The organism is Mucilaginibacter sp. NFR10 (genome assembly GCF_900100445.1).
Taxonomy (GTDB): domain Bacteria; phylum Bacteroidota; class Bacteroidia; order Sphingobacteriales; family Sphingobacteriaceae; genus Mucilaginibacter; species Mucilaginibacter rubeus.
In genome coordinates this window covers 519,044-576,714 of the sequence record NZ_FMTV01000003.1, presented here as the reverse complement: position 1 = coordinate 576,714, position 57,671 = coordinate 519,044, and the positions used below count along the sequence as shown (strand labels likewise).

General features: G+C 43.2%; 46 protein-coding genes and 1 tRNA gene (2 of these 47 running past the window's edge). 22 read left to right on the top strand and 25 right to left on the bottom strand.

The features are described from left to right. The 3 genes from leuS to BLP33_RS13620 form a co-directional block, all read left to right on the top strand. Positions 1-1,727, top strand: partial view of a leucine--tRNA ligase gene (gene leuS / locus BLP33_RS13630; protein WP_090529202.1) — the 3' portion only. It extends 1,078 nt beyond the left edge of the window; the window shows 1,727 of its 2,805 coding nt (coding positions 1,079-2,805); its start codon lies beyond the left edge, outside the window; it ends in the stop codon at positions 1,725-1,727. 325 nt (positions 1,728-2,052) lie between these two features. Beyond that, positions 2,053-2,544, top strand: a complete 492-nt coding sequence (locus tag BLP33_RS13625; protein WP_090529199.1) for a hypothetical protein — start codon at positions 2,053-2,055, stop codon at positions 2,542-2,544. Between the two features lie 31 nt (positions 2,545-2,575). After that, positions 2,576-3,505, top strand: coding sequence for a bestrophin family protein (locus BLP33_RS13620; RefSeq protein WP_090529196.1), 930 nt, complete (start codon positions 2,576-2,578; stop codon positions 3,503-3,505). Between the two features lie 45 nt (positions 3,506-3,550). Here BLP33_RS13620 and BLP33_RS13615 read toward each other — a convergent pair whose 3' ends face one another. Further along, a complete protein-coding gene (locus BLP33_RS13615) occupies positions 3,551-3,751 on the bottom strand; it encodes a DNA-directed RNA polymerase subunit alpha C-terminal domain-containing protein (RefSeq protein WP_090529194.1) in 201 nt (66 codons plus the stop codon). Between the two features lie 130 nt (positions 3,752-3,881). Here BLP33_RS13615 and BLP33_RS13610 point away from each other — a divergent pair, with 130 nt between their 5' ends. Next, a complete protein-coding gene (locus BLP33_RS13610) occupies positions 3,882-4,454 on the top strand; it encodes an REP-associated tyrosine transposase (protein ID WP_090529191.1) in 573 nt (190 codons plus the stop codon). A 137-nt stretch (positions 4,455-4,591) separates the two neighbouring features. Here BLP33_RS13610 and BLP33_RS13605 read toward each other — a convergent pair whose 3' ends face one another. From BLP33_RS13605 to BLP33_RS13595, 3 genes are all read right to left on the bottom strand, one after another. Further along, on the bottom strand, positions 4,592-5,545 hold the full coding sequence (locus BLP33_RS13605) for an acetyl-CoA carboxylase carboxyltransferase subunit alpha (RefSeq protein WP_090529188.1): 954 nt from the start codon (positions 5,543-5,545) through the stop codon (positions 4,592-4,594). A gap of 47 nt (positions 5,546-5,592) precedes the next feature. Next, entirely contained in the window at positions 5,593-6,096 is a 504-nt protein-coding gene (locus tag BLP33_RS13600; RefSeq protein ID WP_090529185.1) for a hypothetical protein, read from the bottom strand. Positions 6,097-6,635: 539 nt separating this feature from the next. Beyond that, positions 6,636-8,390, bottom strand: a complete 1,755-nt coding sequence (locus BLP33_RS13595; protein ID WP_090529181.1) for a family 43 glycosylhydrolase — start codon at positions 8,388-8,390, stop codon at positions 6,636-6,638. Positions 8,391-8,576: 186 nt separating this feature from the next. Here BLP33_RS13595 and BLP33_RS13590 point away from each other — a divergent pair, with 186 nt between their 5' ends. Together BLP33_RS13590 and BLP33_RS13585 are read left to right on the top strand one after the other, a co-directional pair. Then, positions 8,577-10,661, top strand: a complete 2,085-nt coding sequence (locus BLP33_RS13590) for a beta-galactosidase (RefSeq protein ID WP_217633159.1) — start codon at positions 8,577-8,579, stop codon at positions 10,659-10,661. Between the two features lie 134 nt (positions 10,662-10,795). Continuing rightward, positions 10,796-11,896 (top strand): acyltransferase family protein, encoded by a 1,101-nt coding sequence (locus BLP33_RS13585; protein WP_090529177.1) that lies wholly within the window; start codon positions 10,796-10,798, stop codon positions 11,894-11,896. A 16-nt stretch (positions 11,897-11,912) separates the two neighbouring features. Here the strand turns inward: BLP33_RS13585 and BLP33_RS13580 are convergent, their stop codons facing one another. From BLP33_RS13580 to BLP33_RS13570, 3 genes are all read right to left on the bottom strand, one after another. Next, positions 11,913-12,281, bottom strand: a complete 369-nt coding sequence (locus tag BLP33_RS13580) for a hypothetical protein (protein WP_090529174.1) — start codon at positions 12,279-12,281, stop codon at positions 11,913-11,915. A 204-nt stretch (positions 12,282-12,485) separates the two neighbouring features. After that, positions 12,486-13,853 (bottom strand): HAMP domain-containing sensor histidine kinase, encoded by a 1,368-nt coding sequence (locus BLP33_RS13575; RefSeq protein WP_090529171.1) that lies wholly within the window; start codon positions 13,851-13,853, stop codon positions 12,486-12,488. After that, the gene (locus BLP33_RS13570; protein WP_090529166.1) at positions 13,850-14,533 is read right to left on the bottom strand and encodes a response regulator transcription factor; all 684 of its coding nucleotides are present in this window, start codon (positions 14,531-14,533) and stop codon (positions 13,850-13,852) included. The genes BLP33_RS13575 and BLP33_RS13570 overlap by 4 nt, the downstream gene beginning before the upstream one ends. Positions 14,534-14,685: 152 nt before the next feature. Here BLP33_RS13570 and BLP33_RS13565 point away from each other — a divergent pair, with 152 nt between their 5' ends. After that, positions 14,686-15,780, top strand: coding sequence for a hypothetical protein (locus BLP33_RS13565; RefSeq protein ID WP_090529163.1), 1,095 nt, complete (start codon positions 14,686-14,688; stop codon positions 15,778-15,780). 309 nt (positions 15,781-16,089) lie between these two features. Here BLP33_RS13565 and BLP33_RS13560 read toward each other — a convergent pair whose 3' ends face one another. Further along, the gene (locus BLP33_RS13560) at positions 16,090-19,227 is read right to left on the bottom strand and encodes a glycosyltransferase family 117 protein (protein WP_090529160.1); all 3,138 of its coding nucleotides are present in this window, start codon (positions 19,225-19,227) and stop codon (positions 16,090-16,092) included. A 214-nt stretch (positions 19,228-19,441) separates the two neighbouring features. On the opposite strand from BLP33_RS13560, the gene BLP33_RS13555 reads away from it, so the two are divergent. From BLP33_RS13555 to BLP33_RS13525, 7 genes are all read left to right on the top strand, one after another. Then, positions 19,442-19,512 (top strand) — tRNA-Gln (locus BLP33_RS13555). 154 nt (positions 19,513-19,666) lie between these two features. Beyond that, on the top strand, positions 19,667-20,611 hold the full coding sequence (locus BLP33_RS13550; RefSeq protein ID WP_090529157.1) for a ribose-phosphate pyrophosphokinase: 945 nt from the start codon (positions 19,667-19,669) through the stop codon (positions 20,609-20,611). 196 nt (positions 20,612-20,807) lie between these two features. Next, positions 20,808-21,392, top strand: coding sequence for a 50S ribosomal protein L25/general stress protein Ctc (locus BLP33_RS13545; RefSeq protein ID WP_090529154.1), 585 nt, complete (start codon positions 20,808-20,810; stop codon positions 21,390-21,392). Positions 21,393-21,677: 285 nt separating this feature from the next. Continuing rightward, the gene (gene pth / locus BLP33_RS13540; protein WP_090529151.1) at positions 21,678-22,238 is read left to right on the top strand and encodes an aminoacyl-tRNA hydrolase; all 561 of its coding nucleotides are present in this window, start codon (positions 21,678-21,680) and stop codon (positions 22,236-22,238) included. Positions 22,239-22,342: 104 nt separating this feature from the next. Then, positions 22,343-24,799: a TonB-dependent receptor gene (locus tag BLP33_RS13535; protein ID WP_090529148.1), complete on the top strand. Its 2,457-nt coding sequence runs from the start codon at positions 22,343-22,345 to the stop codon at positions 24,797-24,799. A gap of 115 nt (positions 24,800-24,914) precedes the next feature. After that, a complete protein-coding gene (locus BLP33_RS13530) occupies positions 24,915-27,386 on the top strand; it encodes a TonB-dependent receptor (RefSeq protein WP_175490010.1) in 2,472 nt (823 codons plus the stop codon). Positions 27,387-27,517: 131 nt separating this feature from the next. After that, on the top strand, positions 27,518-27,868 hold the full coding sequence (locus BLP33_RS13525) for a Spx/MgsR family RNA polymerase-binding regulatory protein (protein ID WP_090529140.1): 351 nt from the start codon (positions 27,518-27,520) through the stop codon (positions 27,866-27,868). A 44-nt stretch (positions 27,869-27,912) separates the two neighbouring features. Here the strand turns inward: BLP33_RS13525 and BLP33_RS13520 are convergent, their stop codons facing one another. Together BLP33_RS13520 and BLP33_RS13515 are read right to left on the bottom strand one after the other, a co-directional pair. Further along, positions 27,913-28,209, bottom strand: a complete 297-nt coding sequence (locus BLP33_RS13520) for a type II toxin-antitoxin system RelE/ParE family toxin (protein ID WP_090529137.1) — start codon at positions 28,207-28,209, stop codon at positions 27,913-27,915. Continuing rightward, a complete protein-coding gene (locus BLP33_RS13515) occupies positions 28,196-28,423 on the bottom strand; it encodes a hypothetical protein (RefSeq protein ID WP_090529134.1) in 228 nt (75 codons plus the stop codon). The genes BLP33_RS13520 and BLP33_RS13515 overlap by 14 nt, the downstream gene beginning before the upstream one ends. A gap of 347 nt (positions 28,424-28,770) precedes the next feature. Here BLP33_RS13515 and BLP33_RS13510 point away from each other — a divergent pair, with 347 nt between their 5' ends. From BLP33_RS13510 to BLP33_RS13500, 3 genes are all read left to right on the top strand, one after another. After that, positions 28,771-30,762, top strand: coding sequence for a M1 family metallopeptidase (locus BLP33_RS13510; protein ID WP_090529131.1), 1,992 nt, complete (start codon positions 28,771-28,773; stop codon positions 30,760-30,762). A gap of 218 nt (positions 30,763-30,980) precedes the next feature. Next, positions 30,981-31,298 (top strand): hypothetical protein, encoded by a 318-nt coding sequence (locus BLP33_RS13505; RefSeq protein ID WP_090529129.1) that lies wholly within the window; start codon positions 30,981-30,983, stop codon positions 31,296-31,298. Between the two features lie 12 nt (positions 31,299-31,310). After that, positions 31,311-32,720, top strand: a complete 1,410-nt coding sequence (locus BLP33_RS13500; RefSeq protein ID WP_090529126.1) for an ATP-dependent DNA helicase — start codon at positions 31,311-31,313, stop codon at positions 32,718-32,720. A gap of 423 nt (positions 32,721-33,143) precedes the next feature. Here the strand turns inward: BLP33_RS13500 and BLP33_RS13495 are convergent, their stop codons facing one another. Next, a complete protein-coding gene (locus BLP33_RS13495; RefSeq protein ID WP_090529123.1) occupies positions 33,144-33,878 on the bottom strand; it encodes a LytR/AlgR family response regulator transcription factor in 735 nt (244 codons plus the stop codon). Then, on the bottom strand, positions 33,875-34,990 hold the full coding sequence (locus tag BLP33_RS13490) for a sensor histidine kinase (protein ID WP_090529120.1): 1,116 nt from the start codon (positions 34,988-34,990) through the stop codon (positions 33,875-33,877). Before BLP33_RS13490 ends, BLP33_RS13495 begins: the two co-directional genes overlap by 4 nt. A gap of 236 nt (positions 34,991-35,226) precedes the next feature. On the opposite strand from BLP33_RS13490, the gene BLP33_RS13485 reads away from it, so the two are divergent. Further along, a complete protein-coding gene (locus BLP33_RS13485; RefSeq protein WP_139159988.1) occupies positions 35,227-35,538 on the top strand; it encodes a hypothetical protein in 312 nt (103 codons plus the stop codon). A gap of 416 nt (positions 35,539-35,954) precedes the next feature. On the opposite strand, the gene BLP33_RS13475 is transcribed toward BLP33_RS13485, so the two are convergent. The 4 genes from BLP33_RS13475 to BLP33_RS13460 all read right to left on the bottom strand — a co-directional run bounded on the left by BLP33_RS13475 (position 35,955) and on the right by BLP33_RS13460 (position 39,301). Then, on the bottom strand, positions 35,955-36,953 hold the full coding sequence (locus BLP33_RS13475) for an ABC transporter ATP-binding protein (RefSeq protein WP_090529111.1): 999 nt from the start codon (positions 36,951-36,953) through the stop codon (positions 35,955-35,957). A 139-nt stretch (positions 36,954-37,092) separates the two neighbouring features. Next, the gene (locus BLP33_RS13470) at positions 37,093-37,923 is read right to left on the bottom strand and encodes an outer membrane beta-barrel protein (protein ID WP_090529108.1); all 831 of its coding nucleotides are present in this window, start codon (positions 37,921-37,923) and stop codon (positions 37,093-37,095) included. Between the two features lie 33 nt (positions 37,924-37,956). Beyond that, positions 37,957-38,742: a hypothetical protein gene (locus BLP33_RS13465; protein ID WP_175490009.1), complete on the bottom strand. Its 786-nt coding sequence runs from the start codon at positions 38,740-38,742 to the stop codon at positions 37,957-37,959. Beyond that, positions 38,732-39,301: an RNA polymerase sigma factor gene (locus tag BLP33_RS13460; protein ID WP_090529690.1), complete on the bottom strand. Its 570-nt coding sequence runs from the start codon at positions 39,299-39,301 to the stop codon at positions 38,732-38,734. The genes BLP33_RS13465 and BLP33_RS13460 overlap by 11 nt, the downstream gene beginning before the upstream one ends. A gap of 142 nt (positions 39,302-39,443) precedes the next feature. On the opposite strand from BLP33_RS13460, the gene BLP33_RS13455 reads away from it, so the two are divergent. Next, the gene (locus BLP33_RS13455) at positions 39,444-39,746 is read left to right on the top strand and encodes a hypothetical protein (RefSeq protein ID WP_090529102.1); all 303 of its coding nucleotides are present in this window, start codon (positions 39,444-39,446) and stop codon (positions 39,744-39,746) included. Between the two features lie 17 nt (positions 39,747-39,763). Here the strand turns inward: BLP33_RS13455 and hemJ are convergent, their stop codons facing one another. The 7 genes from hemJ to hemB all read right to left on the bottom strand — a co-directional run bounded on the left by hemJ (position 39,764) and on the right by hemB (position 46,364). Continuing rightward, positions 39,764-40,297, bottom strand: a complete 534-nt coding sequence (gene hemJ, locus BLP33_RS13450; protein WP_090529099.1) for a protoporphyrinogen oxidase HemJ — start codon at positions 40,295-40,297, stop codon at positions 39,764-39,766. Positions 40,298-40,409: 112 nt separating this feature from the next. After that, positions 40,410-41,435 (bottom strand): uroporphyrinogen decarboxylase, encoded by a 1,026-nt coding sequence (gene hemE / locus BLP33_RS13445; protein WP_090529097.1) that lies wholly within the window; start codon positions 41,433-41,435, stop codon positions 40,410-40,412. 94 nt (positions 41,436-41,529) lie between these two features. Then, positions 41,530-42,081 carry a hypothetical protein gene (locus BLP33_RS13440; RefSeq protein ID WP_090529094.1) on the bottom strand — a complete coding sequence of 184 codons (552 nt, stop codon included), beginning with the start codon at positions 42,079-42,081 and terminating at the stop codon, positions 41,530-41,532. Continuing rightward, positions 42,081-42,788: a response regulator transcription factor gene (locus tag BLP33_RS13435; protein WP_090529686.1), complete on the bottom strand. Its 708-nt coding sequence runs from the start codon at positions 42,786-42,788 to the stop codon at positions 42,081-42,083. Before BLP33_RS13435 ends, BLP33_RS13440 begins: the two co-directional genes overlap by 1 nt. An 18-nt stretch (positions 42,789-42,806) precedes the next feature. Further along, positions 42,807-43,682 carry a sensor histidine kinase gene (locus tag BLP33_RS13430; protein WP_090529091.1) on the bottom strand — a complete coding sequence of 292 codons (876 nt, stop codon included), beginning with the start codon at positions 43,680-43,682 and terminating at the stop codon, positions 42,807-42,809. A gap of 94 nt (positions 43,683-43,776) precedes the next feature. Next, positions 43,777-45,144: a glutamate-1-semialdehyde 2,1-aminomutase gene (gene hemL, locus BLP33_RS13425; RefSeq protein WP_090529086.1), complete on the bottom strand. Its 1,368-nt coding sequence runs from the start codon at positions 45,142-45,144 to the stop codon at positions 43,777-43,779. A 248-nt stretch (positions 45,145-45,392) separates the two neighbouring features. Continuing rightward, positions 45,393-46,364 carry a porphobilinogen synthase gene (hemB, locus tag BLP33_RS13420; protein WP_090529082.1) on the bottom strand — a complete coding sequence of 324 codons (972 nt, stop codon included), beginning with the start codon at positions 46,362-46,364 and terminating at the stop codon, positions 45,393-45,395. Positions 46,365-46,548: 184 nt separating this feature from the next. On the opposite strand from hemB, the gene BLP33_RS13415 reads away from it, so the two are divergent. Continuing rightward, on the top strand, positions 46,549-47,502 hold the full coding sequence (locus BLP33_RS13415; RefSeq protein ID WP_090529079.1) for a PKD domain-containing protein: 954 nt from the start codon (positions 46,549-46,551) through the stop codon (positions 47,500-47,502). Positions 47,503-47,551: 49 nt separating this feature from the next. Here BLP33_RS13415 and hemC read toward each other — a convergent pair whose 3' ends face one another. Beyond that, complete coding sequence (gene hemC, locus BLP33_RS13410; RefSeq protein ID WP_090529683.1) at positions 47,552-49,147, bottom strand: hydroxymethylbilane synthase; 1,596 nt, start codon at positions 49,145-49,147, stop codon at positions 47,552-47,554. A gap of 831 nt (positions 49,148-49,978) precedes the next feature. On the opposite strand from hemC, the gene BLP33_RS13400 reads away from it, so the two are divergent. Both BLP33_RS13400 and BLP33_RS13395 read left to right on the top strand, forming a co-directional pair. Then, the gene (locus BLP33_RS13400) at positions 49,979-53,638 is read left to right on the top strand and encodes an ABC transporter permease (protein WP_139159987.1); all 3,660 of its coding nucleotides are present in this window, start codon (positions 49,979-49,981) and stop codon (positions 53,636-53,638) included. Positions 53,639-53,987: 349 nt separating this feature from the next. After that, positions 53,988-56,357 (top strand): ABC transporter permease, encoded by a 2,370-nt coding sequence (locus BLP33_RS13395; protein ID WP_090529071.1) that lies wholly within the window; start codon positions 53,988-53,990, stop codon positions 56,355-56,357. A 429-nt stretch (positions 56,358-56,786) separates the two neighbouring features. Here the strand turns inward: BLP33_RS13395 and hemA are convergent, their stop codons facing one another. Then, positions 56,787-57,671 carry the 3' portion of a glutamyl-tRNA reductase gene (hemA, locus tag BLP33_RS13390; RefSeq protein WP_090529068.1) on the bottom strand. The gene runs 342 nt beyond the window's last position, so 885 of the gene's 1,227 nt are visible here — the last part of the coding sequence; the start codon falls outside the window, past its right edge — the gene reads right to left on this strand; the stop codon is at positions 56,787-56,789.

The window sequence follows — 57,671 nt, the reverse complement described above, 5'->3', positions numbered from 1 at the left end:
CTGATGCCAAGACTGTATCAGGCGCGTTTACCGGCAGCTATGTGCTTAACCCGTTAAATGGGCAGCAAATTCCAATCTGGATCGCTGATTATGTTTTAGCCGGATATGGAACAGGCGCGGTTATGGCCGTACCATCAGGCGATCAGCGTGATTACCTGTTTGCAAAGCATTTTAATTTGCCGATAGTACCGATCCTCGATATTCAAAATATCGAAACCGAGGCTGACCCAACTAAAGATGGCACCTATATCAACTCCGATTTTATAAATGGCTTAGCTTACAAAGAAGCAACCGCCGCGGTGGTTGCCAAACTGGAAGAGATCAATGCCGGTAAAGCCAAAGTTAACTTCAGGATGCGTGACGCCATTTTCGGCCGTCAACGTTACTGGGGCGAGCCGGTGCCGGTTTACTTTAAAGAGGGTTTACCTCATTTAATTAATGAAAGCCACTTGCCATTACTATTGCCCGAAATTGATAAATATCTCCCCACCGAAACCGGCGAACCGCCGTTAGGTCGTGCAGAGGATTGGAAATATGAAGGTGGTTTGCCTTACGAGCTAAGCACCATGCCGGGCTGGGCTGGCTCAAGCTGGTACTGGTACCGTTATATGGATGCCCAAAACGATAAGGAGTTTGCATCGCGCGAGGCTATTGAATACTGGAAAGACGTTGATTTGTACATCGGTGGCAGTGAACATGCAACGGGTCACCTGTTGTACAGCCGTTTCTGGAATAAGTTTTTGAAAGACCTTGACCTGGTTGTTGAGGAAGAGCCTTTCAAAAAATTAATCAACCAGGGCATGATCCAGGGCCGTAGTAATTTTGTTTACAGGCTGATTGACGAGGAAGGCAAAGGTACCAACACCTATGTATCGCACGGATTGATCAAAGAACATAAAACTACGCCGATACACGTTGATGTTAACATTGTTGAAAACGAAGTATTAAACATTGCCAAGTTTAAACAATGGCGACCTGAATTTGCAGATGCTGAATTTATCCTGGAAAACGGCAAATACATCTGTGGCGTCGAAGTTGAAAAAATGTCGAAACGGTATTACAACGTTGTAAATCCGGATGATATAGCAACCCGCTTTGGTGCCGATACCTTACGGATGTATGAGATGTTCTTAGGTCCGCTGGAGCAGAGCAAACCGTGGAATACCAATGGTATTGAGGGTGTTTTCAAATTCCTGCGTAAATTCTGGAGGTTATTCCATAATGATGCCTGGGAGTTTGGCGTAAACAATGCCGCTCCGTCAAAAGCCGAGTTGAAATCATTGCATAAGATCATTAAAAAGGTTGAAGAAGATATCGAGCGTTTTTCGTTCAATACTTCGGTATCCAGCTTCATGATCGCTGTTAATGAATTAACCGACCTGAAATGCAACAACCGTGCGATATTGCAGGATATGGTGATCATCCTTTCGCCTTATGCGCCGCACATTTGCGAGGAGCTTTGGTCGTTATTGGGTAATGCTGATGGTACTTTATCATACGCACCATTCCCTAAATTTAACGCGGAGTATTTGGTTGAAGACGAGTTTGCTTACCCAATCTCTATCAACGGTAAAATGAAAATGAACCTAAGCATCTCGTTAAGCCTTGATGTTAAAGAAATAGAAGCCTTTGTTTTGGCTAATGCCGATGTGCAAAAATACCTGGATGGTAAAACTCCTAAAAAACTGATTGTAGTAAAAGGCAGGATTGTAAATATGGTGGTTTAATCCCCCCTTAAACGGGTACTTTTTGGATTTTCAACCCTGGTTTTGCAACGCAAGGCCAGGGCTTTTTTTATTACCTGAAATAAAGATGTCAAATCCCGAAATACTTCGAAAGGCGGGAACGGGCGACGACAGGGTAAGAAATCTTATCTGCCTTGTATAGCCCTTGGCAGGGTATATAGGATTTTTCTATCGCCCTAACGTACAAATCATCCCGATGACATCCTGAAAATTCTAATCACATTCTAATTTCTTTCTTAAACCGTTTTAATGCCCGGTACCGACTATTGTATCAACAAACAGTAGTAAACACAAAAAAGGTATCATCATGAAAACATTAAACATTATCATCCCGTCTGATTTCACCTTATCATCATTAAACATTATACCTGTTTTGGCAGAGCGCTATCCGGATCAAAAGCTCAATATATCGCTCGTTCATTTCCTCCAATTGTCCGACTCTATATCCGATCTGCTATTATTATCCCGCAGAAGCAGGGAATATCAGCTCATCAGCGATGAATTTTACGCCGGTTGTACTATGCTGAAGAATGACTATGCAGACCGGATAGAAAACATCACCCCCGATTTTTTTTATGGCAACACGGTGGCTGTATTTAAAAACTATCTCGAAGAAAAAGAGACAGGCCTGATTGCCATGCCCGAAAACCACAGCTATGCAAGGTTAACACCTAACAGTTTTGACCCTACCATATTGATGCAACGGAGCGGGTATAAAATAATTACCCTTAAAGCTGAGGTTAAACAGCCTTTAATCATCGTTAATGCCGAAGCAGAGCATGAGCTGCTGGAGGTTTAATATTTATTAAAATCATTTAAAACAACTATCTATGTTACTAAAAGAAAATATCCCGGTAAAATATGTGGTAGGCAAAATAAAGAATGAATTGTTACTGGTTGCCGTGTATGCTGTAGCTATAGCCTTATTCCATCGTTTTTTGCCTGAATACCGCATTTCAATCCCAATTGCTGTGCCGGCCATATTGGCTACCATCATATCCTTGCTGCTGGCATTTCGTTCAAACCAGGCCTACGACCGCTGGTGGGAAGCCCGGAGCATTTGGGGAGCTATAGTGAACGATTCAAGATCGCTGGTGCGCGAGTTGATCACTTTTTTAGATGGCGATAATGCCACATGTGAAGAAATAGAAGGTTTCAAAAAACGGTTTGTTTACAGGCAGATAGCATGGTGCCATGGCTTAAGCCAATCATTACGCAAGCAAGATCCATATGCTAAAAACGGCCACCTGCTGGTTGACGAAGAAGTAAAATTCACTCATCGTTTTACAAACATGCCCAACAGCTTGCTAAAACTGCACGGACTTGACCTAAAACTGGCTTATAAAAATGGATGGCTTAATGATTACCAGCAAGTGCAGATAGATGGCACGCTTAACCGCCTGTGCGATGCTATGGGCAAATGCGAGCGGATCAAGAACACGGTATTCCCGGTTACATACAGCTTATACATCCATTTTTGCCTGTACCTGTTTATCATATTGCTGCCATTTGGCCTCATCGAATTCTTCGGCATGTTTGAAGTACCGCTGATCATAGCTATAGCGGCAGCATTTTTACTGGTAGAGAAAATGGCCATCCACCTGCAGGACCCATTTGAGAATAAACCGACAGATACCCCAACAACTGCCATATCGCAAACTATTGAACGCGATTTAAAGCAGATGCTTAACGATAAACATGAGAGTGAAAAAGCAGCAGTATCAACTGCCGCTAAAGCAAACGTATATTATATACTGTAAGCTTTATACCCCTGTGCGGGAAGGCACAGGGGTTCACTTATTTTATTACCTAAAGCCTAAACCTTCTTCTTTCATCTTCTCCTTCACTATCGGCACCGAACTTTTGCCGACACCGTGCAACTGCAAAAACTCTTTCTCGGTAAGTTTTGATAATTCAAGCAAGGATGTTATGCCCGCATTAGCCAACGCACGCTGAGCAGGGTTGCCCAATTTACCAAATGGGCTTTCTGATTTTTCAGTCTTCATGAGCAATGGTTTTATGGATGAGCAAATTTACCAATTAATTAATACTCTTGCGCTCGTTTGCAACGAGCGATTAACATGGTTTTGCGATTGTATCGCACGATCATTAATTTAGCTTAAACACTTATCATCAATGTCGCATCAATACAGAGTTAGAAACCATGAGAAAATTCACTTTGTAACATTTACAATAGTTGATTGGATTGATGTATTTATCAGGCCATCTTACAAACAACTTATTATTGATTCCCTTATTTACTGCCAAAAAAACAAAGGTTTGGAGATATATGCTTTTTGTCTGATGACTAATCACCTCCATTTGCTGGTATCCGCAAGAAGCCCAGTAAGACTACCTGATATTGTGCGCGATTTTAAAAAACATACCAACAAACAAATCATTAAACTAATAAAAGAAGAGAATGAAAGCCGCAGGGATTGGATGTTGTATCGTTTTAAGTATAATGCCAGGTTTGATGATCGGATACAAAATTATAAAGTGTGGCGGGATGGCTATCATTCCATTGAGTGCGACCGGGAAGAAATACTTTTTCAAAAATTGGATTACATTCATGATAATCCCGTACGGGCAGAAATAGTAAGCTATCCTGAACATTACATATATAGCTCGGCGATTAACTATGCCGGGGAACGGGGACTATTGGAAGTGACTTTATTGGAGAGGGGCTTTATCTCCGTGAAAGCTTAACATGGATTTACGTTACAAACGTAAACCCATGTTAAGCACTCGTTATAAACGAGCGCAAGGGTATTTTATTTAGTTCTTGCGCTCGTTTGCAACGAGCGCTTAATATGGTTTAGCGATTGCATCGCGATACCTTGTTATTATTCATTAACCACACCCATTGAGCAGAATTTATCAATACGCTCCGCTACAAGCTCATCAATATTGCGCTCTTTAAGGGTTTTCAGGTCTTTTAATAATTGTTTTTTCAGAATACCGGCCATAGCAACCGGGTCTTGATGGGCACCGCCAAGTGGTTCTTTGATCACCCCGTCAATCAACTTGTTCTTAAACATTTCTGTCGAGGTTAGTTTAAGAACTTCAGCGGCACGCTCTTTATTTTCCCAGGTTTTCCAAAGAATGGTTGAGCAGTTTTCGGGAGAGATCACCGAATACCATGAGTTATCCAGCATCAGTACCCTATCGCCAATACCAATACCCAATGCGCCGCCCGATGCGCCTTCGCCAATAATAACACAGATCACCGGCACTTTCAGCACTGCCATTTCGAGCAGGTTACGGGCAATGGCTTCACCTTGTCCGCGCTCTTCGGCCTCCAAACCCGGATAAGCTCCCGGAGTATCAATTAAAGTAACAACGGGCTTGTTGAATTTTTCGGCCATTTTCATCAGCCTTAAGGCTTTACGGTACCCTTCGGGGTTGGCCATGCCGAAGTTACGGTACTGGCGCTCCTTGGTGTTACGGCCCTTTTGATGACCGATAAACATTACCGTTTGGCCATTCAGCGTACCAAAACCACCAATTATAGCTTTATCATCACCTACGGTACGGTCGCCATGCAGCTCAATGAAATCATCGCACATCAGCTCGATGTACTGCAAGGTGTAAGGCCTTTCCGGGTGACGCGAAATTTGTACTTTTTGCCAGCCTGTGAGGTTGCTGTATATATCTTTTTTGGCTTCTTCCAGCTTTCCTTCCAGCTCGGCAACAGTTGCCGACATGTCGAGTTTGTTTTTTTCCTCAACCTGCTTTACCTTCTCTATTTGCTGCTGTAACTCAGCCAGTGGTTTTTCAAAATCAAACGTAATCTTCATACACTTTATTTGGAGGCGCTAAATTAAGCAAATCAAACGGGATATTTTCAATTATGAGCAGCGAGTGTTTCCAACTTCGTGATTTGCTGCGGTGCGAGGGCGCTTCCGGTGCTTAAACAGGCCTGCAAAATGGCATTCCTGAGCTCTCCGTAATACAAACCCGAGCGGTTGGCGTAAAAGATAATGCTGCCATTATCCGTCCCTTTTCTCATCAGTTTATCAAGCGTGGTTTCGTTGGTAACAATAAAATTGCCCATCTCTACCCGTTTGCGGTGCAGTTCGGCAGCAATGGCCGTAATTTTGGTAAGCTGAACCGGGCTCAGGCTTAGTTCTTTTTTAAACTTCAGCGCTGCATCGGGCATGGGATAATGGTTAAGCCGGGCAACCTGTTCAATATCGTCAAACAAATACTCACCGGTAATCAGTTGGGTAAACTTTTTGTCGCTCAGGGTTTTTATGGACGATTTTTTCAGGGTACTGTCGGCTTGCTGGGCTTTGGCAGTGATGCTGAGCATTAGGGTTATGAGGAGGGGGAGGATGGTTTTTAGCATGCGTTGATTTAATTCTTACTTTTTTAAACATGGATCTATCTTTTTTAAGATAGCCAGGGCTTTTTCATATGGAATTTGAATACCTTCTATTTTAAAAGAGGCAATCATCGATCTCAAGATATCCTCCCTTGAAAATTTATCGCGTTTAATTTTTTGTCTTTGTATCGACTTCATTATTAAATATAACTCAAATTTCAACCAAAATCAAAGATTATATCTTTCTGATGACGTGATTGTAAATCATTGGTTATTAGGCATATTTTCGATTTGTTTTATAAATATGGGCGTTGCCTGCGGCCCGGGCTTTCCGTTACAAGTCCTCGCTTTTCCTGCCCGCAATCCCTATACACGCTGTGGGCTTTACACTGCAATCCCTAACGCACCCCACACACAACACCCCTAAAATATATTATACACACTATCACTATTTTTTCCGGGGCTTCCGTGGTGGATCCCAAAGACACTAAGGTTAATTGTGTTTTCAATTGCGCCTTAGCGACTTTGCGTGAAACAATTTAACCAATAAATACAGATTTTTACTATTCCACCTTCACAACCTTTGTCCTTGCCGAAATTCCGTTTTCATTAAACGCTTCTATCTGAAAATAGTATGGCAGGCTTTTATCCATCCCATTAAAATAGTATTCGTTACGGCCGTAAACCATCATGTTGTTGTACAATTTATCGGGCGCTATGCCGAAGTAAATGGTGTAGCCGGTGGCATTATCGTTTGGCTTCCACTTAAGCCAGGCGTTGCGGCGTTCGCTGTCGCCACGCAGTATAATCAGGTTTTGCACGGTATCGGGTTTTGCACCTGCACCTTTACCAAACACCCTTAAGCCAGATATTGCAAATTTGCCTGTAGGCATGTGCAGGTTAACCATTTTTATGTAACGCGCTTTGACAGGATTTTTAAGCTCGATATAATCGTGCGGCACATCTTTACGGTTTTTGCTTTTGTCGATAAGGGGCTGCCATGTTTTGCCGTTAACCGACGAATAAACGATATACTGATGATACACACCTAATGATTTGCCCATAAACGTGGCATCCTGATCGGCATAGTTAATTTGGATGGCATTTACAGTGCTGATCCCGCCGAGATCAGTTTTAAGCCATTCGCCTTTATTGGCTGTTTTGGCGCTCCAATAAGTTTTAATGTCTTCATCAACAGCATTATTGGCGGCATAAGCGCCCAGGGTTGATGAAACCTCTACAGGTTTATTATAATTAAGGATCATCCAGCCGGTAAAATTACTTTTCAGATGGTCTTCGGGGCCGCTGGATAAATAATGCGGATAATCGCCATAAGCGGTATTGCTGTACAGTACGCCATCCTTATCAAACCCGGCAGGCCAGAAGCCAATGCGGCGCTCAAAGTTGTTTTTCACCGAGATGCCCATCGTGCTGATATGCCAGTAATTTCCATATTTATCGGCCCAGGTAGCGCCATGCCCTGCACCTTTGGCAAAGCCTCCCGGCTTGTATGAAAAAGGGTTATGCTTTTGATAGGTGAAAGGCCCCAGCGGGTGATCGCCTACAAAAACACCATCGCCATAGCCACTTTGCTCGGTACCTGGTGCGCCGAACTGCAAATAGTATTTGCCTTTATACTTGTTCATCCACGAGCCTTCTATAAATGGCAGCAGAAACACATTATCGTTATGCTCACCAAAACGTTCCCAGCCATGCTCTTCGGGGTTAAGCTTAACCATTTCTTTTTTTGGGCCGATGGGTTCGAAGGTGCGCCTGTCAATCTCCTGCCCGTAAAGCGGCAGTGTATTGCTGGAACCATGGTAAATATAAACCCGGCCGTCATCGTCAGCAAACATACCCGGGTCCCAGGCGCCAACTTTAAAATAGTCTTTGGCGGCTTTCCAATCGTCATGCGTTGGGTTGGTGCTCATCCATAGGGTAAAATCTTTATTATAGGTTGATCCGATCACCAGCAGGGTATCGCCCAAAACCAATGTAGCGGGTGCACAAAGTTCATCGTCTTTAACTTCATTGTACGGACGGACGAACTTGCGGTAAACAAAATTCCAGTTCAGCATGTCATCGCTCCACCAGTAACCGAATTGGTTGGTGGAGAACAGGTAATATTTACCTTTAAACAGGGTCATGGTTGGATCGGCGGTGGCACGGTGTTTACCCCAGCTTGCAAAAGTTTCGAAGGGGGTGTAACCATAATCGAGGTTAAGTGGGTTACAATAGGTAAGGCGTTTTTGTTGCGCTTGGGCGCTCATTGCGCAGCAACATATCAGGATGAGCAGATAACTGGTAACTGTTTTCATAAGGAAATACTAACAGGTTATAATGGTATTACAACAGGGGGCTAATATCAGTTTTTAAACAGCAATAAAAATTTTGTGTACTACTACATCTGTTTCACAACGTAAAATATTTTAACATTGTGTGTTAAAAACACAATTAATTCGTACTTTCATCAGCACAAGCCAGTTATCCTAAATATCGCTTTTATGAACAAGAAATCCCTGCTGTTCTTCGTCATGCAATTACTTTTTATTGCATCTGCTTTCGCGCAATATCCCAAAATGGATAAGCTGCTTTACGGCGTAGCTTATTATGACGAGTACATGCCTTACGAAAGGCTGGATAAGGACGTACAAATGATGAAAGCCTGCGGCATTAACGTGGTGCGCATTGCCGAATCGACCTGGAGCACGGAAGAGCCACAGGATGGCGTTTTCGATTTTACCCATATCGACAGGGTTTTAAACGCTATGCAAAAAGCAGGGATTCATGTTATTATAGGTACGCCCACCTATGCTGTGCCTACCTGGATGGTAAAAAAACATCCCGAGATCTTAGCTATCACCCCATCGGGCCAAAACCAATACGGGCCGCGGCAAAATATGGATATCACCAATAAAGATTACCGTTTTTATGCCGAGCGTGTGATCCGCAAAATAATGGAGCACGTAAAGGATAACAAGGCCGTAATCGGTTACCAGGTAGATAACGAAACTAAATCGTACAGTACGGCGGGGCCAAACGTGCAGGCGTTGTTTGTTAACTACATGAAGGCTAAGTATAAAACGCTTGATAACATCAACCACATTTTCGGGCTCGATTACTGGAGCAACCGCATCAATAACTGGGACGATTTTCCGTCGATGGTTAATACCATTAATGGCAGCCTTTCATCCGAGTTTGCCAAATTTCAGCGGCAGCTGGTTACTGATTATTTAGCATGGCAGGCCGCCATAGTGCGCGAATATAAACGTCCCGATCAGTTCATCACCCAAAACTTCGACCTGGAATGGCACGGCTATTCGTTCGGCATTCAGCCCGATGTTGATCATTTTGCAGCAGCCAAAGCTTTGGATATTGCAGGCATTGATATTTACCACCCCAGCCAGGATAAGCTTACCGGCGTGGAGATTTCCTTTGGGGGCGATGTGGCCCGATCAATGAAAGGAGGCAAAAACTACCTTACTATTGAGACCGAAGCGCAGGGCTTTCCGCAATGGGTACCGTATCCGGAGCAGCTGAGGCTGCAGGCTTTTAGTCATTTAGCATCGGGGGCAAATATGGTGAGCTACTGGCCATGGCACTCTATCCATAACTCGGCCGAAACCTACTGGAAAGGTTTGTTAAGCCATGATTTTGAGCCCAACCCGGTTTATGACGAAGCCAAAACCATCGGCAAAGATTTCGACAGGCTAAGCAGCAAACTCATCAACCTGAAAAAGAAAAACGAGGTAGCCATCCTGTTCAGTAACGAAGCCCTTACCGGTTTCAAGGCTTTTGGCTTTGGCTGGGGCGTACGTACCGGCTATAATGATGTATTGCGCCAGTTTTACGATGGCCTGTACCATATGAACGTAGGCTGTGATTTTGTTGACCCAACAAGTAAAAATATTGAAGATTATAAACTGCTGATAGTTCCCCTGCTATACGCGGCACCGGATAGTTTGCTAAAGCGATTAAACACCTATGTTAAAAACGGCGGGCATATCATTTATACCTTCAAAAGCGGTTTCGCCGACGAAAATGTGAAAGTACGTACCACCCATCAGCCGGGAATTATTGAAGAAGCCTGCGGAATTTACTACAGCCAGTTTACCGAACCCAGCAATGTATCATTAAAAGCTGATGATTGGAACCTGAAACCCGAAGATAAAAAGCTTAATACCTGGATGGAGCTCATTACTCCTACTACCGCTAAAGTATTAGCTTACTATGATCACCCGGTTTGGGGCAAGTACGCCGCCATTACCGAAAACACTTACGGCAAGGGCCTGGCAACATATATAGGCAGCTTAACCACCAGCGCCGTTACCGACAAATTATTGGCCGATGCCGTAAAAAAAGTTGGTCTCTGGGGTACCGATCAGCAGATAGCCTGGCCTGTTATCACCAAACAAGGTGTAAACCAGGGTGGCAAAACGGTTCATTATTATTTTAATTATTCGGCAAAAGAAACCAATATGACTTATCCGTATAATAATGGCAAAGAGTTGTTATCAGGCGATAATGTCAGCAAAAACAGCGATTTAAAACTGGAGCCATGGGCAGTTAAGATCATTGAGGTTAATTAATTATCGTTGTCTAAAATGACAACATCTACGAAAAAATTATTTAATAGCGGTTTGCTTTATATTGCGCTATCTTTTTTACACCTTTAGCCTCCTAAAAATCGTGTAATAAAAAGACAGCTTATCACAAAGTCTGCATGCTAAAATTAAGATATATTGACGCCTTAAGGGGCTGGGCTATTTTAGGAGTTATAATGGTACACAGCTGGCAGGCAGGCTCGGCCAGTTACATACCACCCCAGCTCAATAACATTTTGGTGCGTGGGAGCGCCGGTGTTCAGCTATTCTTTTTTATTAGTGCGTTTACTCTTTTTCTTTCCGCAAATGCCAAGTATGGAACAGAGCAACATTTTACGGGTAATTTTTTTATCCGTCGCTTTTTCAGAATCGCGCCGATGTACTATCTCGCCATCATTTATTTTTTATGGCAGGATGGTTTTGGCCCCCGTCATTCGTTAGGTGATGCTCCTGGTATAACAGTTGAAAATATTATTGGCAACGTACTTTTTTTACACGGCTTCAATCCCACCTGGCTCAACAGCACTGTGCCGGGCGGCTGGTCGGTTGCTGTTGAAATGCTGTTTTATCTCTTCGTTCCCGTTTTATTTCATAAAATAAAAAACACACAGCAAGCCGCAGTATTTTTTATTTTATCACTTATTTTTCGTTTTATTCTTGATAATATTTTGCACCGCCATCCATTGATGCACAACGAAATTTTATGGAGTAATTACCTCTTCTTTTACTTTCCCTCACAATTACCGGCATTTGCACTGGGTATAATCTTTTATTTTATCATCAAGGATAATTATCAAATAAAAATTAAGCCATCTGTCATATTACTCGCTGCACTGATTCTGATGCTGCGAAATGCTCAAATAGACATTATTCCCGATTATCTATTATGCACAATAGCATTTTTATTGCTGGCCCTTGCCCTAAGCAAATTTGAATTTAAAATAATTGTTAACCAGGTCACAAGGTATATAGGTAAAATAAGTTTCAGCATATACTTAATCAATTTCGCTGTGATAGATTGGCTAAAGCATTTCCAACTGCTCAATTATTTTACTGTTCAAAGCCGAACCGAAGCTATAGCAAATTATACTACAAGGTTTTTATTAGTCTTGGTGGTTTGCATATTTATTGCTTCATTTCTATATTATTTTATTGAGTTGCCCGCTCAAAAAATCGGCTACCGAATCATAAAAAAGCGTGAGAGCAAACAATTGCTATAATCGTTAACGCGTATGCTTAGTTATTTGCTTGCTTCTTTCTCCGCAATATGATCAGCATGATCAAGCCAATGAGGCTAAATAGTCCCAAAATCCAGTAACCGCTTATCTGCGATGGGTTTACCGTTTTCTGATCTGTACTTTGCTTTACGCCGGCATCGCCGCTGGGTACGCTGGCTTTGTCACTGTCCTGCAATGTGCCCGTTCCGGTGCCTGATACGGTAGCTGTGCCCGGAGCACCCTGGCTCGCCCCGTTCCCGGCGCCTGCCCCATTAGCCTTGGTAGTTGATGATGAAGTATCTTTGGATGATTGTGCCAGCAAAGGCGCTGTAGCGCCCAATGTTAATCCCAGTAGCATAACGGCCAGTTTTATTTTAAATGCTTTCATGGTGTTTAGTTTTGATGCAGGTTGATTAAAACAATAGCTGTGCCAGTGATGGATTAATGTTAATAAATACAATGTTGAAATAAATGATAAACAAACGGTTGAGAGCTGGCGAGAAAAAGAAATCTCCTACGCCATGCTTAATTCGCTTTGCAAGGCCTATAAAATACACAATACTCTCAGGGGTATGTTTCGTGGCAAAACGTGTTATTTGGTTTTATAAACCGGCAGCATTACCCTGATCTCGGTACCTTCGCCCTCTTTAGAAACGATGCCGATATTGCCCTTATGCAGCCTTACAATGTTTAGTGCAAGCGGCAAACCTACGCCGTGCCCCTCATATTTGCCGGTATTTGATGCACGGAAAAATGGTTCGAATATGTGTTGGACATCGCTTTCGGGAATACCTATCCCCTGGTCCTTTACACTAAAAATGACGCTGTGATTTTCGGCATATACCTTAAGAATTACCGGTTTGTTTTCGGAATATTTACAGGCGTTAAGGCCAATATTACTTATGGCCAGTTTGAGCAGGTTGATGTTGCCCTGTGTAACCAGGCTATCCACATCATCAGGCAGTGATGAAAAATCAATGCTGAGGTTATTTGTCGGGATAATATGATCAACGGCTTCTTTAACCATAAACGCCAGCTCATCAGCTCTAATTTGTTCCCAGTTTTGTTTTTTACCGTCGAACCCGCTTTGTGCCAGCCCCAATAGGCTGGTAATGATATCCTGCAGGCTTTGTGTGCCGGTTAGGATCTCTTTGAGGTTTTTATGCAGATCGGCCCCTGGTTGATCCAGATTTTTAAGGGAAAGTTCGGCTTCGCCTTTAATGATGGCCAGGGGGGTGCGTAATTCGTGGGAGGCGTTGCTGATAAAGTTGTTCTGGGTTTCAAAGGCTGTTTCCAGCCTGTCGAGCATGTTGTTGAAAGTTTGGGTAAGCTCGGCTATTTCGTCTTTCCCGTTGTAATCCTCCAAACGCAAATGCAGGTTGCTGGCGGTAATGGTATTTACCTTTTTTATGATGCTGCGTACCGGCTTAAAGGTATGGTATGAAAACCGGCGACCAATAATATATACGATCAATATCGAAATCAGGAAACTGATTATCAGCACCTGCTCAAGATCATTCAGCTCACTAAGGCCAGATGGATTGGTTGCCGAAACCACAATAATAGCATCCCCCTCCGGAAAGTGGAAGATATTGCCGGCGTAAAATACATTATCGGCTTTAAACCTCGATTTACCGTTGGCGATGATGTTATTAATTAGTTGGCGCGGAACGCCTTTAACTGTTTTGCCTTTTGTGTAAATATCAGGTTTAATGATGTATTGCTTTTCGGCTATGAGGCGTTCCAGATAGCGCTGGCGTATTTCCCGGTACATGCCGAGGCTGTCGCGATCATTGAGGTGATGGATCTGGGAGGAGATGTTTACACGGGTCTCAAGCCGTTTATAAAAATCATCGAAGGTAAACTGGTGCACAAAATAAAAGATAGCACTGCTGAATATCAATATTACCGATACTGTTAGCACCAGGAACAACAGCGCTACTTTTTTCTGGATGCTCATGCCGCGTTGTTTTTTAAAATATAGCCCATGCCAATAACTGTGTGGATGAGCTTGGGCTCAAAATCTTTATCCACCTTTTTGCGCAGGTAGTTAATGTATACATCAACCACGTTGGTGCTCATATTGAAATCAATGTTCCAAACGTGCTCCAATATCTCAATGCGACTGAGCATGTGGTTTTTATTTTTAGCCAGAAACTCCAGCAGGCGATATTCCGTAGCTGTCAGGTCAATGGTTTTATCACCGCGTTTAACTGATTTTTCGTCGCCGTTAATTACGAGGTCGGCAATTTGTATCACGTTTGGCGGCTGTACAAGATTGGTATTGCGGCGGGCCAGGGTGCGGATGCGGGCGTTAAGCTCGGCCAGGCTAAAGGGTTTAACCATGTAATCATCGGCACCGCTGTCGAGGCCTACAACTACGTTTTCGGTAGTACCGAGTGCGGTAAGCATTAATATGGCTGCGTTTTGGTTGGCCTGCCGCAAGCGGCGGCAAACCTCAATGCCGTTAATGCCGGGCAACATGATATCCAGTATAATGAGTTGAAAATCCATCTTCATGGCCATGTCCAGTCCGGTTGTACCATCAAGGGCAACACTTATCTCGTGACCTTCGGTAGTAAGGTCGCGCTGGATAATGGATACCAGTTTAGCTTCATCTTCAATCAACAGGATCTTCATCGTGGCAAATATATATTACGCTTAGTATAAACAATAAATAACCATGATGTTTTGGTTAAACTCCACAGGAATATCATTAAATTAAGCGATATTAAATTGTAAGCCCGGTTATGCCTAATCCTTTCAGACCCATCAGTAATTTAATCTGTTTTATGCTTGTTTTAGTCGTGTTTGCCTGCAATCATGCGACTAAGAAACCTGATAAAAAAACTGTAAAAAAAATGCAGAAAGTAAAGCTGAAAGAATATAAAGAGGTCAATTATACCGAGTCGCAACTAATCGCTTTTTTAGATAGTGTTGGCAGGTTGCCGGTACAGCCGCTTGCTGATACGGCTGCTTTTTATGCAGATTCTGTTTTTAAAACCTTTACCGAACCGATGCACAGAGAATTGTCTGCTGCCGATTTTTCGTTGTTAAAAAGTTGCATTCGTGTTGGAATGATAAAAGCTCAAGACGCAAAAAACATATTCGGAGAACTAAAAATTGATTCTGCTTGTACAGCTAAAGGTCTATTGGATTCTGTTAAAAAAGGAAACGTTTATTTAGAGTACTTCTCCTTTGATACTAATAAAAATAGATTTGACGAATTTGGAATATTAATAGGTGATGCAGGGCACTGCCCCGGTTCTAAATTGTATTTCTTTAAGGGTAAAAAAATTATTGCAAAGCAAAGCGGATATAGTAGATATACTGATAATGTAGAACATTTTAAAGATGCAGATGGTGGGAGTATCGTTTACCGTCGATTTGAATTTGCTGAAGGATCCGGTATATGGTGGCGTAATTATTTCTTTTATAAGTATGATGGGGATAATTTAATACCGATATTAAATTTACCCGAAACTTGTAACGCCGAAGCTTTTTGGCGCTTCTATGTTTCGAAATTCGAGGCAAAAATTCAAAAAACTAATCCGTTGACAATGAAAGTGGTTTTCCGGCGACAGTTTTACAATGATGATAACGATGTGTATTTTAACTATGGCCCAGTATTCATAAATGATTCGACCAGTATCAGATATGACTGGGATAATTCGAAAACCTTAAGCGGGCGATACCAACAAACTAAACTTAATAAAGCCCAAATACTATCGTATTGCCTCGCTGATAACGATTATCTTTTTATTAATTCGCATTACCAATTATTGAAAACTTTGTTGATGGATAAAAATCAACGACGGTGGCTATTAGATTATTTGAACAATGTGAAAAATTATTATAGCAACAAGAATAAATCCAAAGAAAGTTAAGTAGATAATAATACCTAATTTGCCAAAAAATGCCCGCTCAACGGCGGGCATTTATAAATATCAAGGGTCTGTCACTGGTCGAAGTTTAGCGACAGCGTAACTTCGTCCTAAAATCGTGGAAGCATCCTGCTTCCGCGACTCAGGTTAAAATGCTCGCTTTGAATTCTATTTAGACAGGCACACTCAAGCTGAAAGCTTGAGCTGTTTTAGGACGAAGTTACGCTGTCGCTAAACTTCGACCAGCTCTCGTGTAGATAAAAAAAATGCCCTCCTCACCGGTGGGCATTTTACAAATATCGAAAAGGAGACTTATTTTTTCCCTGTCACCCCAAATTTCTTTTCAAATCCACTCAGCTGTGCGCTGAACTTATTAAACAATTGCGGCTGCTTGTATTGCTTGCTAAACTCAACCAGCCCTCCTAAAATCTGCATTGAATATTGCAGGTCGCGGTTTTCGAGGTTGGTTTCACCTTTTTGTATCAGGGCATAGCTGTAATCAAGCTGATTGCTTACATAGTCATCAACCAGGTTAGCCAGTTTGTTGCCTAACTGAATATCGTTTAAGCGGTAAGCGTTTTCTATCATGTAATACTTTCGTACCGCTATCTCTAACGAGTTAATGGTAGTTGGCATTACCTCATCATACTTCTTAAGCACTTTACGGGCCGAATCCGGTTTACCTGCTTTGGCCAGGTCATCGGCCAGGGTTGAGTAAAGCCTGGTGATGAGTGGGTAAAACATGGTCATTGATTCGTGATCAAGATAGCTGGCGTTTTTCATGTTCCCCCATTTGTATTTGGTCATCATGTTTTCGTACATCTTACCGGTGTTGCTGGCTTCAAGTGGTCCGACAGCAGTATCCGGTTTTAACGGCAGTAAACGGTAAGCGAAGCCCTCGTTGTACATGTATTTGTCCAAACCGATCATATTACTGTTAGGTACGGTAACCGAAAAATAAATCGGTCGCTTCCAGTTGTTATGGCTCAGGATATCCATCATCGCCAGTACATCCTTGGTAACGTAACGACCGTTAAAGGTCCAGTCCATTTCCGGGGCTATTTTATCTTTATCGGCAGTTGGTACAGTGCCGGTTTTAATTACCTCGTCGGGGTTAACTGTCAATTTGAATTTATTGGTTGGCAGGTAATTGGCAACGTCTCCGTTGTTATACTCAACCATGGCTTCTTTTTTATCAGAGGTAATGAAATCGAAAACATCTTTCAGCTCGGTAGCCCCCGCAATTTTCTGATCGCTAAAATAGATCACATCACGTACGCCCGGTTTAAATTTATCATTCGGCATACTGATCGGCAATGGTTCCGATTCGTTCATCTTGTTTTTCATACCGCGGATGTACCAGTCGGTACCCAGCAGGCTCAGGTTTACGATACGCACATCGGGGCGTACGTTTTCAACTTCCTGGATGTACCAGAGCGGGTAAGTATCATTATCGCCATAAGTAAATAAAATGGCATTTGGCGCGCATGAATTAAGATAGTTATAAGCCATATCATGCGGGGTAAGCTTGGTTGAGCGGTCATGATCGTCCCATTCCTGGTTGGCCATTAATAAAGGAGCGGCCAGTAAACAAACCACTGTAGAGATAATGGCGCTAACCTTTGCATTCAGCTTTTTGCTTAACACATCGGCAATGCCTATCACGCCCAAACCTATCCATATGGCAAAGGCATAAAAGGAGCCTGCATAAGCATAGTCACGTTCGCGGGGCTGCAGCGGATCCTGGTTTAGGTAAAGCACAATGGCTAAACCGGTACAAACAAACAGGATAGCAACAACCCCGGCTTCGCGCTGGTTGCGCGCAAAATGAAATACAGCACCAAACAAGCCAATGATAAGCGGTAAAAAGAACAGGCGGTTATAGCTTTTGCTTTGGGTAACCGAATAGGGCAGGGGTTTACTGAAATTCCATCCGCTTATCCATTCGCCATCGGCGCCTGAATTTAAGCTTTGACCATCGAGGTCATTGGCGCGGCCTGCAAAGTTCCACAGGAAATAGCGGGTATACATTTGGTTGATCTGCCATTTGGCAAAAAAACTGATGTTTGAGCCAAAGGTTGGGTGTTCGCTTTCACCGAGACCCGTCCACTCACGGTAAAACTCCGGGTGACCAGGCTTATCGCTAAACATGCGCGGGAATATGGTATTACGGTCATAAACGGTATTCAATTTTTTACCGGCAACCTCGTATTTGGTTGCCCCGCGGCGGTAAATATTAGCGCCTTCGGTTTGAGCCGTAGCTTCCGAATCAAAAAACTGCCCGTATAATAACGGGGTATCGCCGTATTGGTCGCGGTTAAGGTAGCTGTTTAGGGCGAAGGCATTTTCAGGGTCGCTGTTGTTGAGGTTAGGATTAGCTTTTGCACGTACCACAATCATTACAAATGAGCTGTAGCCAAACAGGATAAAAAGCAGGCAGATCAAAAAGCTGTTAAGCGCGAAGCGTTTTTCGCGGATCTTTACTACATACTCTAACAAGGCTAAAACTACTCCGCTTACTATAAGACCTATAATACCACCGCTTATGCCTAATATCAGTACAAAGCATACGGCCGCTAAAATAATAGCAGGTTTAACAGGATTTATAGTATAGTAAATGCCTGCAACAATGGTAATAATGAGCAGTACAAAAAACACTACTGCCCCGCTGCCAAAACCCATACCCAGGGTGTTTACAAAAAGCAGGTCGGAAAAAGCCGCGCCTTTTACGGTGTATTGTATCACTCCCCAAAGTACAAAGGCCAATGCCACCACGCTTGCCAAAAAGGTAAGCAACGTTCCTTTTGTAGTAACATTTTTTACCCTGCGGAAATAGATCACCAAACCGATAGCCGGGATCACCAGTAAGTTTAATAAGTGAATACCGATGGAAAGGCCCATTACATAGGCGATAAAAACTATCCACCTGTCGGCATGAGGTTCATCGGCATGGGCATCCCATTTTAATATCGCCCAAAATACTACAGCGGTACAAAGGGATGATTGCGCATAAACCTCTGATTCGACGGCCGAAAACCAAAAGGTATCCGACCATGCATAGGCTAAAGCACCAACAAGGCCCGAACCAATGATGAGGATCAGGTTGGTTGAATTAAGTTGCTCTTCTGTTTTAATCAAAAGCTTTTTGGCGAGGGCCGTAATGGTCCAAAACAGGAACATGATGGTAGCGCCGCTGGCCAGGGCCGATGCCATATTGGCCCAATAAGCAACTTTGGTATTATCGCCCATAGATAACAGGGTAAATACCTTGCCAATGATGGTAAACAGGGGCGCGCCGGGCTGGTGGGCTACCTGTAAGCGGTAAATACAGGCAATAAATTCGCCGCAATCCCAAAAGCTTGATGATGGCTCAAGGGTTAAAATGTAAGTTACTGTGGCAATAATAAAGGCTATCCAGCCAAATATATTGTTGAGTTTTTTATAATTCATGATCGAACACTATGTAAAAAAACAGGATTAATGCAGCCGAAAATAGTAAAACTATTGTGATGTTACCATTAAAAACGGCCTTTTGAGTGCAGTTTTAATTTTATTTTACTGGATTTGAGGTGCTAATGAACTTTTTTAAAATTCTATTTTGACTTTCAAATATTCGCGCTATATTTGCATTCCTTTTCGGGGAGTAAAACAAACCAAAGGAGATTGCCTGATAGTATAATGGTAGTACGACGGTTTTTGGTACCGTTTGTCTAGGTTCGAATCCTGGTCGGGCAACAATAAAATTCGGATTTCGGATTTTCAATTTCGGATTTATTCTGATTGGAAAACTTGAAATCCGAATTGTGTTTTATAACGGTTGTATTTGTAAAAGATCAACGGTGAAGGACAGGTAAAATCCGAAATCGAACATCCCAAATTCAAAATCAAAATGCCCTTACAATTTAACCCGGTTAAATTATTTTCAGGATCAGGTTCGCAGGAACTTGCGCATCTTATAGCTGATGCTTATGGTCGTGAGTTAGGCGAAGTTGTGATATCGCGTTTTAGCGATGGCGAATACCAGCCGCATTTTAATGAATCTGTAAGGGGATGTGATGTTTTCCTGATCCAGTCTACCCATCAGCCTACCGATAATTTAATGGAGTTACTCATGATGATCGATGCCGCCCGCCGCGCTTCAGCACATTATGTAAACGCCGTTATACCTTATTTTGGTTTGGCGCGCCAGGACAGGAAAGATAAACCACGTGTTGCCATTGGTGCAAAACTGGTAGCCAACCTGTTAGTTGCAGCCGGCATTAACCGCATCATGACCATGGATTTGCACGCAGCGCAGATCCAGGGATTTTTTGATGTTCCGGTTGATCACCTGGATGCTTCTATCATTTTTGTACCTTATATTAAAAGCCTTGGCTTAGGTCACCTTACCATTGCATCGCCTGATATGGGCGGTTCATACAGGGCCCGCAGCTTTGCCAAGTTCTTTAATGCCGAAGTGGTAATTTGCGATAAACGCCGTAAACGTGCTAACGAAATTGAAGCCATGACGCTGATAGGGGATGTTACCGATCAGGATATAGTACTGATTGATGACATTTGCGATACCGCGGGTACATTGGCAAAAGCAGCCGGACTGATCATGGAGCGTGGTGCACGCAGCGTACGTGCCGTTTGTACACATCCGGTATTATCAGGTAAAGCTTATGAAACTATCGAAAACTCGGCATTAACCGAACTGATAGTTACAGATACGATCCCGCTTAAACACAGCAGCCCCAAAATAAGGGTGCTTTCAACCGCCGAACTGTTTGCAAAAGCGATAAGCAACGTAAACGAACACGGTTCGATTAGTACCTTGTTTAAGGTGGATTAAGAAGTTCATAGATCATGGTTGATGGTTCATAGTAATCATCTGCCTTGAGAGTGAGAACATAAATATAAAAATAGCGACTTGGGAATAGACCATGAACAATGATCTATGAACCATGAACTAAAAAGAGCTTGTGGGAGATAGAGCCATGAACAATGATCTATCAACCATGAACTAAATAATAAACAAATAAATAAAAATGAAATCAATTGCTATTAGCGGTTCTCTAAGAGAGAACGTAGGGAAAAGAGACGCAAAAGAGCTGCGTTACAATGGCCAGGTGCCTGCAGTTCTTTATGGTGGTGCTACCCAGACCCACTTTTCTGTGTCCGCAGCTGATTTGAGGGCCGTTGTTTATACTCCGGTTGTTCATTTCATCGATCTTGAAATTGCCGGTGTTAAATCACAAGCTATCATCCAGGACATTCAGTTCCACCCACTAACTGAAAAAATCACTCACATTGACTTTTTATTGTTAGATGAGAAAAAACCTATCACCATCGAGATCCCGGTAAAATTAACCGGTACTTCTCCAGGTGTTAAAGTAGGTGGTAAGCTGGTTCAAAAATTAAGGAAACTGCGTATCAAAGCGCTTCCTAAAGATCATCTTGATGCTATTGAAGTAAGCATCGAATCTCTTGAAGTTGGTAAATCAGTAAAAGTATCTGATATTAAATTAGATAACTTAGTGATCACCAACGCTAAAGAAGATACCATTGTTTCTGTAACTACCTCACGTGCATTACGTCAGGCAGAGCAGGAAGCAGCTCAAGGTAAAAAATAACCCCCTTAACCCCCTGAAGGGGGAACAAGAGGTGAAATTAAAAACAGCGGTAGAGTAATTCTATCGCTGTTTTTGTTTGAGCAATAAACAATATCTTCGCATAAAAATTTAATTAATTACTCGGAGCATTTCTGAAAGATAACCATCACGTCATTGCGAGGTACGAAGCAATCCCCGATTAGGAGGTCCGCCCTGTACAGTTTGCGATTGCTTGGTACCTCGCAATGACGATTGTATTGTTGGTTTGGATAGCTTCATAATTCCCCCTTTAGGGGGCCAGGGGGCATGAAATATTTAATTGTAGGTTTAGGAAATATTGGTCCGGAGTATGCAGATACACGGCATAATATAGGTTTTATGGTGTTGGATGAACTGGCCAGGCAAGAGGGAGCGAGGTTTCAAAACTCACGCTTAGCTTATTATACCGAGGTATCGTTCAAAAGCCGTACGCTTTGCCTCATTAAACCTACTACCTACATGAACCTGAGCGGAAAAGCCCTGAGCTACTGGATGAAAGACCTGAAAATTCCGGTGGGGAATGTTTTAGTTATCGTGGATGACCTTGCCCTGCCGCTGGGTACCTTACGCTTAAAACCCAAAGGCAGTGCCGCCGGGCATAACGGCCTTAAAAATATTGAAGAGGTGCTTGGCAACAATAACTACGCCCGTTTGCGCTTTGGCATTGGTGATAATTACCCCAAAGGCCGCCAGGTTGATTTTGTGCTGAGCCCGTTTGATAAAGACGAACAGCCCGAACTGCCTGCATTGATCGATCGTTCGATAGAGATGGTGAAGAGTTTTGCAACTATTGGAACCGAACTTACCATGACTCGTTATAATAAGTAACAACGTCGTTACAAACTAATATTTTAGTTAAAATTCCGTTCAAATCGTAATTCGTGTTGTAACACACGGGTGTGTACTTACGTCTTGTAAACCTAAATAACCTTATGAAACAAATCCTGCTAACGGTACTTTGCTGTTGCTTTTCTACCTTCTTATTTGCTCAAACAAAAGCTCCCGTCGCTCCGGCAGTTCCTAATATTACTGTAAAAGGTATTATCATTGATTCGGCTAATAACAAACCTATGGGATATGTTACTGTTGCGCTCCAGGATGCCGCCACCAAAGCGCCGGTAAAAAGCACGCTGGCTAAAGACGATGGCAGTTTTGAACTAAAAGCACCCGAAGGTAAAACTTACCAGTTAGTTGCTGTTTTTATTGGTTACGCCACCAAAACTATCCCGGTAAAACTTACAAATAATACATTTAATGCAGGCCGGATCCTGCTTTCGGCATCGAGCAAACAATTGAAAGAAGTTACCGTTACCGCCGTTAGGCCGGTAATGAAACAGGAGGTCGACCGCCTAAGCTATGATGTAACCGCCGACCCGGAAAGTAAGTCTATCACCGCGCTGGATATGATCCGGAAAGTACCTTTGTTATCTGTTGATGGCAACGACGCTATTAAGCTACGGGGTAATGATAATTACAAGATACTGATCAATGGAAAAGAATCGGCCATGATGGCTAAGAACCCATCGGATGTGCTGAAATCCATGCCCGCTGCCAATATCGAAAAGATAGAAGTAATCACCACACCACCCGCAAAATATGATGCCGAAGGCCTTGCGGGGATCATCAATATCATCACCAAAAAAAATGCGGACCAGGGGTATAACGTAAGTATCAATACGGGGTACAATAGTGTTTATGGTGAACGGGGCAATGTTAACCTTACCTTGAAGCAAGGGAAGTTTGGTTTTAGCGGCTATGCCGGTTATAACTACAGGCCCTTGCGTACGTCATCGTTCGAGAACATGACCACTTTTTTTAAGCCACAGTCAACCGATCCGCAGTCAACACTTAGTCAAACAGGTACAAGGGGCAACACTGGCAAAAACCTGTATGGCAGCGGTGAGTTAAGTTATGAGGTAGATACCCTGAACCTGATTACAGGCATGTTTGATTTTTATCATGGCAAAAGCAATCAGCATAATTATCAGGTTACTACCCAACGCGATAGCGCCGATGCTGTTACGCAATTTTACCGTTTGTTTAACAATGGCACAGGCGAATTTAAAGGATCGGATGTGGGGCTGAATTACCAGTTAGGCTTTAAAAAAAACAAGGAGCAGCTCCTTACCGTATCCTACAAATACAATTATAATAACAATCTTCAAACCAGCGAAGCCACAAAAGGTAATGACTTTAGCGGCGAAGGTGTCCCTAAAGATTACAGGCAATACAATAACTCAGGTTCAAAGCAGCATGCTTTTCAGTTAGACTATATCCAGCCTTCAAAAATTCTTACCGTTGAGGCCGGTGGTAAAGCAACCCTGCGTAATAACTATAGCCAGTTTAATACTGATGTAAAAAGTGACGTGGATAATGAGTATCACGCCGATACAGCGCAGGTGAATAATTTTACCTATAAACAAAATATTTACGGTGTGTACAACTCCTATTCGGTTAAGCTAACCAAATGGGCTTTTAAAGGCGGTATGCGGTTGGAACATACCACGGTTAACGCCGATTTCGCGGTAGGGAAACCAACCGTTAACCAAAGCTATGATAATTTTGTGCCCTCGGTATCGGTACAACGGAGCCTGAAAAGTAGCAGTCTCACACTTGGTTTTACCCAACGCATCCAACGCCCCGGTATTTACCAGCTTAACCCATATACCGACCAATCCAACCCGCAATACCGTAACGTTGGTAATCCTAATCTAAGGGCCGCGGTAACCAATAATTTTGAATTAGGCTACAGCAATTTTGCCAAAGGCTCCATCAACCTGAGCACCAATTACTCGTTTGCCAATAACACGGTGCAAAATTTAGCCTCGGTTGATACAGCAGGAGTTACTACTACAACTTACGCTAACGTAGGCTCGAACAAAAACTGGGGTTTTGATTTGAATGTGAATTATCCAATCACCAAAAAACTGAACGTGAATATAAATGCCGAATTACTGTTTGTTTGGCTGAAGGGCTATTACAACGGCTCGCTTTTCAGCAACAGTGGTAACCAGGGACACATTTTTACTTATACCAGCTACAAATTTGATGGTGGCTACCGCGCCGGTTTAAACATTGGGTATGACAGCCGTTATGTATTGCTGCAAGGAAAGGATAATTATTTTTTCTTTAGCTCCATCAGCGGTACCAAAACCATGTTTAAGGAAAAGGCCACACTATCAGTAAATGTTAACAATCCTTTCAAAAAATTCAACAAGCTCGACTTTTATACCAAAGGTGATGGCTTTGAAACTTATACAGCTAACAACAACTTTTACCGCACCATTAACGTGAGCCTGAGCTACAAGTTCGGCAGGCTTAACAGTAGCATAAAGAAAAATCAACGTGGTATTAATAATGATGATACCAGCAGCGGAAGCCGCAATTAACAACTTTAGTAACTAATCCGTTACCTGGCAGTGGCAAACGTTAAAAAGTGTTAAACGCATACTTTTTGGTGTCACGCCCGGGTATCTTAAACGTCTTATGACCAAAATCGCAATTATGAAACAATTTCTACTAACAGTGCTATGCTGTTTTGTCACGGGCATGGCTATGGCCCAGGCTGCCGCACCGGTTCCTGTTCAAAATATAACCGTTAAAGGTACCGTGATCGATTCGGCAACCAACAAGCCATTGGGGTATGGCACTGTTGCGCTGCAGGATGCTGCTACCAAAACTCCGGTAAAAAGTACGCTTGCCAAAGATGACGGCAGCTTTGAGTTGAAAGCTCCCGAAGGTAAAACGTATCAGTTAGTAGTAGCTTCAGTAGGATATGCAACCAAAGTGCTCCCTGTAAAAATGGATGGTAAAACGTTTGATGCCGGGCGGATCCTGGTAGCCCCTTCAAGCAAACAGTTGAACGAGGTAACCATTACCGCTGTAAAGCCTGTAATGAAACAGGAGGTTGACCGCCTCAGTTATGATGTTACCGCCGATCCGGAAAGTAAAGCGGTATCTGCATTGGATATGATGCGTAAAGTGCCGCTTTTAGCTGTGGACGGCGATGATAACATCAAGTTAAAAGGCAGCGGCAAATACAAGATCCTGATCAACGGAAAAGAATCGGCGTTGATGGCTAAAAACCCATCAGACGTGTTAAAAGCAATGCCGGCTACCAACATCGAAAAGATTGAGGTGATCACTACGCCGCCTGCAAAATATGATGCGGAGGGCTTGGCAGGTATAATTAACATCATCACTAAAAAGAACGCGGATCAGGGCTATAATGGCAGTGTCAACATGCGCTATAACAGTGTTTGGGGGCCGGGGTATAACCTGAACATGACAGCCAAACAAGGCAAGTTCGGGGTTTCGGGGTATGCGGGTTTTGGTAATCAGAAGCGCAACACCAATACCTCAACTACAAAACAAACATTTTTTAATCCTGAATCAGAGATATTACAAACCGGAAGTAACTCATTTGGCGGCAAGTATCGTTACGCCAATGCCGAGCTAAGCTATGAGATAGACACCTTGAACCTGCTTACCGGTTCATTTGAATTTTTTCACGGCGAATTTAATCAGGACGGATCACAGCGATCAGCCCAGACAAACGCCGCCGGCGATTTGACCCAAGGCTATAACCTGTTGAGCAATAGCTATAATCATGATCAGGGACTTGATGCGTCTGTCAACTATCAGTTAGGGTTTAAAGGGCATAAAGATGAATTGCTAACATTATCCTACAAATACAGCTACGGACCGAGTAAAAATTTCACAGATAACCAGTTTTCGGACAGGGTTAATTATTACAATGCACTTCAGCCCGATTTCAGGCAATATAATAATGCAGGTAACCGTGAGCATACTTTCCAGTTAGATTATGCTTATCCATTGAAGAAAATCAGTATTGAGGCCGGCGGTAAAGTGATCCTGCGGAACAATTTCAGCGACTACAGACGCGAAGACAAAGATTCAACCAGTTCGGTATATAACGTCAATGCAGGGCAAACCGGCGAGTTCGACTATCACCAGGATGTGTACAGTGCTTATAACTCGTATCAGTTAAAGATGAATAAATGGACAGGCAAGGCGGGCTTGCGTTTAGAGCATACGCAGGTAAATGCCATGTTTACAGGCACGCCGCTTGATAAAAGCTATAATAACTTTATTCCATCGGTTTCTGTTCAGCGCTCTATGAAAAGCAGCAGCATCAGTTTGGGCTTTACCCAGCGCATTCAAAGGCCAGGCATTTACCAATTAAACCCATTTATCGATAAATCGAACCCCAAATTTATCAGCACAGGTAATCCCGATCTGAAACCCGAGCTGAATAATACTTTTGAGCTGAACTACAGCAATTTCTCAAAAGGGTCAATCAATGTCGGCCTGAGCTATGCATTCTCCAACAACGCTATTCAAAATGTGACCAGCCTGATTCAAAACAATATGGGCGATCATATTGATACGGTTACGTTTACTACGTACCAAAATCTGGGCAGTAACCGCTCCCTTGGCTTAAACTTGAATACCAATTACTCAATCACTAAAAAGTTTACGGTTAATATCAACGGTCAAATTTCGCATGTATGGTTAAAAGGTACTTATAATGGTCAGTTTTACAAAAACGATGGTTACACCGGCAACGCTTTTGCCAATATTGGTTACAAGTTTGATGGTGGCTACCGTTTAGGGCTTGATGCCGGTTTCTTTAGCGGGGATGTTACCTTACAGGGCAAATCAAGCAATTTTATTTTTAACTCCTATGTACTCTCTAAAGAGTTTCTGAATAAAAAGCTAACCATATCGGCAGTAGCCAACAACCCGTACAGTAAATACCGCACTTTTAGGTCAACCACCCACACGGTTGATTTCGACCAGGAATCATTGTACCATAACCGCTACAGGAATTTTGCTGTGAGGTTAAACTTTAAGTTTGGCAAGCTGAACGGCGATATCAAAAAGAATCAGCGTGGCATTAATAACGATGATACCAAAGGCGGCGGCAAAAGCAATGGCGGCGGCAATGGTTAATTGTTAAACTATGTTTATGACGGGAGGCGCGTAATTGCGCCTCTTTTTGTTTCGTATCGTCTTATTGTAAAAGAACAGGTGAGTTGCAATAGCATCTGCTTATGATACCTCTAAAACTGTAAATTTACCACATGAAAGTTTACGGAATAACCAATTGCAATACAGTAAAAAAAGCCCTCGACTGGCTTAAAGAAAATAAAGTAGCTTACGATTTCCAGGATTTCAAAAAGCTGGGTGTAAGTACCGAAAAGCTGCAGGAATGGGACAGCAAAGCGGGCTATGAGAAATTTTTGAATAAACAGGGCCTCACCTGGAAACAGCTTGACCCGGCAGTTAAAGAAAGCATCAAAACCAATGTCGACGCGATGCAATTATTACAACAAAAAACCAGTATGATCAAACGCCCGGTTATTGAGGATAATGGTTTCCTTTTCTTCGGTTTTGATGAGAAGGTTTATGCCGATCATTTTTTGGGGAAGTAAGGGATTTCGACGACTTACGAGGCTTAGGGCTTCGTAAGTTTTAGTTAGCTTTCGAATTCATCGGGGTTTCGTTTGGTATGAAAAATTGAGATAATAAAAGCAGTATCAAGGTCTTTATCGTGCCAGTAAACTATTATATATGGGAATTTCTGTAGCGGGGCGAAGTGAAGATCTATATCATATCTTTTTGAATACAGTTCGGGATGGAGTTTTATAATACCTAAAACCCCTTTGAGCTCTTTCCTAAGATATTTTGATAGGCCTTTTTGTTGTTCTTCATACCAGTTACAGGCATCAATAAGTTCAAGCTCGGCCCTCCTTAAAAGTTTAATTGTAGGCACTGTTCAGGTCTTCTTCTATATCATCCCAATTTCGGGCGGTTGTTTTTCCTTCTAAAAAGTCCTTTTTTGATTTGAGTAAGCCTTCGATATCTTTTTTTGAAAAAGAGAACTCATTTTCTATATCGATAGTATACGTTAAACCAAAACGATTTAATATCTCCTGTAATACAGGTAAATCGCTTTCATTAGTTATGTTCACAGTTAGCGTGGTCATATTCAAATTTACAAAAGAAATTTGGTTTATGAATATAAGCCTTTAAAGTTCCACCGTTGTTGGTATGACAACTCCCAACAATGGTGGAAATAAATATGTTATCGCGAGGAACGAAGCGATCGCACGGAGGTAGGCCGCCCTGTATAGCATGCGATTGCCGCGCTACGCTCGCAATGACATGATATTTTCGAAATGCTTATTTCAATATTTATCCCAATCCACCTGATATATAGCTACTAAGCATGAATTTAATTATTTAATAAATCCGTAACAATCGTTTTACCGATCTTTTGCTTCTGCCTAATTTGTAGTATACTTGTTCCTTTACGCAATTTATTTGACTGAACATGAAACTAAAACTGATGGCAGGTTGCAGCCTTGCCTTTATGTTGGCCGCAGGGATGAGTTATGCCCAGCAGCCAGCGCCTACCACCACACTCCCCGCCGGTTCTGTTTACGATTATCACGAAACTTTCGGTCCAGGGTTTTACACTAAGAATGGTACTGAGTTCCGGGCGGCAAGCGGTGAGCCGGGATATAAATACTGGCAAAACCGTGCCGACTATCAGTTGGCTGCCAAGCTGAACGATCAAACCAACGAAATTACCGGCTCGGAAGTTTTAACGTATACCAATAACAGTCCGCAAACATTGGGCTTTATGTGGATGCAGCTTGATCAGAACCTGTTTAAGCTCGATTCAAGAGGCACAGCTATCGTTCCGCCTGCGGGTAGCCGTAACTGGGGCCGCGGTGAAGCATTTGATGCTGGTTATAAAATTAAATCGGTAAAAGTTGCCGGTACGAAAGGCGAATATGTCGACGTTAAATTCCTGATCACCGACACCAGGATGCAGGTTTTCCTTCCAAAGGAAATTGCCGCGAACGGCGGACAGGCTAAACTGAAAATTGAATACTCATTTGTGTCGCCAAATTATGGGTCAGACCGTATGGGCTATCTGCAAACCAAAAATGGGAAAGTTTATACCATTGCACAATGGTACCCGCGTGTATGTGTGTATGACGACGTAATGGGCTGGAACACTCTGCCGTATAGTGGCCCGGGTGAGTTTTACCTGGAATATGGTGATTTTGACTTGAGCATCACCGCTCCGGCAAATCATATCGTAGTAGCGTCTGGCGAATTATTAAATCCGCAGGATGTATATACCCCTGAGCAATTGAAACGCTGGGCTGCTGCCGAAAAAAGCGAAAGCACTGTCATCATCCGCTCGGCTGATGAGGTTACTGATCCAAAATCGCGTCCTGCAGGTAAAACTCAATTAACCTGGCACTTTAAAATCAAGAACGCTCGCGATGCTTCATGGGCTTCATCTGCAGCATTTATTATCGATGCTGCCAAAATGGACCTGCCAAGCGGTAAAAAATCAACTGCCATATCTGCCTACCCGGTTGAAAGCGACGGCAACGATGCCTGGGGCCGTTCAACAGAGTATGTTAAAAAATCTATTGAGTATAACTCATCAAAATGGTTCGAGTTCCCTTATCCTGCTGCTACTGCGGTTGCCGGTATAGTGGGTGGTATGGAATATCCAGGCATTGTTTTCTGCGGAGCGAAAGCAAAAAAAGCAAGCCTTTGGGGTGTAAACGATCATGAATTTGGGCATACCTGGTTTCCGATGATCGTAGGCTCAAACGAGCGCATGTACGGCTGGATGGACGAGGGTTTTAATACGTTCATCAATACGCTATCGACAGCTAACTTTAATAACGGCGAATACAAAAGCACCCGCGTGCCGGATATGCACACTATCGGTGCTTTCTTTACCAGGCCCGACCTTGAGCCTGTTATGAGCCAGCCGGCCAACCTTAAAGAAAAAAATACCGGCACCCTGCTTTATTCAAAACCAAGTGCCGGTTTAGTATTGCTGCGCGAGCAGATCTTAGGTCCTGAGCGTTTTGATTTCGCCTTTAAAACCTACATTAACCGCTGGGCATTTAAACACCCAACTCCCGACGATTTTTTCCGCACGATGGAAAATGCAAGCGGCGAAAACCTGCAATGGTTTTGGAGAGGCTGGTTCCTGAACGACTGGCGTTTGGATGTTGCTGTAAGCGATGTAAAATATGTTGATAATGATCCAACCAAAGGCTCGCTGATCACTTTAGATAACCTGGGTAAAATGGCAATGCCGGTTATCCTGGAAGTTAAAACCAAAGGTGGTAAAGTTGACCGCGTAAAACTGCCGGTTGAAATTTGGGAGCGTTATGCGTCATGGACATTTAAATATCCATCAACCGAAGAAATTGAATCGGTTACTTACGATCCTGATAAAGTATTACCGGACTACAATCCTGAAAATAACGTTTGGAAAAAATAACCTTATAAATCTCTCCTGAAGGGGAGATCAGTGAACGGCGACAAGATATCTTGTCGCCGTTTTTGCATTAAGCGTCCCTTGCCTGGTCTCCAATAGCGATAAGTGCCCCTGCTTACAATGCTAAACACCATACTCAGGAACGACCAGTTTTAAACTTGTTTTTCAGTCATATAGCCTCTGCAGTTTTTTGTAAATTGCATATTAATAAACTGAAACCCATGGGACAGATTGTAATTGTTGCCTATAAACCTAAACCAGGCAAGGAGGAGGCATTGAAACAACTAATGAAAACGCATATACCGCGCCTGAAACAGGAAGGACTGGTGACCGACCGCAAATCCATCATTATGGAAGCTGCCGATGGCACCATCATTGAAGTTTTTGAATGGCTGAGTGCCGAAGCTATTGCAAATGCCCATCATAATAAAGCAGTACAGCAAATGTGGGGCGAATATGCTGAAGTTTGTGATTATGTTCCGCTTAATACACTGAAGGAGGCCGGAAACATGTTTGCGAGCTTTGTGCCCGTTAATTAAAGAAGGATTCCCGTGCCCATTACTTTAAATACAGATCAAAAAGCTGCTTTCAAGGCAATCCAAAAATTTCTTGACCATCCGGCTGCCGATGTTTTTGTGCTGAAAGGATATGCCGGTACCGGTAAAACCTTTTTGATGCAGCACATTGCGCAATGGCTTAAAGAAAAGGAAAAGAAGTTTTGTATGCTGGCGGCAACGGGCAGAGCCGCCACAGTTTTAAGGGGCAAAACTGGTTTCTCCGCGTCAACAGTTCATGGCGAATTATATAATTTTGATAAGATAGATGGCCTTGACGAGGAAACACTGGCCGAAAGTTCGGCACCACGTATGGCCGGACAAATGACCATGCAGTTTTCAACCCGCACTGCCGATGCCGAAACCACCATTTATATTGTTGATGAGGCTTCGATGCTTTCAGGCACGTTGACTGAGGGCAATGGCTTCGCGGTTTTTGGCTCGGGAATTCTGCTTCAGGATTTTTTCCAGGTAGCTAACAAGAGCAAGATTATTTTTGTCGGCGACCCCTGCCAGTTGCCACCCGTAGGGCAAAGCTTTAGCCCCGCGCTTGATACAGACTGGCTGGCTAAAAATCAGCGTTTCCCGGTATCTGTTAAGCTTTCAAAAATAGAACGTAATAAAGATGACAACGATATTCTGGTTTTGGCAGGAGCTATCCGCACGATGAGCGAAAGCCGGGAGCGCACCAAATTTCCAAAGATCCCGGCATCAAACCTCAACAATGTAAAACTTCACGCTACAGACGATGTTATGTTTAACCTGTACGCGGCAAATTATAAGGCGGCCGGACCCAATAGCTGCCTGGCTATAGCACGCAGCAATAAAAAAGTTCAAATGATAAACCGGGATATGCGACGCGAACTTTTTGGTTCGGGATATGTGCCCCTGCAGGTAGGCGATGTGCTGCTGGTAACACAAAATAATTATTCGGTACCACTCACCAACGGCGATTTTGTAATTGTAAATGAGCTTGAAGAAACCGAACAAAAGCTGGGCATGAAATTTCAAAAAGTGCTGGTTACCGCGCTGGCTTCGGGGAAAGAGTTTAAGATGCTGCTTTCTTTAGATGCGCTTGAAAGCTTAAAGGGTAACCTCACTAATGATCAATCCAAAGCGCTGATCATCGATTTTAATGACCAGATGAAAGCAAAAGGCATCTCTCAAAAGAGTGAACAGTATAGGGAAGCTATGCGCGAAGACCCGTATCTCAACTGTCTTAAAGTTTCATACGGCTATGCTGTAACCTGCCATAAAGCCCAGGGTGGCGAGTGGAACAATGTTTACCTCTTTTTAGATAAAAGCATGTACGGCTCATCATACTATGAACTTTGCAAATGGTGGTACACGGCCGTTACCCGCGCAAAAGATGGTTTGAATCTGGTAAATGACTGGTGGGTTGCGTAAGAAGAGAAATATTAGAAAACGTTATAAGGTATATAAAAATGTCATCGCGAGTAAGCATCAGGGAAACCGTGAAAAAAATTAAATGACGTCTCCGACTTGATATATTTAAGCTATGGTGCGTAGGGTAGCGTTAGGGATAGTAGCGGAAAGCCCACAGCGTGCGGGGGCTTAGCGTGTGGGCAAGGCGAGGACTTGTAGCGGATAGCCCGGGCCGGAGGCAACGCCCACATTATAATTGAAAACGAAAATTTACCTTTAATAATCAACGACTTACAATCACGTCATTATAAGCGTAGCGCGGCAATCGCACGGAAATAGGGCCGCTCTGTATAGTATGCGATTGCCGCGCTACGCTCGCAATGACATAGTTTTTACTTAGCCTGTAGTAATAACAGAAACCACAGGCTAAATCAAACTCTGCCATCACCCCATCTGCAACCGTTCACTCTTCAGCTTTTTCTGTACATCCTGCTTATAGTTGCGACCGATAGGCAGCTCATGCCCGGCAACATCCATGCTATAGGCATAGAAAGAATCTATTTTGTTTAATGCCACTATAAATGACCGGTGGATGCGTACGAACCTGTTCTCAGGAAGCATTTCTTCGAGCAAGCTGATCTTTTGCCTGGTAATGTGGACGTGGTTATTTACGGCCACTACTTTAACATAATCGCGCAGGCTTTCTATCCATAAAATATCATTGATATTAACCTTAATTGTTTTGCGGTCTACTTTAAGATAGATGAACGTATGCGTATCACTTACAGGTTCTTCATGGGTAATCAGGAGTTTGCCCTTATGTTCGTTTAGCTGATAAATCTTGTCGACCGCCCGCAGGAAACGCTCAAAGGAGATAGGCTTTAAAAGGTAATCAACCGCATTCAACTCAAAACCATCAAGGGCGTATTCGCTGTAGGCGGTGGTGAAAATTACTTTAGGTGGGTTCTTGAGGCTTTTCAGCAGGTCGGTACCTTTTATTCCCGGCATCTGAATATCCAGGAACATCAGATCGATAGGTTTTTGTTGCAGCAGGCGAAAGGCTTCAATACCGTCATTACAGGTAGCGGTAACCTCCATCTCGCTGAAGCGCGCAAGATAGTTTTTCAATACCTCAATGGCATGTGGCTCATCGTCGACTATAAGTGTGCGGATTTTCATGCGGTTACCATTTGTTGTGCAGCAGATTGTTTTATGATTTTCAGGTCGAGATCAAGCGCTACAAAAAAGGTATCTTCTTCGTTCACGATCTTCAGCCGTGAGGTATGAGGGTACAGCAGGTTGAGCCTTTTGGTCACATTCTTTAGCCCGATATGCCCCGGCGTATAGCCTTCTTCAACGGTATGTTCGGGTTTGCTGTTGGCTACTTTTAACTTGAAGTGGTTTAGTGTAACGCTGATATCAATATTGATCCAGGTAGCGCCTACCTGCTCGCTGGTGCCATGTTTAAAGGCATTTTCGATAAAAGGTAAAATGAGCAGCGGGGCTATAGTTTTGTCTTTCAAATTACCGGTAATGGTAAAGTTAATGTCGATGCGTTCTTCATAGCGTAGTTTTTCGAGCTTTACATATTGCTGCATCATAAATACTTCCTTCTCCAAAAGTACTTCGTTATCTGAGCATTCATAGAGCATATAGCGCAGCAGGTCCGACAGGCCAATTATAGCCTGCGGCGATTTGGGCGAATTATTAAGACTTAACGAATAAAGGTTATTAAGTGTATTAAATAAAAAATGCGGATGTACCTGGGCTTTCAACGCGTTGAGTTCGGCTTCTAATGCCGCCTGCTTGCGCTCATACCACATTTTAAAAAGTTTAATAGCAAGTACAAACCCGGTAAACAGGTTAGTCCCTTTAAATGAATTTACCAGACTTTGCCCATCTGTTAACTGCTCAAAGAACGGACGTTGGGTTGAGGCGATATAACCGGCATCTGTTACGTGCATCACCCTGATCAGGTAGGGCGCAACAAAAAGGATTCCGATGGTACGGCTGATAAACATACATGCAAAAACAAGCGGTATCAGCATCATGAAAAACATCACATATCGTTTTTCAAAAACGTATTTGGGCACCAGCCAGTAGGCAATGGCATAGTAATACGCTATTTGTATGGGCATGTACAAAAGGTTATTACGTAAGGACACCCAAAAATTGGTCTGGAACGAATAAAGCGTCGTGATAAAAAACGATACAATTACCCAAAATATCACGTGCTGCCAAAAGCGCGGCAGCTTTATATTATTGAGCAGGAGATCGAAACCGGTATTCATATAGCTAATTTACTGTAAAACAGTTTAATTGGGCGGCTTTTAGGATAAAAGTGCGACAAACTGCAATCATTTGATGACGAACTACCTGGAGTAAGGCTGCTTCGGTACGTTTTTCAGGTTGGATGTTTATTTGTCGTATTAAAATGCAGTTAATCGTAACTGGCGGGTTGTGTGCCTATGCTATTTTCATGCCATTTTACGAGCCCTTAATTTTAGTTTATATTAAAAATACGACCATGAAAAAGTTAATTATCACAGTTTGTATCCTGGCATTTGCAGCAGCTGCGGTGCAGGCTCAAAATAAAATAACAAACGTACGCGGTTTTTGGGTAGTTGAACACAATATTAATTTGCCCCGCGTGCAAACCATTAAGTTTTATAACGATAACAATAAGCTGATATACGAAGAAACAGTCTACAGCAAGCTCAACATTAAAAAGAAAAAGACCCGCCTGGCGCTTGATCAGGTCCTTGACAGGTTGAACGAGCGCACCGCCTATGTTGAAAGTAAAAACCTGGTAATGCTGAGCCTTGATTTAAGGCATTAAGATCTTTTTTAAATATACGTTTAAAAACCGGTTGCCAGCGCGAGGTATGGCGCCGGTTTATTTTTTGAATCCTTTTTTCTTAATCTAACCGTCTTGTGTCTTCAGTTCCCCGTCAGCAGGTAAGCTTCGGGCGAAACCGGGCAGAACAATGCCGGCCTGTGCTGCTGTTGGGGCATAGCAAGTTTTTGCAGAAGCGGGGACAACGAGCGAGCGAAGCAGGGCAAAATAATTGCAGCCCGTGGTTATGCCCGGTTTGCAGGGCAAAGGCCTTGAGCGCAAAGAAGCCTATCTGCTGACTTGATTTTTGGTTCTTTTTATCAAGAAAAAGAACAAAGCCAACCCGCGGCGAATGAGCGGGCCGATATCAGTTAACTACAACTAAATATCTTGCTTGCCTTGTAAGCCTAATCGTAGGATTAATACTCCAAATACTTCTCAACCCGTACTGCTACCAAATCTCCCTCGGCATATTTCCCGGTTTCTTCACTCAAAACCCGCAAGATGATATCTTCATGCTCAAGGATCAGATCCTCATAAAAACCTTTAAATAGCACCTGCTTAACAATCCAGCTCCTGGTAGCTGCTATTAATTTAATTTTGATCTGCTCGGGATAAACAACCGCATATTCTTTGGTTATGTCAATGCCGCAAAAACGGGCCTCATGAGCGGTTAGTACGTTGCAATTGGTGAGCAATTGGGCGGTGTAAAGAAATTTAGGGTGTTTGTACAGTGCCTTGGGATTGCCATGCTCAACAATTTCTCCTTTGTTTATAACAATAAGCTCATCTGCCATCGATAGTACTTCGGCCGGGTCATGGGATACCATGATCACCGTTAATCCGGTTTCTTTAACTATCTGCCTGATATCATGCTGCAGGCCTTCCCTGAAGGATGTATCAACCTGGTTAAAAGGTTCATCGAGCAATAATACCTGGGGATGGGTAACGATGGCGCGGGCGATGGCTACGCGTTGCTTTTCGCCACCGCTCAGGTCGGCCACCCGCTTATCAGCCATGTTGAACATATTGAGCTGTTTGAGCACCCTTTCAGTTTTCTCCTGTTTGGCTTTGAGATCTGTTGCCGGCAGCATAGCCGCCACATTATCCCAAACTTTGGCAAACAGGTTAAGATCGTCGGTATGCTGGGTTACCATTTTCATGGCATCATGACCGGGGATCAGCTTTTCTTCAGGGCCCCAAATGCGTTCGCCCTTAAAGTAAACAGTGCCTTCATCAGGCGAGAGCAAACCATATAACAAGCGTAGTAAAGTGCTTTTACCGCTGCCACTTTCGCCAATAATGGCGGTGATTTTGCCCGGCTCAATAATGAGCCCGGTTTTTTTTACACCGGCCTGCTGTTTTCCCGGGTATATTTTACTTATGGCAACTGCCTGCAAAAAAGGAATCTCTGACATCAGGGGCAAAGATAAACGTTTGAGCCATGATTTTGAACCATGATTTGCCTGATTTAAAGATTATAGGATAGAGCAAGTCATCTATCTATCATGGTAATCCCAGAATCCTAAAAATCATGGTTCAGAATCATGGTTCTGTTTAGAAGCCAAAAGTCAGCCCGAACGAGAAGTTTCTCAAGCCTTTTTGATCCGGGCTGTTTTCAAACATATCGTTGAAGTAATACTTGGCATAAAGCCCCATGATGCCGTATCCCATGCGTACAAATACGCCTTTGCGCAGTTTGGCAAAATGATAATCGTCATTAAATTTTTGCTTGCCATTTTCCTCGCTAATCTGTTTTACGCGACCATTAAGCAAGATGCCAATCTCCGGACCGGCAACCAATCTGAAGTAGTTGCCCCTGTCGTCCTCATGGCTGCGGTAGTAAAATGATAGGGGGATTCGCAAATAGCTTGATGAGAAACGGTTTTTGCTGTAGTGGATGCTATCCTGCACGTACGTAAGTACCGGCGCGTTACGTTGGATAGTAATATCGTTGCGCAGCCGGATATGTGTCCAGTCAAAACCGCCGGATACATAAATTTTGAAGGCACTGTTAAAGCGATAGCCAAATTGCAGCACATCAAAACCGAAGTTGCTTGTTTTCCACTGGCGGTAGCTTAAAAACTTGTTTTTGTCAGATAGAGTAAAGCTGCCGTTGTCGATCAGCGTAGCAAAACCCAGGTCGATCCTTGAAAAGGTTACCCCAAAGGAAAAGCCGGGCGCTTTGTGTGCGTGGTAGGCGGTATCAGGCTCATCATTGTTAATATTCACCTGGGTTACATCTTCGCCAAAACCCAGTTTTACCTTAACATGCTTTTTATGGGTGGTGGTATCTGACGTGTTTTGGGTGGAATCGGCAGGTGTGCTTTGAGCAAAAGCAAAACTCACGGCAAGGCATATTGTGATGGTGAAAATAAGGCGTTTCATATGTTGTGGGTATATCTATCTTTCGCTAAAATATTATTTCTCTTTCTCTTTTTTTACTTTAATAAAGCCCAGGTTCAGGCCTGTAATGGTGGCGTCGTCTTCATCGGTATTACTGAATTCAATTACTTTGTCTTTACGTTTATCAACAGCGGCTATCACCACGTTAAAAACATCGCCAAGGCTACGGATACGATGTTTTTTTACAGGTTTGGCTGCAATTACACGAGCGTCATGCGACGGTACCCGGGCTATTAATGCCGCCTGTACGTTGTCACTTGCAATGATGGTTAATTTCGGGCTGATTCCCGTTGCTGTATCCGGAACCACGGCGTTAACAACAGGATAATCTGCGGTGGGGGCATTTGCTAATAATGGTTCATCTGTATGGGCTGTTACAGGTGAGGGGATAGGATTTACAGGCTGTGATACAGATGGTGTCAAATTGCTTTTGGTTTTATTAACACGCGCTATAGTATTAACAGGTGCTATAACCGGATTTGCAGGTACTTTGTTTTGGGCCGTGGTTGGACGTACCACGGGCTTAACTGTAACTGCCACAGGTTGTGTTACCGGTTGATGGGCTTTAACTATTTCTGTTGGATGGTCATGATGTTTAGCCGCTTGTTTAGGGATGAACAGGACACCTGCGGTGATCAGTAATATAACACCTGCTGCTGCGCTTAGCAAAGGCAATAATATTCCTTTACGCCTGCCGGCGTTTAATTCGGCGTTGATGCCCTGCCATACATGGGCCGATGGTTGTATTTCCAGGTCATCAAGCTTTTGTTGAAACAGCCTGTCCAGTTCCTTATCCTGCATATCCATAACTTTTGCCCTCCATTTTAGCAATTTGTTCTTTCAGTATTGTACGAGCCCTTGATAGCTGCGATTTAGAGGCACCCTCGGTAATGCCTACAATCTCCGCTATCTCCTTGTGTGAATAACCTTCCAGCGCATAAAGGTTAAATACTATCCGGTAACCCGGCGCCAGTTGCTGTATCATGCCCATTAGCACTTTTGCATCCAGGTTGGCCGCAGCTAAAGGATTAACAGATGGCTCATGCCCTGCTTCGTCAATATCTATTACCTGCATCATTTTATGATGTTTGCGATAGTATTCAATTGAACTGTGAACCATGATGCGCCTAACCCAGCCTTCAAATGATCCGTCGCCCCGGTAATCATCCATTTTGTGGAAGACCCTTATAAAACCATTCTGCAACATGTCTTCGGCTTCCATGCGGTCGGTAGCGTAGCGCATACATACCCCCAGCATTTTTGAGGCAAACTGCTTATAAAGCAGTTCCTGCGCCTTGCGCTCACCGGCCCGGCAGCGGTCTATCAGTTGGTGAATGGTATATTTAGGTTCCAAAAACATCATTTATAAGTAAGATGGCAGAGTGATGCAAATGGTTGCATGGGGATGTAAATATTTTGATGAATAGTTTAAGAAGATGAATGATGATGATTTGTTGTAACTTCGGTTTACAGCTTTTTGAGAAGCGCCAATAGATAAAATCATGGAATTAATCCTAAAATCAGATAACAAGCAAAGCATCGCGAAGATAATCGCTTTGGCTAAAGAGCTTAATGTTATTATAGAAGAAAAAAGTGCAGAAACTGAGAGTATAAGCCGCGAAGCGCTCAAAGAGCGGATTTTGAATTTCAGGGCTGCTTCTGAATCTTCATTTGGGGATCCGGTAGAATGGCAAAGAGCTCAAAGGGGAGATCATGAATTAGATATATCTGCGATTTTAGAAAATCAAAAGAAGTTGCTTGAACTGGAGGGGAAAATAGAACTTGACGATGAGGCTTTTAGATAAATATTAAAATCAGCTGATTATTTCTTCTCCCTATATCTTTTATAAATCTTCACGGCTATCATCAATATCACTGCCAGCGATACCAAGCCAACAACACCAAAGATCCAATTCAAAGCGCTCTTAAGCACCACAAGGAAAACAATGGCGAACAGAAAAATGGTAGCAAGTTCATTCCACAAGCGGAGCTGAATGGATGTCCATCTGAATACGCCGTTACGCATCTGTTTTATTTTATTTTGGCAGATGAAATGATAGATCACTAAAGCCACAACAAAGGTTAGCTTGATATGCATCCATCCAAATTGAAGCCAAATTGGCTTGAGGATAAGCATCGTTGCGCCCGCTACTATAGTAAGGTACATTGAGGGGATAGTTATGATATTCCATAACTTGCGTTCAATGATTTCGAATTGTTTAGACAATATAGTACGATCCGGCTCGGGCTTATCCTGGGCTTCGGTATGATAAATAAATAAACGTACGCTATAAAATAACCCCGCCATCCAGCAGACCACAAAAATGATATGTATAGCTTTTACGTAATCGTACATGTCAATTAATACATGTCATTGCGAGGAACGAAGCAATCGCGAACTTTACAGAGCGACTTGCATAGTTCGGGATTGCCACGCTATCGCTCGCAATGACATGTTGGCTTTATTATTAGTTTCTGTATTCTTTTATCACTTCTACCGCGTACTTCACATTATCAAACGGGATATCAGGCATAATGCCATGGCCCAGGTTAAAGATGAAGCCATTTTCGCCTTTCATACGGTCGAACAAACGGTAGATGCGTTCTTTAATTACTTTTTTATCGGCATAAAGGATGTGCGGATCAAGGTTGCCCTGTACCGCTATACCTGCCGGTAAACGTTTTTTGATATCTAACAGATCGACATTCCAATCAATAGAAATTACATCCGGCTTAGCCTCTGCCATTAGCGGTGCAAAAACCGAGCTGCCTTTACAGAAAGAAATCACCGGGATATCTTTACGGTTTAGTTTGCTGATGATCTCTGCAATATAACGGTGACTAAATTCTTTATAATCATCCCACGCCAAAGCCTGCGCCCAGCTGTCAAAGATCTGTACAGCGTTTACGCCGGCGGCGATCTGCATGTTCAAGTAATCGGCCGTAACGGTGGCAATTTTTGATAACAGCTGATGGGCCATTTCCGGCTCATTGTGCAGCATCAATTTGGTAAGTTTAAAATCTTTTGATGATCCGCCTTCAACCAGATAGCTCATTACGGTAAACGGTGCACCGGCAAAACCTATCAGCGGAATACGGCCGCCAAGGCGCTGTTGAATCACCTTAATAGCATCGGCAACATATTGCAGCTTATCAATAACATCAGTTTGCAGGTTATCGATATCGGCTTGTGTACGTACAGGGTTAGCAAACAGTGGACCAACACCTGCGTTAAAACTCAGGTCGCCTCCCATGGCTTCACCCGTTACCAGGATATCTGAAAACAAAATCGCACCGTCAATCCCTAACAGGTCAACCGGCAGCATGGTAACATCGGCAGCGATCTCCGGTGTTTTACACATTTCGAGGAACGAGTATTTGTTTTTAATATCCCAATACTCTTTCATAAAGCGGCCTGCCTGCCTCATCATCCAAACCGGCGGGCGTTCTGTCTGCTCCGAAAATGCCGCTTTTATTAATAACGAATCTCTCATACTTTAGTTAGATGCAAGAGGTCAAGAATCAAGAACCAAGAAGAGAACGTCTCCCTTAATAATTCTTGCTTCCTGACTCCTGCCGTCTTATTTCTTATTTTCTTGTCTCTTGACTCTTTTTTCCTGGCTCTTCCCTGATCTCCTGCTGAAGGCGGCTTATCACTTCCCTCATTTTGGCAGTTATTTTTTCTTTATGTTTTTCAGTTAATTGCAGATAGGCCCGGGCTTTTTCAAAATTACCGCGCCTGATGCTGATATTGGCCACACTAACCAAAGCGGCTACGTGGTCGTTAACCGAACGCAAGGGGTATTGTGCCGCTATTTCATAGTGCATTTCTGCCCCTTCAAAATCCTGCCTTTGCAGGCATAAACCGCCGTATATAAACTCATAATATCCCCGGCGGTTTTTGCTGAGCCATTCGGGTTTCATGATCTCGTTTAACGAGGCAGCAGTTTTATCATAATCCTTTACATGAAAATGTTTGGATGCTACAACCAACGTACCCTGCCTGAAATAATCCCAAATAAGCAGGATGATCATCATAGCTGCAACTGCCGCAAGTTCATAAATATGAAAGTATACCAATATACCTAACGACAGCAGAAATATAAACGCAATGAATATACGTGTCCTGTTACTGAACATTAATGCTGGTTATCGGTAAATTTATAGCCAACGCCACGAATGGAGTGGAAATAAACCGGGTTTTTAGGATCTGGTTCAAAGTACTTACGGAAGGTTAGGATAAAATTGTCGATAGTACGGGTTGACGGATAAACGTCATAATTCCAAACGGTTTCCAGGATTTGCTCGCGCGATACGGCGTCATTACGGCGCTCAATCAACAATTTAAGCAGCATGGTTTCCTTTTTGGTAAGGGCGGTAATGGAGCCATCTTCGTTAACCAGCTCAAATGAGTTAAAATGGATGGTTTTATCACCTATTTTATAGCTGTTAAACTCTTTCAGGTCTTCGCCTTTTAAACTGCGTTTTACCAGGTTGTTCACCCTTAAAATAAGCTCCTCGAGGTTAAACGGCTTGGTAAGATAATCATCAGCACCTTTTTTTAAGCCCGAAATCTTGTCCTCATTGGTGTTTTTAGCCGTAAGGAACATGATAGGTACTTCGGTATTTTCAAGCCTGATGGTTTCGGCGACAACAAAGCCGTCAATTTCGGGCATCATTACGTCCAGTATCACCAGGTTAAAACGTTCTTCCTTAAATAACTGTAAAGCTTTTTTGCCGTTTTTAGCCGGAGTTACCTTATAGCCTTCCAGCTCAAGGTTAAGCTTAATTGCTTCTAACAAATGCTCTTCGTCTTCGGCCAATAAAATCCTTTTTTTGTTTGGCATATTATTCATTGTCTTAATTTAGGTTAGTCCAAATGTAACTTCAAAAATACTACCAGCAGGGCGGTTATCTTTAACCCTGATGCTGGCCTGGTGTTTATCCAACACCTCCTTAACAATATAAAGGCCCAGTCCGGTGCCCTTTGTGTTACGGGTTTCTTCACTGCCTACGCGGTAAAAACGGTCGAAAATCCGGGTTTTCTCCTCGTCGGCTATGCCGATACCATGATCAGATACCTGCAAATAAACTTTATCATCTTTCGAAAACAGCTTTACCCCAACAGATGAGCAGGGGCTTGAATATTTTACAGCGTTTTCTATTAAATTGGTTACTACCGATGTCAGGGCAAACTTATCGCCAACTATTTCAACCTTAGGCTCAATCTCGGCCTCGATGATCTGCTGGTTGCAATCGCATTTGGAAATCTGCAGACGGTTAACAATGCTGTCAACCAAAACCGAAAGGTTAAAGCTGGCCTTAGGGAAACTATATGAGCGGTTTTCGATCTTAGATGCAAGCAGCATATTCTCAACCATATCGTCCAGTCGCTCTACATCATTTAACGATTTTTCAATAAAATCAAGAAGCTGTTCTTTGGTGAGGTGACGTTTCTGGATGGTTTGCAGCAGGATCTTGATAGATGCCAGCGGCGACTTCAGCTCATGCGTTACCGAAAGCAGGAAGTTTTTTTTCTGCTCCTGTAACCTGCGTTCCTTATTGAACGAGCGGTGCAGGTTAATGGCGCCAATTAAAAATACGGCTACAAACATAGCCCCTTCGCCCAGAATCATACCGGTACGGCGCGGTTGCAGCGTAACCAGCATATAGCCCCACCATACCAGTTCGGCAACGGCATAGGTGATGAGCGCGTAAAAAATAACAAATGACTTCTTCATATCAGTTGGCAGTTATCAGTTTTCAGTTGGCAGTAGTTTGTCAGTTTGCAATGTTATATTAAGTGCAAACTGCCCGCCGGCAACTGCAAACTGGCTACTTAGAATTGAATACTAAATCCAAACTATCAAATATAGCACGTTTTGTTTTCTCCAGGTCTGTTTTGGTATGGGCTGATGATATAAAGCCAACCTCATAACCCGACGGACCTAAATAAATGCCCCTGTTCAACAATTCGCGGTGGAACTTTTTGAATTTTTCCATGCTTGACGAATCAATATCTTCGGCTTTACGAATATACTCTTTATCTGTAAAAGCAAACCAAAATATGGAGCCTATGCCAAACACCTTAAACTTATAATTGCGGGCGGTAGCAAAACGCTGAATGGCTTCTACGAACTCCTCTGTTTTATTGTTCAGGTCGCGGTAAAAGCCCATGCGTAAAAGCTCACTAAGCTGGGCGATACCGGCACCCATAGCAACTGGGTTACCCGATAGTGTGCCTGCCTGGTAAACCGAACCTTCCGGCGAGATATTGCTCATGATTGCTGCCGATGATCCATAAGCACCAACAGGCATACCGCCACCGATAATTTTACCGTAAGTAATAATATCAGGCTTGATCTGGTAATAACCGGCAGCACCTTCAAAGCCAACGCGGAAACCGGAGATCACCTCATCAAATATCAGCATGGTGCCGTTTTGCGTACAGATGTCGCGCAGGTATTGCAGGTATTCTTTTTCCTGCAACAGCAAACCGTTATTTGCCGGCACCGGCTCAATGATTACGGCGGCAATCTGGCCTTTAAATTCTTCAAAAGCTTTAGCTAATGCTTCTTTATCATTAAGTGCTACCACGATAGTTTCGTCGGCAACAGATTTTGGCACACCGGCAGATGAAGTTTCGCCGAAGGTAACCAGGCCCGAACCGGCTTTCACCAACAGGGCATCGGCGTGGCCATGGTAGCAGCCTTCAAATTTTAAGATCTTATCGCGTTTGGTATACCCCCTGGCCAACCTGATAGCCGACATTACAGCCTCGGTGCCAGAACTTACAAAGCGGATCTTTTCAATAAACTTATTGTTTTTCAGGATCAGCTCGGCCAGTTCATTCTCTAATGCGGTAGGTGCGCCGAAGCTCATACCATTTTGCATTACCTCGATAACTTTTTCCCTTACTTTAGCATTGTTATGGCCCAGGATCAGTGGTCCCCAAGAGCAGCAGTAATCGATAAACTCGTTACCATCAGCATCCCAGATATGACTGCCATCACCTTTTTGAATAAACAGCGGCGTGCCATAAACAGATTTAAAAGCCCTTACCGGCGAGTTAACCCCACCCGGAAAATAAGTTTGCGCCTTAGCATACAATTCGGCCGATTTTTCACGACTGATATCGGGCTTGCCCGTAGTATTTACCGGTTCATCCTCTGCAGAAAACATCTTTTTTATTGAATCGAACATTGTTATGAGCTTAAAGCTGAAAGCCAAAGGCTTAAAGCTGTTTTATCAAGTTATAGGGCCTAAGGCCTTTCTTAAATAATTAAAATCACAGTCATGCTGAACTTGTTTCAGCACCCCACTCGCTAAGCAGCCATGCCAAGCAAAGTGGTTACCTGTCCTGTGGGATGCCGAAATAAATTCGGCATGACGGGTGGTTATACTGCTTAGCTTCTACCTTTCGCCTTTAACCTTCTCCCTTTCGCCTCAACCTAAAACCACTTATTCTCCAAAACTTCCTTGGCATGGTAGGTTAAAATAGCAGTTGCACCGGCACGGCGGATGCTGGTAAGCACCTCGGTAATGGCACGCTGCTCGTTTAACCAGCCGCGTTGTATGGCGGCTTTGATCATGGCATATTCGCCGCTTACGTTGTAGGCAGCGACAGGCAGTTCGGTATTATCTTTTATCAGTTTAATAACGTCAAGGTAGGGAAGGGCCGGTTTTACCATCAGGAAATCTGCGCCTTCCAGTTCGTCCAGTTCGGCTTCAATGAGGGCTTCGCGTTGATTGGCCGGGTTCATCTGGTAAGTTTTTTTATCGCCGAACTTAGGTGCCGAGTTCAATGCATCCCTGAACGGGCCATAAAATGCACTCGCATATTTAGCCGAGTATGACATGATCGATACGTTGGTAAAACCATTATCGTCAAGCACATTACGAATATAACCTACACGGCCATCCATCATATCTGATGGCGCAATAATATCAGCACCTGACTGTGCATGAGCCAAAGCCATTTTGCCCAAAATGTCAAGCGTTTCGTCATTCAGGATCACGCCATTATCTACAATTCCATCGTGGCCATCGCTGCTGTAGGGATCCATAGCTACGTCGGTAATAACGCAGGCCTCAGGGAAGTTCTTTTTTACCTCGCGAATAGCACGCAGATACAAACTCTCGTCGCGGTAGCTTTCCGTAGCAAATTTGTCCTTCAACTCCTCGGCAATATTAGGGAACAGGTCGAAAGAGTTAAGGCCCAGTTTAAGGCAGCTTTCAATTTCGCGCAGCAGGTTATCGATAGAATAACGGAAGATGCCCGGCATCGATGCCACTTCACTTTTCTGGTTTACGCCGTCGATGATAAATAGCGGGAAAATCAGGTTAGCAGCGCTAACATGCGTTTCCTGCACCATCTGGCGGATCACTTCACTTTTTCGGTTTCTTCTTGGTCGTTGTAACATATTATGATCAATACTCAGGTTTCTATAGTTATCTTACCGTCTGCGAAGCACAAATTTATATAAACGTATACAATTATGTGGCTTTAAAAGACTTTAAAGGCAATTTATGGCGTAAGAATGATTTAAAGCGAGGTTTATATAGAATATATAATTATATTTGTATAGCCTAACTGCCTGAGGAATAATGAAATACTTTAGATTGTCACTGATAATTGCACCGCTGGTTTTTGCTGTGCTGGGTTCATGTAAAAAAACGAGCCTCCCTCCTGTATCCACAAAATCTGTATCCCAAAAGGTTTTGGCTCAGGCCGGAGCTGACGTAACCATTACTTTACCACAGGATTCGGTTCAACTGACCGGAAAAAGTGGTAATGCTGCTGATGGGATAGCCGGATATTTGTGGAGCCAAATATCAGGGCCTGCAGAAGCTTTCCTTATAAATGAGGCTTCTGCATCGGCTAAAGCAAGACATCTTGTCGAAGGGAAGTATCAGTTCCAATTTATGGTGATTAATAAGGATGGTCTTACGGGTGTTGATACTGTTGAGGTAACAGTAAAGCCTTCGGATGTAATAACACTTGATCTTTCGCCAACCAACAATCCTTATGAAACCAATATCGGTTTGTACAACGGTACGGATGCCGGTAACCGAACCGCGATAGAGGAACCGCTTGCTGCCTGGACTATCGGTGGCTTGCCCATCACCGTACGTAATTTATTAAAATTTGATTTAAGCAGCATTCCGGCCAATGCCACTGTCATATCCGCGGAGCTCCGCTTATATTCTGATACTATACCTAAAAACGGTGATTTGGTACACGCAAACTTCGGTGCTGATAATTCTTTTGTAATACAGCAGGTAGCTGCCGATTGGGATATAACAAATGTTAGCTGGTTTAATCAGCCTGCAGGTTTAACGGCCAACCAGATTGTGGTGCCAAGTACTAACCAGCCCTTTCTAAATATGAATATAAACGTAAAAGATATAGTAAGTGTGATGATAAGCAATAAATCAAATTATGGATTTAAGCTCTCTCTCCAAAATGAAGTATTATACACCAGCCGGATATTTTGCTCAAGCTATTATTATGACAGCACAAGGCACCCCAGGTTGATTGTGAAATACGTTAAACATTGATTTTTTAATATTGTCCGTAGCCTTACCACCTACGGACAATATCTGTTTTTTAGCACCTGTTAGTTAGGCAGACTGTTCCAAAAACAGCTTCGGCTAAACCTACTTCGTCGGGCGAGTACGGTAAGGTATATCTGGTACCCATTTCATCAAATTTCTTACCGGTTGATTTACCTATAGCAATTACCTGTTGATTAGGTTCTAATAAATTATCCTGAAAATATGCCTCAACATTTGACGGGCTGGTAAACACAAGTATGTCTGCGCCTGTGGCTTCAACGTGCTGCTCTAACACCGTTTCGTAAACCGTGAGGTCAATTATTTTTGTATCTGCAGATAAACCTTGTTGTATGCTGCGTAAAGAACCTTCGGCACCAGGAAACAATACTTTTGAATGGTTGGCTATTGCCGCAAAATCAGCTGCTACATCGGTGGTATCGCCGCTTTCACCAACATAAGCAGCAAAATAGCCGTTTCGGCGCAAGGCATCTTCTGATCCTGTACCCATTACGCCAAATTTTATTTTAGATGGCAATTGCGGTTTCAGGGCGAAGAAATACTCAACAGCATTTTTGCTGCTAAAAAATATCCAGTTGATATCCCGTAAAATATATGGGTCAAGTTTGTTGATTACCGGCACGGTTCGAATTAACGAGCGGGCATCTATTGCTATGCCATGTTTTTTCATAGCTTTACGGAAATAACTCTGCTCTGAAAGATCACGGGTTATAAATACGCTTTGAGCCAGTTTACGATTGGCGTCAAACATAGATACTATTCTCTCGGCTAATCCATCAGTTGTATCTGATTTTACAAATAATCTGTCCGGAAATTCATCTCCATCGTTGGCTTTAGAGGTAAACACCTGGAAAAAGCCATCTTCCTTACGGCAATAACAACCTAAAGGTAAGTGGCAACCACCGCCAAATAATTTTAATACAGTACGTTCAACAGCCAGCTCTTCGGCTACATCGGTATGGTGTAATGCCTGCAGGGCTTCAAAAAGTTCATGATCGGTTTCGCGGATCTGGATAGCCAGCGCGCCCTGTGCCGGTGCCGGGATCATTTCAACCGGAGTTATTTCTTCCACATGAAACTCGCTCAGGTCGAGGCCTAAGCGGGTAACACCTGCTTTAGCCAGCATAATGGCATCATATTTTTCATCGCGCAGCTTACCGATACGGGTAGGCACGTTACCGCGAAGTTCTTCAATTTCAAGATCGGGACGGTGGGCCAGGAGCTGGGCTTTGCGCCGGTTTGACGAGGTGCCAACGATAGCACCATATTTAACAGATAGCTTTTGGTGCACATCAACGCAGTCTTTCAAGATCAACAACAGTTCAGCCGGGTCTTCCCGTTCTGAAACTGCTGCGATGATGAGTCCCGGAGGATTTTCGGTAGGCAGGTCCTTATGTGAGTGAACCGCTATATCAATAGTGCCGGATATTAACTCTTCTTCTAATTCTTTGGTAAAAAAGCCCTTACCTTCCAGCTTATCAAAGCTGAGGTTCAGGATCCGGTCGCCCTGGGTTTTAATGATCTTTAACTCGGCGGTAATATTAATGGCAGCAAGGCTGTCTTTAACGAAATTGGCCTGCCATAAAGCCAATTCACTGCCACGGGTTCCTATAATCAGTTTTCTGTCCAAAAGAATGAATGTTTGCAGCTGCAAATTTAAATTTTTATGCCGATGATAAGGTACATCAATATAATGAATTATTGTTAATTGCAACAAAATGACGGTAATGTGTACGATTAGAGCCATGTAAAACCAGCCAGGCTGGCAACCGGGCTGCAGGCCGGGAGGCTTGCGGCGGCGGCGATTTTATAATAGCAGCATTTGTGTAACAAACAGGCTGTCCCAATTTTTTGATTCCCGAAAAAAAATGAAAAGATCCCGGCGCTTCTTTTTCTTAAAAAATGGATATGTTCCATTTTTTAAGAGTGAAACAGTGAAACGGATTTTAGATGTTATCGATTGATAGTCAGTGCGTTAATGTTTTGTATAGAACGTTGTTAAATTATTGATAATCAGCATTTAAAACTTTATGGAATGGTTATTGGGTGTTTCACGGCTGTTGAAGATAAGGCTGATTTTTTAACCTTTTTTCCTATTTTTTTTCATTTTTTTAAGGTAAAACTGGTTGGTTGAATTTGATGCTGACAAAGTATTGCCACCAGTAGTTAAAGAATGTAATATTAGCTTTGTGCCCTTCTCTCTATATCTGACGAAGCGTAGCTTCGTCAGATAGCTATTGCAGGCGCATATAACAGATTTTAACTTCGGCCGGCTAATGAAAAGTGGAACATAACGCCGCGGAATCACAAACCTGACTTTGTATCCTCAAACAATAATGGTGACCCATATCCGCACAACCAAACGTCCGTTTTTATTACAATAATTGCCTCTTGTAAAATTGTAATCGCTATATTTCAGTAAGTTATAAAGTTGGAATAACCTTTGACGCAATTGGGCAACTTGACTGCATTCATTTTCCATATTACCCCTTATGATTTTGCATTTTTAGCAACGATATTTATCGGGCTGACTTTTAGCCTGCTCTTATGGTTTACCCCCAATATTAACCGCTCTGCAAATCGTTTTCTGGCCCTTGCTATGCTAACCATTGTTTTATGGATGGCCCGGGTGTTGGGAGAAAGCATTGGGCTGGGTACTTACTTCCCGCATTGGAGCCGGTTGCCGCTTCAATTTTCGCTGGCGCTGGGTCCGTTCATTTATTTTTATGTACTTAAGATAACCCGGCCGGGATATAAATTACGTGGTACGGATCTGCTGCACTTTATCCCCTTGTTGCTGCAACAGGGCATTTTTGTATTGGAGATTGGGCAAAGCATCAGCACCGGCGTAGCAACTTACCACACACCTGTCTTTCAGCAAACGGGCTTGGTACTCAATATGGCAGCATTCATTTCTGTAGTTGCCTATTTGTATATTTCTTTCAGGCTGATTGAAAGCTATTATCAACAGTTGAAATTCAATCAAGTAAATGACCGCTACCGCAACCAAATGCGCTGGCTGGTCCGGTTAATCAAAGCCTTTGGTTTTTTATGGTTATTATGGCTGCCATATGCCGTTGCAGATTTTTTTTATTTCCACCAACGGTTAGGAATCCAAGCGTACTATCCCTTGTATTTGCTGTTAGCGGGAATGATGATTTGGATAGCGGCGACTGTCCATTCAAAACCAGGAAGCACTATTATTGCGCAGGCTCCCGCGGTTTCGAGAACACCGGTTCCGGCAGTGCTGCGGCAAAAGGGGGCCTGGCTCAGGCGGGTTATGGAAGACAAGCGGTATTACGAGGACGCGGAGTTGAGTTTGACCTCGCTCACTGACAAGCTTGGGCTCACAGTGCATGAATTATCCCGGATCATTAATATTGCTCTCAAAAAAAACTTTAACGATTTTATTAACGAATATCGCGTTGCGGAAGTAATCCGGAAAATGCAGGATCCTGCTTTTGCTCATATAACCCTGCTTGGCATAGCACTGGATTCCGGTTTTAACTCAAAATCATCCTTCAACCGCATTTTTAAACAAATAACCGGCAAAAGCCCGGCGGAATATAAAAATGAACCTCACAAAGAGTTCCCAGGTTATAACTTAAGACGACGTACTCAGTTTGCAAGGGTAATTTCGGACCATGAAGCCGCGATCATGTGGTCTTCCCGAAAATTAAACCGCAGCTATATGTTCAAAAATTATTTTAAGATCGCGTGGCGTAATATCACCCGTCACAAAAGTTACTCGGCCATTAATGTAGCCGGGCTGGCGGTGGGCATTGCGGCCTGCCTGCTGATATTTGTAGTTGTTCAATATGAGTTGAGCTTTGACACCTATCAACCCGGTTATAAAAGCACGTATCGCATTGTTACAAAAAAAGAGCGGGAAGGTAATATCAGGTATAGTGCCGGGATCTCAACGCCTGCGATAGATGCTTTTCGTCTTTATTTCCCACAGGCTACCATTGCAGGTATCAACGCCATTTATGGCAGCCAGATCGTAGCCCCGGCGGCTAACGGTAACCCCGCCGGCGATAAAAAATTTATAGAGAACACCGGCATCATGTTTGCCGAACCTCAGCTTTTCGATATTTTTTCAGCAACCTGGCTTGCCGGCAGTGCGTTAGCTTTAAAAGATCCTAACATGGTGGTGATTGATAAAAGCAGCGCCATAAAATATTTTGGTAACTGGCAAACGGCAGCAGGAAAAACGCTCAGGATGGATAACCTGCTGACGCTAAAAGTGGCGGGTGTGATACAGGATGTTCCCCCCAATACCGACCTGCCGCTCAAAGTGTTGATTTCGTACATCACCTGGAAGAAGAACCCCAAAAGCTACCATTACGCATATACCTGGGATGAAACCAGCAGCGACTGCCAGGTGTATATAAAATTTCCTGCAAATGTATTGCAAAGCAGCATCGAAAGTCAAATGCTCAGTTTTTCCGAAAAACAATTTAATAGTGATAGTAAACGCGCTGCCAGGAAAAGATATGCTGTAGCGCAACCCTTATCGGCAATCCATTTTGACACCAGTTTTGGTGGCACGCTGGGCGATCATGTAACCGGCAAGTCCACGCTGCGTACCTTGTCGCTTATCGCGGTGCTGATCATAGTTATGGCATCCATCAATTTCATTAACCTTTCAACCGCGCAATCCGTTGGCCGTTCCAAAGAGGTAGGCATCCGCAAAGTGCTGGGCAGCAGCCGCGGGCAATTGGTAGGCCTGGTAATGTGCGAAACGGCCATTATCGTACTAATTTCGGCCGGCCTTGCAATTTGCATAGCCGAAATTGCTTTACCGTTACTCAAACATATCGCCAGCGTTCCGGATACCATTGGTTTGTTCAATCCCGGCATATTGCTTTGCCTGGCCTGTGTAATAGTTGCAGTGATACTGCTTTCAGGAGTATATCCGGCAATTATCGTATCGGGATTTAAACCTGTTGAGGCGTTGAAAAATAAGATTAATTCGGCAGCTGTTGGTGGTATATCGCTCCGCCGTGTGCTGGTAGTTACCCAGTTTACCATTTCACAGTTGCTGATTATCGGAACAGCTATCGCCGTTAAACAAATGGATTTTGTAAACAATGCCGACCTCGGGTTTAATAAAGAAGCCGTATTGGCCATACCATGCCCTGCCGATAGCATCGGTTTATCACGAATGAACAGCTTTAAACAACAGGTACTTACTTTGCAGGGAGTAAAGGCAGCCAGTTTTTCGGCCGACGCGCCATCGTCATCGCATAATAATTCAAGCAATTTCTACTTCAATCATTCAGATAAAGATCCTGGCTTTGATATTTTCATGAAAGTTGCCGACGCGGATTACTTTAAAACTTTTGGCCTCAGGTTTATAGCAGGCAAAAGCTATGAACCCAGCGATACCGCGCGCGAACTGGTGGTTAATGAAACTTTTATACGCAAATTGGGTATTAAACGTGCAAATGATGCTTTGGGCAAAACCCTTACCTTTGATAGTTACGGAAACCTGCCCATAGCAGGTGTTGTTGCCGACTTTAAAACAAACTCCATGCGCGAGGAAGTTAAACCGCTGGTGATGTTCCCCTCAAAACAATCGGAACAGCAAATAGCGGTAAAAATTGAAAGCCGGAGACTTGCAAAAACGGCAGCATTGGTGCAAAGTGCCTGGGAAAAGAAATATCCCGAATATGCCTACACCGGCTTTTTTGTTGACGATAGCATTGCCAAATTTTACGAACAGGAAAACCAGCTCGAACTGATCTATAAAGTATTTGCGCTCATCGCCATTTTTATCTCCTGCCTTGGCTTATACGGCCTGGTATCGTTTATGGCGGTACAGCGCACAAGAGAGGTAGGGATCCGAAAGATTTTAGGCGCATCAGTAAGCAGCATTGTGTACCTGTTTTCAAAGGAATTTTTAGCTCTTATCGTGGTGGCATTTATGATTGGCGCGCCCCTTGCCTGGTACCTGATGAACGGATGGCTGCAAACTTTCGCCTATCGTATTTCGCCGGGCTTATGGGTTTTTATGGCAGCCATTACAACTTCGTTATTGATAGGCTGGTTCACGGTAGGTTACAAAGCGTTAAAAGCCGCGCTGGCGAACCCTGTAAAAAGTTTGAGGACAGAATAATCAGGAAGATTATTGTGAGACTACCTTCTCATCAGGGTCTCTTGTAGAGGACCCTGATGTTTCCACTATCAGCCTTGATCATCTTACGAGAAAAGGCCTACCTGCTTGGCGAAGACATCAGGGTCCTCTACGAGAGACCCTGATGGAACGTAATTTGATGGGCTCTATCGCAGGGTAGTAATGCCCGGCAAAAGCGCACACTTGTTGTAACGTTTCCGAACGGGTGTTATAAATAAATTGATATTAATGTTTTAATTATCAATGATTTATATTAATGGCATGGGTTTTAGATAATGCCTGTATATTAAATAATGTTTTAAGTTCAACAACTTCTACAATCAATATACCCATGTTCAAAACATATTTTAAACTGGCTTACCGGAATGTCATAAAGGATAAAGCTTACTCCATTATCAATATATCGGGTTTGGCGATAGGCCTTGCTTCAAGTATCCTGATTTTGCTTTGGGTGCAAAATGAATTGAGCTATGATAAGTTCAATAAAAATGCCGGGCAGATCTATCGAATCGACAGCGATTTTAGTGATTCTAAAACCGCGGCAAGTTCGGCCGGGATGCCTTTTGGATTAAAATCGGAGATCCCTGCGGTTAAAAATGTAGCCCGTTTATATCCCGGTTTTCCATCTGTTTTATTCGAAATAAGTAACCGGAAATTTCAGGAAGAACATGTGTTTTATGCCGATCCCAATTTTATGGACATGTTTTCATATCCATTAATAAAAGGCGACCGCGCTACTGCTTTAAATCAGGCAAATGGTGTTTTAATAACAGAAGATATCGCCACAAAATACTTCGGAAAAGAAGATCCCATAGGAAAAGTGATAAGGAAAGATAATAAGGAAAATCTGGTAGTAACAGGCGTTATGGCCAATATCCCGGCTAACTCCGATCTGCAATTTGACATCCTGCTTCCGATGGACTTAATAGCCCAAACCAATAACGATCTGAAGAATAATATCTGGGATAATTTTAATTTTTTCGGTTACGTACAGTTCGATAAAAATTTTGATCCCTCCGCCGCTAACGTTACCAAATTGGAAACGCAAATCGGGCAGATTTTTCACAAACATAGCCCGGATACCAAGGCTACGTTCAAATTACAGCCTTTAACCAAAATACACCTTGATCCCGAAAGATTAGGAGATTCGCCGGGGCATGGGAATGCGCAGTATGTAAGCATCTTTTTTGCGATCGCCATATTGATATTGATTGTGGCCTGCATCAATTTCATGAACCTGGCTACTGCACGCTCGGCACGCAGGGCTAAAGAAATAGGCTTACGTAAGGTAGCGGGTGCTGTTCGCGGGCAATTGGTTATCCAGTTTTTAAGCGAGTCGGTATTTATCTCCTTTCTTTCCCTGTTACTTGCGCTTGTTATTGTTCGGATGTTTTTACCAGTGTTTAATGATCTGGCTAACAGGAAACTTGTTATTGATCTGTCGGATGCCAGGCTTTGGTTAAGTCTTACCGGTATTGCTTTAATAACTGGTCTTATCTCGGGAAGTTATCCTGCCTTATTTCTCTCTGGTTTTAACCCGGTTAAAGTGCTTAAGGGTAACGTGAAATCAATGGGAGGCAATTTGCTGTTCCGTAATGCTTTAGTTGTGGTTCAGTTTATGGTTTCCATTGTATTATTAGTGGGTACGGTGGTGATCTATAATCAGCTTAAATTTATCAGGGACAGGAATCCCGGTTTCGAGAAAGCCAATCTTTTATACGTGCCAATGACGGGCGAGATCTGGCATAAGCAGGAGGCTTTGAAAAACATGTTAAGGCAAACCTCGCTGACGAGCGATTTTACAACGATTACAGATTTGCCAACTGAACTTGGCGGCTGGACACTTAATGTGCAGTGGAGCGGTAAGGACCCACGTTCGCAATTGTCTATCCCTGTAATGGCCGCCGATGAGGATTTTACGCGCACATTCAGAATGAAGTTAGCAGCCGGCAGAAGCTTTTCGGCAGGTTTTAAAACCGACTCGAATAATTACATGATCAACGAAAAAATGGCCAGCGTAATGGGCCTTACCGCCAGTACTGCAGTAGGCAAGCCATTAGCGGTTTGGGGTAACAAGGGTATTATTGTAGGGGTTATAAAAGACTTTAATTTTAAGCCCGTTCAGCAAAGCATTGAGCCGTTGGTTATACCTTTCAATAAAATAGGCGGTTATGTGGTGATCAGGACCTTGCCCGGAAAAACCAATGCTACTATAAAAGCACTTTCAGCTATGAGCCAGGCGCTTAATCCGGCTTATCCCTTCAAATTTGATTTTATTGACCAGGAGTTATCTAAACTTTATAAAGGCGAACAGCAAATGGGCAATATTTTTAATCTTTTTGCCGGTTTGGGCATCTTTATTTCGTGCCTGGGCTTATATGGTTTATCGGCATTTATGGCCGAGCAGCGTACCAAGGAGATTGGCGTACGCAAAGTGTTAGGGGCATCTGTAGTAAACCTGGTTTACTTACTGTCATCAGGTATCACCAGGCTTATTTTGATTGCTATAGTTATCGCTATCCCACTTTCATGGTATGCGGTTAACAGCTGGCTGTCGGGTTTTGCTTATCATATCAATGCTGGCTGGCTGGTGTTCTTTATTGCATCTGTAGTTGCATTGGGTATAGCCTGGATTACGGTTAGTTATGAATCTGTAAAAGCCGCGACAGTTAACCCGATAAAGAGTTTGAGGACGGAGTGATTGAATGTTTGTTTTATAAGGGAAATAAGCCCCAATAATAGCCAAATAGGTTTAACGAAAAATACCTGCGTTAGGGATGGGAGCGGATACCGGCCAGCGAGCGTAAAGCCTGCAGGCGTATGAGTGTACAGCCCGGACCGGAGGTAACGCCCATATCCAGTTGGCAGTTATGAGTAAACAGTTTGCAGCATACATTTGATATTTTGCATGCTGATGATATGGTGTTCGGTTAAGCTGAAAGCTTAACTCATTTCAGGACGAAGTTACGCTTCGCTAAACTTCGTCCAGTATTAGGAAGTTACGCTCCGCTACACTTCGACTAGTATCAGATTTGCATTTGATCAATTCTTAAATTAAAGAAATTCGGTTTTAGACAAAAGCAAGCATTCTGTCAATCCTCAAATCCCGTAAATTCTGATTCAGAAAGTTTTAGTTTTCATTGATCAATATATCCTTCGCCATAACCATGGGTACGCTGATATATTTTTTCTCCATGTAGTTGATCACCTTTTCCAGGATCTCGCGCGATTGCTCATCCAGGCCCTGTACCTCATCGGCAAAAACAGAGTTAATGGCAGTATTGCGGATCTCTTTGATTTTTTCAGGTACCTGGCGCATAGCTACTTCAATACGGCGCTGTTTAAGCTGCTGTACAAATTCGGCAATGTTTTGCTCAATGATAGCTTCGGCGTGTACCAGTTCGTGGTAACGTTCCTGCAGGTTCTTTTTGGCAACTTCGTTAAGCGAGTGCACTTCGATAAAGTTAACCGGGAATTGCTCCAGCACTTCGGGAGCGGTATCATTAGGGATGGCAAGATCGACAATGGTTTTCCTGCCGGTTTCGCCGTTGAGCAGCGATTGGTAAATTTCGGTAGTGATGATTGGCTCAACTGCCGATGTGCAGGTGATAATGGCATCAAAACCTTTTTTATAGCTTTTCAAAGCTTCGAGGTCAAACGCTTCTCCGCCCAAATCGGCAGCTAATTTTTCGGCATTGGCCACGGTACGGTTAAATACCGCGAAGTTTGAAAATTTATGTTTTTGAAGATATTTGGAAATGTTACGGTTAGTTTCGCCTGCGCCGATGATCAATACACGGGCATTTGAACAAAGATTAAGGTCTTTAAGCTTGCGGTAAGCCAGCGATACTACCGAGATTGGGTTTTTGGAGATGTTGGTATGCGTATAAACTTCCTTGGCTGTTTTTACCACGCAGTTCATGATCATGCGCATGGCATCGCCGGTTAGGCCGGCCTCTTTGCAATGTTCATATGCTTTGCGTAACTGGGCCAGGATTTCCTTTTCGCCCACGAT

Bases quoted from the DNA above. Each gene is read 5' to 3' on its own strand.
- BLP33_RS13435 (WP_090529686.1), bottom strand. From the start codon at position 42,788: ATGCCAAACAAAAAAAGGATTTTATTGGCCGAAGACGAAGAGCATTTG.
- BLP33_RS13615 (WP_090529194.1), bottom strand. From the start codon at position 3,751: ATGAAGACTGAAAAATCAGAAAGCCCATTTGGTAAATTGGGCAACCCT.
- hemJ (WP_090529099.1), bottom strand. From the start codon at position 40,297: ATGTACGATTACGTAAAAGCTATACATATCATTTTTGTGGTCTGCTGG.
- BLP33_RS13415 (WP_090529079.1), top strand. From the start codon at position 46,549: ATGAAATACTTTAGATTGTCACTGATAATTGCACCGCTGGTTTTTGCT.
- BLP33_RS13495 (WP_090529123.1), bottom strand. From the start codon at position 33,878: ATGAAAATCCGCACACTTATAGTCGACGATGAGCCACATGCCATTGAG.
- BLP33_RS13395 (WP_090529071.1), top strand. From the start codon at position 53,988: ATGTTCAAAACATATTTTAAACTGGCTTACCGGAATGTCATAAAGGAT.
- BLP33_RS13490 (WP_090529120.1), bottom strand. From the start codon at position 34,990: ATGAATACCGGTTTCGATCTCCTGCTCAATAATATAAAGCTGCCGCGC.
- BLP33_RS13605 (WP_090529188.1), bottom strand. From the start codon at position 5,545: ATGAAGATTACGTTTGATTTTGAAAAACCACTGGCTGAGTTACAGCAG.
- BLP33_RS13620 (WP_090529196.1), top strand. From the start codon at position 2,576: ATGTTACTAAAAGAAAATATCCCGGTAAAATATGTGGTAGGCAAAATA.
- BLP33_RS13440 (WP_090529094.1), bottom strand. From the start codon at position 42,081: ATGTTCAGTAACAGGACACGTATATTCATTGCGTTTATATTTCTGCTG.
- BLP33_RS13535 (WP_090529148.1), top strand. From the start codon at position 22,343: ATGAAACAAATCCTGCTAACGGTACTTTGCTGTTGCTTTTCTACCTTC.
- BLP33_RS13585 (WP_090529177.1), top strand. From the start codon at position 10,796: ATGCTAAAATTAAGATATATTGACGCCTTAAGGGGCTGGGCTATTTTA.
- BLP33_RS13530 (WP_175490010.1), top strand. From the start codon at position 24,915: ATGAAACAATTTCTACTAACAGTGCTATGCTGTTTTGTCACGGGCATG.
- BLP33_RS13625 (WP_090529199.1), top strand. From the start codon at position 2,053: ATGAAAACATTAAACATTATCATCCCGTCTGATTTCACCTTATCATCA.
- hemB (WP_090529082.1), bottom strand. From the start codon at position 46,364: ATGTTACAACGACCAAGAAGAAACCGAAAAAGTGAAGTGATCCGCCAG.
- pth (WP_090529151.1), top strand. From the start codon at position 21,678: ATGAAATATTTAATTGTAGGTTTAGGAAATATTGGTCCGGAGTATGCA.
- BLP33_RS13465 (WP_175490009.1), bottom strand. From the start codon at position 38,742: ATGCAGGATAAGGAACTGGACAGGCTGTTTCAACAAAAGCTTGATGAC.
- BLP33_RS13430 (WP_090529091.1), bottom strand. From the start codon at position 43,682: ATGAAGAAGTCATTTGTTATTTTTTACGCGCTCATCACCTATGCCGTT.
- BLP33_RS13505 (WP_090529129.1), top strand. From the start codon at position 30,981: ATGGGACAGATTGTAATTGTTGCCTATAAACCTAAACCAGGCAAGGAG.
- BLP33_RS13565 (WP_090529163.1), top strand. From the start codon at position 14,686: ATGCTTGTTTTAGTCGTGTTTGCCTGCAATCATGCGACTAAGAAACCT.
- BLP33_RS13600 (WP_090529185.1), bottom strand. From the start codon at position 6,096: ATGCTAAAAACCATCCTCCCCCTCCTCATAACCCTAATGCTCAGCATC.
- BLP33_RS13475 (WP_090529111.1), bottom strand. From the start codon at position 36,953: ATGTCAGAGATTCCTTTTTTGCAGGCAGTTGCCATAAGTAAAATATAC.
- BLP33_RS13575 (WP_090529171.1), bottom strand. From the start codon at position 13,853: ATGAGCATCCAGAAAAAAGTAGCGCTGTTGTTCCTGGTGCTAACAGTA.
- BLP33_RS13590 (WP_217633159.1), top strand. From the start codon at position 8,577: ATGAACAAGAAATCCCTGCTGTTCTTCGTCATGCAATTACTTTTTATT.
- BLP33_RS13525 (WP_090529140.1), top strand. From the start codon at position 27,518: ATGAAAGTTTACGGAATAACCAATTGCAATACAGTAAAAAAAGCCCTC.
- BLP33_RS13470 (WP_090529108.1), bottom strand. From the start codon at position 37,923: ATGAAACGCCTTATTTTCACCATCACAATATGCCTTGCCGTGAGTTTT.
- BLP33_RS13485 (WP_139159988.1), top strand. From the start codon at position 35,227: ATGAAAAAGTTAATTATCACAGTTTGTATCCTGGCATTTGCAGCAGCT.
- BLP33_RS13455 (WP_090529102.1), top strand. From the start codon at position 39,444: ATGGAATTAATCCTAAAATCAGATAACAAGCAAAGCATCGCGAAGATA.
- hemL (WP_090529086.1), bottom strand. From the start codon at position 45,144: ATGTTCGATTCAATAAAAAAGATGTTTTCTGCAGAGGATGAACCGGTA.
- BLP33_RS13515 (WP_090529134.1), bottom strand. From the start codon at position 28,423: ATGACCACGCTAACTGTGAACATAACTAATGAAAGCGATTTACCTGTA.
- hemE (WP_090529097.1), bottom strand. From the start codon at position 41,435: ATGAGAGATTCGTTATTAATAAAAGCGGCATTTTCGGAGCAGACAGAA.
- BLP33_RS13610 (WP_090529191.1), top strand. From the start codon at position 3,882: ATGTCGCATCAATACAGAGTTAGAAACCATGAGAAAATTCACTTTGTA.
- BLP33_RS13510 (WP_090529131.1), top strand. From the start codon at position 28,771: ATGAAACTAAAACTGATGGCAGGTTGCAGCCTTGCCTTTATGTTGGCC.
- BLP33_RS13560 (WP_090529160.1), bottom strand. From the start codon at position 19,227: ATGAATTATAAAAAACTCAACAATATATTTGGCTGGATAGCCTTTATT.
- BLP33_RS13580 (WP_090529174.1), bottom strand. From the start codon at position 12,281: ATGAAAGCATTTAAAATAAAACTGGCCGTTATGCTACTGGGATTAACA.
- BLP33_RS13550 (WP_090529157.1), top strand. From the start codon at position 19,667: ATGCCCTTACAATTTAACCCGGTTAAATTATTTTCAGGATCAGGTTCG.
- BLP33_RS13460 (WP_090529690.1), bottom strand. From the start codon at position 39,301: ATGTTTTTGGAACCTAAATATACCATTCACCAACTGATAGACCGCTGC.
- BLP33_RS13545 (WP_090529154.1), top strand. From the start codon at position 20,808: ATGAAATCAATTGCTATTAGCGGTTCTCTAAGAGAGAACGTAGGGAAA.
- BLP33_RS13570 (WP_090529166.1), bottom strand. From the start codon at position 14,533: ATGAAGATCCTGTTGATTGAAGATGAAGCTAAACTGGTATCCATTATC.
- BLP33_RS13595 (WP_090529181.1), bottom strand. From the start codon at position 8,390: ATGAAAACAGTTACCAGTTATCTGCTCATCCTGATATGTTGCTGCGCA.